The organism is Bacillus sp. MRMR6 (assembly GCF_001940785.1).
Taxonomy (GTDB): Bacteria; Bacillota; Bacilli; order Bacillales; family Cytobacillaceae; genus Neobacillus.
Map to the genome: position 1 here is coordinate 1 of NZ_MSLS01000028.1, position 57,671 is coordinate 57,671.

The 57,671-nt window shown below is 38.6% G+C and carries 56 protein-coding genes and 3 riboswitches (1 of these 59 running past the window's edge); of the genes, 42 read left to right on the forward strand and 14 right to left on the reverse strand.

Annotated features, from left to right (window positions below):
• Positions 1-381: 381 nt before the first annotated feature.
• Together BTR25_RS20225 and BTR25_RS20230 are read right to left on the reverse strand one after the other, a co-directional pair.
• Entirely contained in the window at positions 382-1,215 is an 834-nt protein-coding gene (locus tag BTR25_RS20225) for an aldo/keto reductase (protein WP_075689840.1), read from the reverse strand.
• Positions 1,216-1,393: 178 nt separating this feature from the next.
• A complete protein-coding gene (locus tag BTR25_RS20230) occupies positions 1,394-1,798 on the reverse strand; it encodes a hypothetical protein (RefSeq protein WP_075689841.1) in 405 nt (134 codons plus the stop codon).
• A gap of 256 nt (positions 1,799-2,054) precedes the next feature.
• On the opposite strand from BTR25_RS20230, the gene desA reads away from it, so the two are divergent.
• The 3 genes from desA to BTR25_RS20245 all read left to right on the forward strand — a co-directional run bounded on the left by desA (position 2,055) and on the right by BTR25_RS20245 (position 4,723).
• Entirely contained in the window at positions 2,055-3,092 is a 1,038-nt protein-coding gene (desA, locus tag BTR25_RS20235; RefSeq protein WP_075689842.1) for a Delta(5) desaturase DesA, read from the forward strand.
• 78 nt (positions 3,093-3,170) lie between these two features.
• Positions 3,171-3,710: a response regulator gene (locus BTR25_RS20240; RefSeq protein ID WP_075689843.1), complete on the forward strand. Its 540-nt coding sequence runs from the start codon at positions 3,171-3,173 to the stop codon at positions 3,708-3,710.
• 158 nt (positions 3,711-3,868) lie between these two features.
• On the forward strand, positions 3,869-4,723 hold the full coding sequence (locus BTR25_RS20245) for a dimethylarginine dimethylaminohydrolase family protein (protein ID WP_075689844.1): 855 nt from the start codon (positions 3,869-3,871) through the stop codon (positions 4,721-4,723).
• Between the two features lie 80 nt (positions 4,724-4,803).
• Here BTR25_RS20245 and BTR25_RS20250 read toward each other — a convergent pair whose 3' ends face one another.
• Positions 4,804-4,998, reverse strand: a complete 195-nt coding sequence (locus tag BTR25_RS20250) for an alpha/beta-type small acid-soluble spore protein (protein WP_075689845.1) — start codon at positions 4,996-4,998, stop codon at positions 4,804-4,806.
• 208 nt (positions 4,999-5,206) lie between these two features.
• Here BTR25_RS20250 and BTR25_RS20255 point away from each other — a divergent pair, with 208 nt between their 5' ends.
• The 4 genes from BTR25_RS20255 (at position 5,207) to BTR25_RS20270 (ending at position 11,605) form a co-directional block, all read left to right on the forward strand.
• Positions 5,207-6,397 carry a MalY/PatB family protein gene (locus BTR25_RS20255; protein WP_075689846.1) on the forward strand — a complete coding sequence of 397 codons (1,191 nt, stop codon included), beginning with the start codon at positions 5,207-5,209 and terminating at the stop codon, positions 6,395-6,397.
• A gap of 175 nt (positions 6,398-6,572) precedes the next feature.
• Positions 6,573-7,766 carry an iron-containing alcohol dehydrogenase gene (locus tag BTR25_RS20260; RefSeq protein ID WP_075689847.1) on the forward strand — a complete coding sequence of 398 codons (1,194 nt, stop codon included), beginning with the start codon at positions 6,573-6,575 and terminating at the stop codon, positions 7,764-7,766.
• A gap of 27 nt (positions 7,767-7,793) precedes the next feature.
• On the forward strand, positions 7,794-9,257 hold the full coding sequence (locus BTR25_RS20265; protein ID WP_075689848.1) for a CoA-acylating methylmalonate-semialdehyde dehydrogenase: 1,464 nt from the start codon (positions 7,794-7,796) through the stop codon (positions 9,255-9,257).
• A gap of 179 nt (positions 9,258-9,436) precedes the next feature.
• Entirely contained in the window at positions 9,437-11,605 is a 2,169-nt protein-coding gene (locus BTR25_RS20270; RefSeq protein ID WP_075689849.1) for a malate synthase G, read from the forward strand.
• A gap of 80 nt (positions 11,606-11,685) precedes the next feature.
• Here the strand turns inward: BTR25_RS20270 and BTR25_RS20275 are convergent, their stop codons facing one another.
• Positions 11,686-12,378, reverse strand: coding sequence for a DUF421 domain-containing protein (locus BTR25_RS20275; RefSeq protein ID WP_139311296.1), 693 nt, complete (start codon positions 12,376-12,378; stop codon positions 11,686-11,688).
• Positions 12,379-12,549: 171 nt separating this feature from the next.
• Between BTR25_RS20275 and BTR25_RS20280 the strand changes: the two genes are divergently transcribed.
• Positions 12,550-13,947 (forward strand): MATE family efflux transporter, encoded by a 1,398-nt coding sequence (locus BTR25_RS20280; protein WP_075689851.1) that lies wholly within the window; start codon positions 12,550-12,552, stop codon positions 13,945-13,947.
• Between the two features lie 90 nt (positions 13,948-14,037).
• Here the strand turns inward: BTR25_RS20280 and BTR25_RS28525 are convergent, their stop codons facing one another.
• Positions 14,038-14,172 (reverse strand): hypothetical protein, encoded by a 135-nt coding sequence (locus tag BTR25_RS28525; RefSeq protein WP_303046856.1) that lies wholly within the window; start codon positions 14,170-14,172, stop codon positions 14,038-14,040.
• Between the two features lie 169 nt (positions 14,173-14,341).
• Here BTR25_RS28525 and BTR25_RS20285 point away from each other — a divergent pair, with 169 nt between their 5' ends.
• The 4 genes from BTR25_RS20285 (at position 14,342) to BTR25_RS20300 (ending at position 18,855) form a co-directional block, all read left to right on the forward strand.
• Positions 14,342-15,079: an SDR family oxidoreductase gene (locus BTR25_RS20285; RefSeq protein WP_075689852.1), complete on the forward strand. Its 738-nt coding sequence runs from the start codon at positions 14,342-14,344 to the stop codon at positions 15,077-15,079.
• A gap of 223 nt (positions 15,080-15,302) precedes the next feature.
• Complete coding sequence (locus BTR25_RS20290; protein WP_075689853.1) at positions 15,303-16,313, forward strand: TAXI family TRAP transporter solute-binding subunit; 1,011 nt, start codon at positions 15,303-15,305, stop codon at positions 16,311-16,313.
• Between the two features lie 81 nt (positions 16,314-16,394).
• Positions 16,395-16,913, forward strand: coding sequence for a DUF1850 domain-containing protein (locus tag BTR25_RS20295; RefSeq protein ID WP_083652490.1), 519 nt, complete (start codon positions 16,395-16,397; stop codon positions 16,911-16,913).
• On the forward strand, positions 16,897-18,855 hold the full coding sequence (locus BTR25_RS20300) for a TRAP transporter permease (protein WP_075689855.1): 1,959 nt from the start codon (positions 16,897-16,899) through the stop codon (positions 18,853-18,855). Before BTR25_RS20295 ends, BTR25_RS20300 begins: the two co-directional genes overlap by 17 nt.
• A gap of 32 nt (positions 18,856-18,887) precedes the next feature.
• Here BTR25_RS20300 and BTR25_RS20305 read toward each other — a convergent pair whose 3' ends face one another.
• The gene (locus BTR25_RS20305; protein ID WP_075689856.1) at positions 18,888-20,030 is read right to left on the reverse strand and encodes a CAP domain-containing protein; all 1,143 of its coding nucleotides are present in this window, start codon (positions 20,028-20,030) and stop codon (positions 18,888-18,890) included.
• 373 nt (positions 20,031-20,403) lie between these two features.
• Between BTR25_RS20305 and ftsZ the strand changes: the two genes are divergently transcribed.
• From ftsZ to BTR25_RS20320, 3 genes are all read left to right on the forward strand, one after another.
• Positions 20,404-21,630: a cell division protein FtsZ gene (ftsZ, locus tag BTR25_RS20310; protein ID WP_075689857.1), complete on the forward strand. Its 1,227-nt coding sequence runs from the start codon at positions 20,404-20,406 to the stop codon at positions 21,628-21,630.
• Between the two features lie 307 nt (positions 21,631-21,937).
• Entirely contained in the window at positions 21,938-23,452 is a 1,515-nt protein-coding gene (locus tag BTR25_RS20315) for a DHA2 family efflux MFS transporter permease subunit (protein ID WP_075689858.1), read from the forward strand.
• A gap of 147 nt (positions 23,453-23,599) precedes the next feature.
• Positions 23,600-24,481 (forward strand): NAD-dependent epimerase/dehydratase family protein, encoded by an 882-nt coding sequence (locus BTR25_RS20320; RefSeq protein ID WP_075689859.1) that lies wholly within the window; start codon positions 23,600-23,602, stop codon positions 24,479-24,481.
• Between the two features lie 68 nt (positions 24,482-24,549).
• On the opposite strand, the gene BTR25_RS20325 is transcribed toward BTR25_RS20320, so the two are convergent.
• From BTR25_RS20325 to BTR25_RS20345, 5 genes are read right to left on the reverse strand one after another with little or no spacing between them, the layout of a single operon-like run.
• Entirely contained in the window at positions 24,550-25,491 is a 942-nt protein-coding gene (locus BTR25_RS20325) for a dimethylarginine dimethylaminohydrolase family protein (RefSeq protein ID WP_075689860.1), read from the reverse strand.
• A gap of 18 nt (positions 25,492-25,509) precedes the next feature.
• Positions 25,510-26,238, reverse strand: coding sequence for an amino acid ABC transporter ATP-binding protein (locus tag BTR25_RS20330; protein ID WP_075689861.1), 729 nt, complete (start codon positions 26,236-26,238; stop codon positions 25,510-25,512).
• A 34-nt stretch (positions 26,239-26,272) separates the two neighbouring features.
• Positions 26,273-26,932 (reverse strand): amino acid ABC transporter permease, encoded by a 660-nt coding sequence (locus BTR25_RS20335; protein ID WP_075689862.1) that lies wholly within the window; start codon positions 26,930-26,932, stop codon positions 26,273-26,275.
• Between the two features lie 25 nt (positions 26,933-26,957).
• A complete protein-coding gene (locus BTR25_RS20340; protein ID WP_075689863.1) occupies positions 26,958-27,776 on the reverse strand; it encodes a transporter substrate-binding domain-containing protein in 819 nt (272 codons plus the stop codon).
• 21 nt (positions 27,777-27,797) lie between these two features.
• Positions 27,798-28,751: a dimethylarginine dimethylaminohydrolase family protein gene (locus BTR25_RS20345; protein WP_075689864.1), complete on the reverse strand. Its 954-nt coding sequence runs from the start codon at positions 28,749-28,751 to the stop codon at positions 27,798-27,800.
• 169 nt (positions 28,752-28,920) lie between these two features.
• Here BTR25_RS20345 and BTR25_RS20350 point away from each other — a divergent pair, with 169 nt between their 5' ends.
• The 15 genes from BTR25_RS20350 to BTR25_RS20420 all read left to right on the forward strand — a co-directional run bounded on the left by BTR25_RS20350 (position 28,921) and on the right by BTR25_RS20420 (position 43,621).
• Entirely contained in the window at positions 28,921-30,348 is a 1,428-nt protein-coding gene (locus BTR25_RS20350; protein ID WP_075689865.1) for an amidohydrolase family protein, read from the forward strand.
• 121 nt (positions 30,349-30,469) lie between these two features.
• Positions 30,470-31,039: a DNA-3-methyladenine glycosylase I gene (locus tag BTR25_RS20355; RefSeq protein ID WP_075689866.1), complete on the forward strand. Its 570-nt coding sequence runs from the start codon at positions 30,470-30,472 to the stop codon at positions 31,037-31,039.
• A 10-nt stretch (positions 31,040-31,049) separates the two neighbouring features.
• Positions 31,050-31,973: a carbohydrate kinase family protein gene (locus BTR25_RS20360; protein ID WP_254842759.1), complete on the forward strand. Its 924-nt coding sequence runs from the start codon at positions 31,050-31,052 to the stop codon at positions 31,971-31,973.
• Between the two features lie 703 nt (positions 31,974-32,676).
• Positions 32,677-34,206, forward strand: a complete 1,530-nt coding sequence (locus tag BTR25_RS20365; protein ID WP_075689867.1) for a class I adenylate-forming enzyme family protein — start codon at positions 32,677-32,679, stop codon at positions 34,204-34,206.
• A gap of 117 nt (positions 34,207-34,323) precedes the next feature.
• Positions 34,324-35,496: an iron-containing alcohol dehydrogenase gene (locus BTR25_RS20370; RefSeq protein ID WP_075689868.1), complete on the forward strand. Its 1,173-nt coding sequence runs from the start codon at positions 34,324-34,326 to the stop codon at positions 35,494-35,496.
• 32 nt (positions 35,497-35,528) lie between these two features.
• The gene (locus tag BTR25_RS20375; RefSeq protein WP_075689869.1) at positions 35,529-35,933 is read left to right on the forward strand and encodes an acyl-CoA thioesterase; all 405 of its coding nucleotides are present in this window, start codon (positions 35,529-35,531) and stop codon (positions 35,931-35,933) included.
• 100 nt (positions 35,934-36,033) lie between these two features.
• A riboswitch (TPP riboswitch) is annotated at positions 36,034-36,143 on the forward strand.
• 85 nt (positions 36,144-36,228) lie between these two features.
• A complete protein-coding gene (thiM, locus tag BTR25_RS20380) occupies positions 36,229-37,035 on the forward strand; it encodes a hydroxyethylthiazole kinase (RefSeq protein WP_075689870.1) in 807 nt (268 codons plus the stop codon).
• A 17-nt stretch (positions 37,036-37,052) separates the two neighbouring features.
• Positions 37,053-37,865, forward strand: coding sequence for a bifunctional hydroxymethylpyrimidine kinase/phosphomethylpyrimidine kinase (gene thiD / locus BTR25_RS20385; RefSeq protein ID WP_075689871.1), 813 nt, complete (start codon positions 37,053-37,055; stop codon positions 37,863-37,865).
• Positions 37,866-37,870: 5 nt separating this feature from the next.
• Positions 37,871-38,506: a thiamine phosphate synthase gene (thiE, locus tag BTR25_RS20390; RefSeq protein ID WP_139311299.1), complete on the forward strand. Its 636-nt coding sequence runs from the start codon at positions 37,871-37,873 to the stop codon at positions 38,504-38,506.
• A gap of 39 nt (positions 38,507-38,545) precedes the next feature.
• Entirely contained in the window at positions 38,546-39,058 is a 513-nt protein-coding gene (thiW, locus tag BTR25_RS20395; RefSeq protein WP_075689873.1) for an energy coupling factor transporter S component ThiW, read from the forward strand.
• Positions 39,059-39,125: 67 nt separating this feature from the next.
• On the forward strand, positions 39,126-40,421 hold the full coding sequence (locus tag BTR25_RS20400) for an acetylornithine deacetylase (protein WP_075689874.1): 1,296 nt from the start codon (positions 39,126-39,128) through the stop codon (positions 40,419-40,421).
• Entirely contained in the window at positions 40,418-41,089 is a 672-nt protein-coding gene (gene tenA, locus BTR25_RS20405; protein WP_075689875.1) for a thiaminase II, read from the forward strand. Before BTR25_RS20400 ends, tenA begins: the two co-directional genes overlap by 4 nt.
• Positions 41,090-41,096: 7 nt before the next feature.
• Positions 41,097-41,831 (forward strand): ABC transporter ATP-binding protein, encoded by a 735-nt coding sequence (locus tag BTR25_RS20410; RefSeq protein WP_075689876.1) that lies wholly within the window; start codon positions 41,097-41,099, stop codon positions 41,829-41,831.
• The gene (locus BTR25_RS20415) at positions 41,824-42,594 is read left to right on the forward strand and encodes an ABC transporter permease (RefSeq protein ID WP_075689877.1); all 771 of its coding nucleotides are present in this window, start codon (positions 41,824-41,826) and stop codon (positions 42,592-42,594) included. Before BTR25_RS20410 ends, BTR25_RS20415 begins: the two co-directional genes overlap by 8 nt.
• Before the next feature lie 22 nt (positions 42,595-42,616).
• Positions 42,617-43,621: an ABC transporter substrate-binding protein gene (locus BTR25_RS20420; protein ID WP_075689878.1), complete on the forward strand. Its 1,005-nt coding sequence runs from the start codon at positions 42,617-42,619 to the stop codon at positions 43,619-43,621.
• A gap of 56 nt (positions 43,622-43,677) precedes the next feature.
• On the opposite strand, the gene BTR25_RS20425 is transcribed toward BTR25_RS20420, so the two are convergent.
• The 3 genes from BTR25_RS20425 to BTR25_RS20435 form a co-directional block, all read right to left on the reverse strand.
• Positions 43,678-44,133, reverse strand: coding sequence for a YndM family protein (locus BTR25_RS20425; RefSeq protein WP_075689879.1), 456 nt, complete (start codon positions 44,131-44,133; stop codon positions 43,678-43,680).
• Between the two features lie 181 nt (positions 44,134-44,314).
• On the reverse strand, positions 44,315-44,608 hold the full coding sequence (locus BTR25_RS20430; RefSeq protein ID WP_075689880.1) for a hypothetical protein: 294 nt from the start codon (positions 44,606-44,608) through the stop codon (positions 44,315-44,317).
• A 201-nt stretch (positions 44,609-44,809) separates the two neighbouring features.
• Complete coding sequence (locus BTR25_RS20435) at positions 44,810-45,724, reverse strand: TetR/AcrR family transcriptional regulator (protein ID WP_254842760.1); 915 nt, start codon at positions 45,722-45,724, stop codon at positions 44,810-44,812.
• 209 nt (positions 45,725-45,933) lie between these two features.
• Between BTR25_RS20435 and BTR25_RS20440 the strand changes: the two genes are divergently transcribed.
• The 12 genes from BTR25_RS20440 to uca form a co-directional block, all read left to right on the forward strand.
• Positions 45,934-46,386: a branched-chain amino acid aminotransferase gene (locus BTR25_RS20440; RefSeq protein WP_139311300.1), complete on the forward strand. Its 453-nt coding sequence runs from the start codon at positions 45,934-45,936 to the stop codon at positions 46,384-46,386.
• A gap of 146 nt (positions 46,387-46,532) precedes the next feature.
• Positions 46,533-46,868: a rhodanese-like domain-containing protein gene (locus tag BTR25_RS20445; RefSeq protein ID WP_075689883.1), complete on the forward strand. Its 336-nt coding sequence runs from the start codon at positions 46,533-46,535 to the stop codon at positions 46,866-46,868.
• A gap of 78 nt (positions 46,869-46,946) precedes the next feature.
• Positions 46,947-47,174, forward strand: a complete 228-nt coding sequence (locus BTR25_RS20450) for a sulfurtransferase TusA family protein (protein ID WP_075689884.1) — start codon at positions 46,947-46,949, stop codon at positions 47,172-47,174.
• Positions 47,175-47,240: 66 nt separating this feature from the next.
• Positions 47,241-47,720, forward strand: coding sequence for a DsrE/DsrF/DrsH-like family protein (locus tag BTR25_RS20455; RefSeq protein WP_075689885.1), 480 nt, complete (start codon positions 47,241-47,243; stop codon positions 47,718-47,720).
• 65 nt (positions 47,721-47,785) lie between these two features.
• Positions 47,786-48,361 (forward strand): sulfurtransferase TusA family protein, encoded by a 576-nt coding sequence (locus BTR25_RS20460; protein WP_075689886.1) that lies wholly within the window; start codon positions 47,786-47,788, stop codon positions 48,359-48,361.
• A 76-nt stretch (positions 48,362-48,437) separates the two neighbouring features.
• Positions 48,438-49,565, forward strand: coding sequence for an MBL fold metallo-hydrolase (locus BTR25_RS20465; protein WP_075689887.1), 1,128 nt, complete (start codon positions 48,438-48,440; stop codon positions 49,563-49,565).
• 46 nt (positions 49,566-49,611) lie between these two features.
• Complete coding sequence (locus BTR25_RS20470; protein ID WP_075689888.1) at positions 49,612-50,388, forward strand: sulfite exporter TauE/SafE family protein; 777 nt, start codon at positions 49,612-49,614, stop codon at positions 50,386-50,388.
• 816 nt (positions 50,389-51,204) lie between these two features.
• Positions 51,205-51,426, forward strand: coding sequence for a hypothetical protein (locus BTR25_RS20475; RefSeq protein WP_139311297.1), 222 nt, complete (start codon positions 51,205-51,207; stop codon positions 51,424-51,426).
• 519 nt (positions 51,427-51,945) lie between these two features.
• Positions 51,946-52,054, forward strand: a riboswitch (guanidine-I (ykkC/yxkD leader).
• A gap of 66 nt (positions 52,055-52,120) precedes the next feature.
• Complete coding sequence (locus tag BTR25_RS20480; RefSeq protein ID WP_075689890.1) at positions 52,121-53,482, forward strand: APC family permease; 1,362 nt, start codon at positions 52,121-52,123, stop codon at positions 53,480-53,482.
• 101 nt (positions 53,483-53,583) lie between these two features.
• Positions 53,584-53,692: riboswitch (guanidine-I (ykkC/yxkD leader) on the forward strand.
• A gap of 54 nt (positions 53,693-53,746) precedes the next feature.
• Positions 53,747-54,487 (forward strand): urea amidolyase associated protein UAAP1, encoded by a 741-nt coding sequence (locus tag BTR25_RS20485; protein WP_139311298.1) that lies wholly within the window; start codon positions 53,747-53,749, stop codon positions 54,485-54,487.
• Positions 54,487-55,134, forward strand: coding sequence for an urea amidolyase associated protein UAAP2 (locus BTR25_RS20490; protein WP_075689891.1), 648 nt, complete (start codon positions 54,487-54,489; stop codon positions 55,132-55,134). The genes BTR25_RS20485 and BTR25_RS20490 overlap by 1 nt, the downstream gene beginning before the upstream one ends.
• 24 nt (positions 55,135-55,158) lie before the next feature.
• A protein-coding gene (gene uca / locus BTR25_RS20495) for an urea carboxylase (protein ID WP_075689892.1) crosses the window boundary here: on the forward strand, positions 55,159-57,671 show its 5' portion. It continues 1,147 nt past the right edge of the window; 2,513 of the gene's 3,660 nt are visible here — the first part of the coding sequence; the start codon lies at positions 55,159-55,161; the stop codon falls past the right edge of the window.

Genomic DNA, 57,671 nt, shown 5'->3' on the forward strand with positions numbered 1-57,671 from the left:
GAGATCATAAATTCCTATATATGGGCTAAGATTGAATGAATCTTGAAAGGAAATCATTTCGGTACCACCTTTAAAGTCTTGTTACCTTAATTATAAAATAAAAAGCAGTTGAAGGGTTGATAAAATCAACCTTCAACTGCCTCAAAACAAAGGACTTTTTCAGTGCCCTCAGCGCAAGCGACGAGGAGGCTCACCGACCGCCCGCGGAAAGCGAAGTGCCTGGAGCGCAATTCAACAGACATATTTCAAAGCCTTTTATAATAATATTATAACAAATTAACGCGGTGAATCGTTAAAATATTTGCATAAAAATAAGAGGCTGTCGAAAGTTTCTCGACAGCCTGAACCTCCCTATTAATAGGGAGGTTTGTTGTTTTACGATTAAAAATTAAAATGGTCTGGATCTGCACCAAATCTCTTATCTTCGTTTAAGCTATTAATTTCCTCCATTTGATTCTCAGTTAAATAAAAGTCAAAGATATCAGCATTTTCAATGATTCGGCTTTCGGTAACCGATTTTGGTATGGTTACAATTCCATTTTGTAGATCCCAGCGCAAAATAACTTGAGCGGTTGATTTATTGTGTGCCATTGCAATTTCCCGTAAAACTGGGTGTTCTAGGAGTCTCCCTTGTCCTAATGGAGCCCAGGCCTCAATCTGTATTTCCTGGTTTCTGCAATAATTCCGAAGTTCAGGTTGAGTTAAAAGAGGGTGTAATTCTACTTGATTGACCATAGGCTTAATCTCAGTAACTGACATTAAGTCTTCTAAGTGGTGGATGTTAAAATTACTGACTCCAATCGCTCGAACACGGCCTTCTTTATATAGTTTTTCGAGAACCTTCCATGTTTGTTTATACTTTTCGACTACAGGCCAATGGACCAAGTATAAATCTACATATTCAAGACCAAGCTTATTTATGCTTGTTTCAAAGGCTTCAAGAACCGATTCATTACGTTGGTCAGTGTTCCATACTTTGGTGGTAATAAAAAGTTCTTCTCGGGGAACACCTGACTCTTTAATAGCTATTCCTACACTTTCTTCATTCTGATAAAGAGCGGCAGTATCAATACTTCTGTACCCCGCTTTGATTGCCGTTTTAACAGATAGAAGTGCTTCATCCCCTTCTTGTACTTTATATACACCAAGTCCAAACCAGGGCATCTTTACTCCATTATGTAATTTTGTCGTATCTTTAATACTATTCAAAATTATACTCCTCCTTTATATTTTTATTTCACTTATAAGTATAGGACGAATGAATAGGTGGAATCAATTTGTAGATTTATAATTAAGTACGTTATATTGTTCACATATTCTTTGATAGTAAAAAAGTAACCTATACCTCACACTGGAAAAAGTGTAAGGTGTTGGTTACCTTTTTTGAAAAGATTTATGCACCAAGGTTGTCGGGAATATAGGAAGAATTCAATTCATCCCATTTGAAAATTCCTTCTTGTAGTTTAATAATGGGATCGAAGGGACGAGGAATTGTTAAATAGGTTTCCTTTCCCAACTTCTCAATGGATTGTTTTCTCAATTGAAGCAGTTCCATTTTATTTGCAACACGGATGATTTTATCCATAGAAATATTATTTAGAGCTATACCATTCTTTTTGCAAATGCTTTCCTGAAAGCCTTTGTTAAATTGAAGCATCATTTGCAGGTCATTGACCGATACAACTCCAAAAACATCTTTTAATACATTTTCAAATCGAAGTTGATAGCCGGTTGCAAACTTTATGACACTTTTTTCTGGGTTTTCTAAAATATAAATTGTTGCAATCTCATTTTCCATTTTAACATCCCTTTGGTCAATAAAAAACTAAAACGTTGGACAATCCTAGTTGTTCCAACGTTCCTGCCTGTTATTTTAGTTTATTTTTATATTATACCATAGGTCATAAGAATGTTGTAATATTCACCATTTCAATACACCAGGACAACCTGTATATGACATTTGTCATACCCTGCATATGACACCTGGTACTTACACGAATGATTTCCTTCTCATATACTTAATTTAACGACAAAAATGAAGGGAATTAAAAAATATGACTAATCAACAAAATACAAAGAACCTGAGGAAGTCAGTTTCTCCTTTTGAAAAATCTACTACAAAGGAAAGTGTATGGCAGATTATTAATACGGTTGGGCCATTTATGGTTTTATGGTTCCTAGCCTATATGAGTTTATCGGTTTCATATTGGTTAGCATTAGTTCCGATTGTATTGGCAGCAGGCTTTCTAGTACGAATATTTATCATTTTTCATGATTGTACCCATCATTCATTCTTCAAAAGCCGCCGTGCTAACCGTGTAGTGGGAACCATTGCGGGTGTTTTAACTGTATTTCCTTTTGAACAATGGGGGCATGAACACTCGGTTCACCACGCCACAAGCGGGAACTTGGATAAGCGAGGGACAGGTGATATTTGGACTTTAACTGTCGAGGAATATTTAGCAGCGCCGCTTAAAGTTCGTCTAGCTTATCGTTTCTACCGTAATCCAGTTGTGATGTTTGTCATAGGACCAATATATGTTTTCTTGCTCAAGAATCGTTTTAACCGAAAAGGAGCAAGACAGAAGGAACGTAATAATACGTATTTAACTAATGTCCTAATCGTTGCCTTGTATGCGTTACTTATCTGGGCAATTGGCTGGCAGTCCTTTTTATTGGTACAGGGTTCCATTTTCATGTTATCAGGTTCAGCTGGAATTTGGCTGTTTTATGTTCAACACACCTTTGAGGATTCTTATTTTGAAGAAGATAAAGACTGGGAATATGTAAAAGCTGCCGTAGAAGGAAGTTCCTTCTATCAACTGCCAAAACTACTGCAATTTCTAACAGGTAACATTGGCTTTCACCATGTACACCATTTAAGCCCAAGGGTACCTAATTATAAACTTGAAGAAGCACACAAAAATACTCCACCATTACAAAATGTACCAACCATCTCACTTGCTACTAGCTTAAAGTCACTTCGTTTTCGCTTATGGGATGAAGAGAGCAGGAATTTTGTGAGCTTTAAAGAAGTCAAAGCTTTAGCTAAGAGAAGCAGCATTTCCGTTCAAGCAAAACCAGAACTATAACTTAACCATTTTGGCGGGCTCTCTTAAACTTAGGAGAGCCTCTGCATACAAGCAGAGCCATCCAAGGAGACAAAGTATATGATTCGAATTGTAATAGCGGAAGACCAGGAAATGCTGTTAGGTACACTCGGCTCACTGCTAAACTTAGAAGATGATATGGAAGTGGTCGGACAGGCATGCAATGGGGAAGAAGCGTTGATGCTTGCACACCAGCTACAGCCGGATATTTGTCTCATGGATATCGAAATGCCTGAAAAATCAGGACTAGAAGCGGCAGAAGCTTTAATAGGTTTTGGATGCAAAGTTATTATTCTTACTACATTTGCAAGAACGGGTTATTTTAAGCGTGCATTAAAGGCAGATGTTAAAGGCTACTTATTGAAGGATAGTCCAAGCGAGGAATTAGCCGGTTCCATTCGCAGCATAATGGACGGTCAAAGAATTTACTCCAATGAGTTAATTGATGAGGAATCAGACAAAATGGAGCTAGAAAAAGAAGAAATCGACCAGCCGGATGGTCTAGTGATAAACAATCCGTTAAGTCAGCAAGATCAAAAAACAGGTGTTAAAAACTATCTTTCAACCTTCATTGATAAAATAAAGTTACCTACAGGATAAAGAGTGCCAACAGCTTTTCTCTAAAAAGACGTTCATTATGACGTCTTTTTTCTATGGATTAAACCAAACTGATTTTCATTTGTTATTGTTTGATGTAAATATTAACAAAAATTCAGGGTAATCCTATTGTATATACGATTGAATAGGGAGGACCCAAAATGAATGAAATACCTAGATCAAGTAGTAAAACATACTGTATGAGTGAATATGATACGCTAAAAAAAGTAATCCTTTGTCAGCCACAATATATGACAATCCGTGAGGTCATTAATGAAACTCAAAAGGAATTTAAAGATGTTGGCATCCATATAGAAAAAGCTCTAGAGCAGCATGCTCAGTTCGTCAATACCTTGAAAGAGCATAATGTTGAGGTGATTTTATTACCCTATCATAAGAAATATCCTGAGCAGGTTTTTACTCGCGATATTGGATTTACCCTAGGTCAAACTATATTTGTTGCCAAAATGGCGCATGACGCCAGAAAGGGTGAAGAAGAAGTCCTAAAACAATGGCTGGATGATGAAGAAATATCGTACTACAATTTGCAGGAGGATATGATTGAGGGTGGAGATGTCATAATTGATGGAAATACTATTTATGTCGGTTTAAGCAATCGGACTAATCAACAGGCAGTTAATCATTTAAGCAATCTTTTAAATCAGTTCGATGTAAAAGCCATCCCTTTTAAAGCGAAGTATTTGCATCTGGACTGTGTTTTTAATGTTGTATCCTCTGACGTAGCGATTATTTTCCGAGAAGCATTGACAAAGGAAGATATTGATTTATTTGCTTCCCGTTATGAATTGATTGATGTATCAGAAGAAGAACAATTTACACTAGGAACCAATGTATTAAGTATCGGAGATAAAAAAATCTTGAGTCTCCCAGTAAATAAAAATGTAAACAAACAACTTCGTAATAAAGGATTTCAAGTCATTGAAGTGGATATCACAGAAATCATTAAATCCGGGGGATCTTTTCGCTGTTGTACACTCCCAATACTGCGTGGATAATAAGTTTTGCGGAGCGGATGGTGAAATGAGGAAAAGGCTGCCTACTGTATAAATAGGCAGCCTTCTCTAGAAATCACAGACTATTGATTCTGATGATCTCTTAATGTTTGTTCAGCATAAGCGACAAGACGTTTTGTCATTTCACCGCCGACTGAACCGTTAGCTCGTGCGGTCGTATCAGCACCAAGTTGAACTCCAAACTCGTTGGCGATTTCTGCTTTCATTTGATCCAGAACATTTCCTGCACCAGGAACCAAAAGTTTGTTTCTAGCCATGATACATCACTCCCGACGAAGGTATTGAGCAATTGCTTAATTGCTCATTTTATTTTAACCAAAATGGACAATACATATTAAATCCTTTAACTGGAGACTTTATTTTCCCAATCAAAAGCAATAAGATGGTAAATTTTATCATAATACATTACCATTTTATTGTAGGAACTGGAAATACTGAAAGCATTAGGTAGAAAGGTGAGGGAATATGAAATATAACTTTGATGAGATTGTTAATCGCAGGGGAACTTATTCAGTAAAATGGGATGGCGGAGATTTGATCAAGCAAATGGGGCTGACCACTAGATATGACGAGGAAACCATTCCGTTATTTACAGCCGATATGGACCTGCCTGTACCTCAACCGTTAGTTGATGCACTACATAAAACGGTTGAGCATCGTATTTTTGGCTATACCATTTTTCCTAATGAATACTATCAGGCAATCCAGCATTGGTTTAAGCAAAGACATGACTGGGATATCAATAAGGAAGAGATTGTATTCAGTCCAGGAACAGTCCATGCCTTAAATATTGCTGTTAAAGCCTTTACTAAACCTGAAGAAGGAGTCATCATCCAGCGTCCTGTTTATCCGCCCTTTACTTCATCCATTACAGCAAATGGCCGAAAAGTAATCAATAACGCTTTAATCGCTGATGATGATGGCTATTATCAGATTGATTTTGACGATTTTGAGACAAAAGCAAAAGAAGAAACAACAAAAATGTTCATTCTTTGTCATCCACATAATCCAACAGGAAGGGTATTTACCAAGGATGAGCTTAGAAGACTAGCAGAAATTTGTGCGGAAAATGACGTATTAATAGTAGCCGATGAAATCCATGGTGATTTAGTTCGTCAAAATCAAACGTTTATACCAATTGCCAAGGCTGCAGACAGCACCGATCAGATTATTACCTTTACAGCAATAAATAAAACTTTTAACGTGGCAGGTCTTCATTGTACAAATGTCATCATACCAAACCCAGACCACAGAAAAACGTTCATCAGTGTAATGGGATTCCATTTACCGTCGCCGTTTACCGTCTCGGCCCTTATTGCTGTCTATAATGAAGGGGAAGATTGGTTAGAGCAATTAAAAGAGTATATTGATGGAACAATGGATTGGGTAGTGAACTTCCTAGCAGAAAATATGCCAAAGGTTAGGGTAAGAATACCTGAGGGAACCTATATTATGTGGTTGGACTTTAGTCAGTATGAGCTCACACCTGAAGAGGTTCACGACCGAATATATAATAAAGCGAATGTACTGCTTGAAGATGGAAAAATGTTTGGTGAAGAAGGGTTACAGTACCAAAGAATATGTATTCCGTCTCCTAGGCCCATTATTCAAGAAGCGTTAGAGAGAATAGCAAGAGAATTCGAAGATGTTAAATAACTCACTAAAGAWGGGCAGCTAATAATTTAGTTGCCTCTTTTCGTAAAAAATTTAATAGTGAACTTATCTGCTATATGACTAAAAATCAAGCTTTAGCATATCTATTAGTAATAGCTCTGCATACCAGTTCTATGCTATTTAAATGTGGTAAAAGGTAAGAAGGGGTTGAGATGAAGTGGAAAAGTTTGCCGTCTTTCGTACACCGAAATCAATTTTTTATGGGAGAAATGCCTTTGAAAATGTAGGAAAAGAAGCAGTACTTCGAGGGAAAAAGGCTCTTATTGTAAGTGATAAAATAATGGACAATCTTGGCTATGTTAGAAAATGCCAATCCCTTTTAGAAAGTCAAGGAGTAGCCAGTACCACCTATCTAGGAGTAGCTTCTGAACCAACTGATCGGTTTGTCTCAGAATCATTACTAGTTTTTAACCAAGAGGAATGCGATTTAATTATTTCACTCGGTGGCGGAAGCTGTATTGATACGGCAAAAGCAGTAGCCGTCCTAGCTTCGAATGGTGGTTACATTGGGGATTATATGCAAGCGAGGAAAATTGCAGAAGCTCACCCCATTCCTCATATTGCCATAGCTACTACAGCGGGCACAGGCTCAGAAGCTACCGATGTTACGATTATTACCAATACTACAAATGATGTAAAAATGATGATCAAGCAGCCTGCTTTTATGCCTGATGCAGCGATTGTCGATCCGTTATTAACTCTTTCTTCCCCCGGGCAGGTTACCGCTGCAACAGGAGTAGACGCTCTAAGTCATGCAATCGAAGCATATCTCTCAAAAAAATCTCACCCTATGACTGACAATCTAGCATTATCAGCAATGAAACTAATTATTGGTAGTATCTTAACCGCTTACAATGATGGAACAAATGTAGATGCACGTGAAAGGATGTCATTAGGGTCTCTACAAGCCGGAATGGCATTTTCTAACGCATCTGTTTGTCTGGTACATGGTATGTCAAGACCCATTGGAGCACTTTTCCATGTTCCCCATGGAATTTCAAATGCCATGCTTTTGCCCGCAGTGATGGAATTTAGCAGGGATGCCTGTATCGAAAGGCTGGGGGAAATTGGGCGGATCTTCAAACCTGATGATAGCAATCTTTCAAATATAGAAACATCGGAAATAGCTGTACAGTCTATTAAAGAACTTTGTCAAAATTTAAAGATTCCTAACTTAAAAGGTTGGGGAATTGAACAACAAGCCTTTACAAGTGTCGTAGAAAAAATGGCATGTGATGCTATCAATAGCGGCAGTCCAAGTAATAATCCGAAAGTACCGTCACATAAGGAATTAGTTGAACTTTATCATGTTTGTTATGACTATCAGTTTGATAGTGGGTATTCCATATGAATCAATCTATTAAGGGGGAATCCTTTGATGAACAATATAACAACCAAAGTGATTCAAAATTTTATTAATGGCCAGTGGGTAGATGCGAAAACAACGAAGTTTGATATTGTACCAAACCCGGCAACAGGAGAAGAACTTGCTAGTGTACCTATTTCATCTCGCGAGGACCTAGATGATGCTGTTCTATCAGCAAAGGAAGCTTTCAAAACCTGGAGTAAAACACCTGTACCAAAGCGTGCCCGCATCCTGTTTACATATCATCAGCTACTAGTGCAGCATTGGGATGAACTTGCCACTCTGATTACAAAGGAAAACGGAAAAAGCTATAAGGAGGCCTATGGAGAAGTTCAGCGTGGTATAGAATGCGTTGAATTTGCTGCGGGTGCACCTTCCTTAATGATGGGGAAACAGCTCCCAGATATTGCAACCAATATAGAATCCGGAATGTATCGTTATCCTGTCGGTGTTGTGGGAGGAATTACTCCTTTTAATTTTCCAATGATGGTTCCTTGCTGGATGTTCCCGCTCGCAATTGCCTGTGGTAACACCTTTGTATTAAAACCTTCTGAAAGAACGCCAATCCTTGCCAATCGTTTGGCTGAATTATTAAAGGAAGCTGGTCTTCCAGATGGTGTTTTAAACATTGTTCATGGTGCTCACGAAATAGTAAATGGCCTGCTAGAGCATAAAGATGTCCCGGCAATATCTTTTGTAGGTTCTCAACCGGTAGCTGAGTATATTTACCGAACAGCAGCAGCTAACGGAAAACGTGTCCAGGCCTTAGCAGGAGCGAAAAACCATTCCATTGTGCTGCCCGATGCCGATTTAGATTCAACCGTTAGGGAAATTATTGCAGCCGCTTATGGTTCGGCAGGGGAAAGGTGTATGGCTTGTTCGGTTGTCGTAGCGGTTGGGGAAATCGCAGAACCATTACTGCAAAAGCTAAATGAAAAAGCAGATGAGATAAAAATTGGCAATGGACTGGAGGAAGATGTTTTCTTAGGTCCCGTCATTCGTAATGAAAACAAAGAGAGAACCGCAAAGTATATTGATCTTGGTGAAAAAGAGGGGGCAACATTGGTTCGCGATGGCCGAAAAGATGAAGCCTATCATGAAAAGGGTTACTTTATTGGACCTACCATCTTTGACAATGTGAATCCTTCGATGACAATATGGAAGGAAGAAATTTTTGCACCTGTTCTTTCCATTGTTCGTGTTGGCAGTCTTGAAGAAGCGATCGAGGTCACGAATCAATCAGACTTTGGAAATGGTGCGTGTTTGTTTACAGATAGCGGAAGCGCAGTCCGTTATTTCAGAGACAATATCGAAGTCGGGATGTTAGGTGTTAACATCGGAGTTCCAGCACCAATGGCCTTTTTCCCATTCTCCGGATGGAAAAACTCTTTCTATGGAGACTTGCACGCTAATGGGCCAGATGGAGTAGAATTCTACACAAAAAGGAAAATGCTAACAGCAAGATGGGAGAGATAAGTGAAACTTCCATCAGTGGGGGTCTTACTGCCCGTTTATGCGGGATAATTTTTATCGTAGCTGCTCACAATGTGGGTGGCTATTTTAGTTCGTAATATTTCATTTTTTTGGTAAAATATAAATAGACAGAAAATTTAAGCAGGGTAGTTAATTATCGTATTTTAAGGAGGAATTGGAAAATGGAAAACTATGTGAAAATAGGAAATCTTCAAGTGTCTTCTCTACTCTATGATTTTCTTAATCAACAAGCATTGCCTGGCACAGGAGTGGAACAGGGAAAGTTTTGGAGTGGTGTAGAAACTCTATTTACAACTTTAGCACCGAAGAATAAGGCTATTTTAAAAAGAAGGGAAGAATTGCAAAGCCAAATAAACGCATGGCATCGGGAACATAAGGAGTTTCAATTTGAGGAATATAGATCATTTTTACAAGAGATAGGCTACTTAGAGCCTGAGGCAGAAGATTTTAAGATTACCACTGACAATGTTGATGAGGAATTAGCAGTCCAGGCTGGGCCGCAGCTTGTTGTCCCTGTTGACAATGCGAGATATGCTTTAAATGCTGCCAATGCTCGCTGGGGAAGTCTTTACGATGCTTTATATGGGACGGATGTGATTAGTGGAGAAGATGGTGCTGAGCGAATAGGGGGCTATAATCCTGTCCGAGGGGACAAGGTCATATCTTATGCAAGAGAGTTCCTGAATCAAGCTGCTCCATTAAAAGCATCCTTGCATCAAGAATCTGTTCAATATAAAGTCATTGATGGTATACTTGCTGTTTCACTCAGCAACGGGACGATAACTGGCCTGGTAGATGACTCCCAGTTGGCTGGTTATCAAGGGCACCCTGAAAATCCTTCAGCGATATTATTGAAGAATAACGGAATTCACTTTGAAATACAGATTGACAGACATCATCCAATAGGTAAATCTGACCAAGCAGGTGTTAAAGACATCTTAATGGAGTCTGCTCTTACAACCATCATGGATTGTGAGGATTCTGTTGCAGCTGTTGATGCAGAAGATAAGGTATTAGTCTATCGAAATTGGCTTGGCTTAATGAAAGGAGATTTAACTGCAACCTTTAATAAGGGCGAAAAGGCAGTTACCCGTTCCTTACATCCAGACCGTATTTATACTACTCCTGAAGGAAAACAACTTACATTAAAAGGCCGTTCTCTTATGTTTGTTCGTAACGTAGGTCACTTAATGACAAGTAATGCCATATTAGATGAAAATGGCGAGGAGATCCCTGAAGGAATTTTGGATGCAATTGTTACAAGCTTAATTGCAAAGCATTCACTTTTAGGAAAGAATATCTATCAAAATTCAACCAAAGGCTCTATTTATATCGTAAAACCTAAAATGCATGGATCGAAAGAGGTCGCGTTTGCGGGGGAAATCTTTGATAGGGTGGAAGATATTCTTGGATTAAACAGGTATACATTAAAAATTGGTGTCATGGATGAGGAACGCAGAACTTCACTGAATTTAAAGGCATGTATCCGGGAAGTTAAGGACAGAATCGTCTTTATCAATACAGGATTCTTAGACCGTACCGGTGATGAAATGCATACTAGTATGGAAATCGGCCAGATGATTCGTAAAAATGAAATGAAAACCTCCAAATGGCTGCAAAGCTATGAAAAATCAAATGTCGCAGTTGGACTGGCTGCAGGATTTAAGGGCCGTGCACAGATTGGAAAAGGAATGTGGGCAATGCCGGATTTAATGGCAGAAATGCTAAAACAAAAAATTGGTCATTTGAAAGCAGGGGCAACGACTGCCTGGGTTCCATCACCAACAGCAGCAACCTTACATGCACTGCATTATCATCAGTTGGAAGTTACAAAAGTACAAGACAAATTAGCCAGAAAGACAGTAGATTTACGAGATGATATTTTAACAATCCCTGTAGCGGTCAACCCTCATTGGTCTTCGGAGGAAGTACAACAGGAGCTGGAGAATAACGCACAAGGCATCCTAGGGTATGTGGTTCGGTGGGTGGAGCAGGGAGTTGGGTGCTCTAAAGTACCTGATATTCACAATGTGGGGCTAATGGAAGACAGAGCGACACTTCGAATCTCCAGTCAGCATCTTGCCAATTGGCTGCGTCACGGGGTGTGCACAAAGGACCAAGTTCTTGAGACATTAAAAAGGATGGCAAGAGTGGTAGATGAACAAAACGCTGGTGATCCTGCTTATCGACCAATGGCAGGTAACTATGATGAATCTGTTGCCTTTAAGGCGGCCTGTGAATTAGTTTTCGAGGGATGCGGCCAGCCAAATGGTTATACAGAACCTATTTTGCACCGGAGAAGATTAGAAGCAAAAGTGAAAGGTTGTTAAGAAGGTACAGAAAAATAAGAAAAGCCGATAAATTTAGGTATTTAACGGCTTTTCTAACGAATGGGGGTAAGGTCCACAATTTAACCAGAATTCTTCTTATAAGTATGAATAAATAACGGTTGGTTTTTAGTCCATTCTGCATATAAGACATCCTTGTAATCGGAAATATTCTGCAATTCTAGTTGATTCTTTAACCATTTTTCATCTATTCCAGCTTCCGCTAAGTTTTTATTGATAACTGCTCCATCTATAATAATGCTAACGGGTAAATCCACTGACTTTGAAGGTAATTTTAGTTCACTGTTTTTAGGATTATCGTAGTCAAACTTTGGAAGTACACTAATTGTACCATTCGTTTCCATTATAGCGAATTCAACTTCTTGAATCGAAAAATAACCTTGCTGCCTGATCAGACTTTGTAATTGGTTGATATCCAATTTTATTTTTTTTAGTATCTCATATTTGATTACACCTTTATGTATCAAAATATTAGGCTCACCTTCAAGGATCTTCCTAGTTTTCCCAAACTTCTGAGTAATTGTCTCTAAAAATGAAATAAGTAATCCCCAGATTAAAATTGCAAAGGCGATTTGTTTAATACTTATATTATCATCATAAACCGCATTTCCTACCAGTTCACCTAAAATTAGGGCTGAAATAAAATCAAAGGGAGTCAGTTGGGAAAAGTGCGTTTTCCCTAAGAATTTTGTCATTAAAAATAATAAAAGCAAGCCTGATAGTAACTCGACTCCAATAGACAGATATTGATTCACGCTGTACATTCCCCCTGATAACAGTTATTTTCATTATTTCCGTACAAACTCGACCTATACTATGTTTGGCGATATTTATTAGAGGCAAAACAATCAGAATAAAATTAGTGCAAACATGCACAATCTGTGCTACTATACTATTTATTTGTTAGAAATTAGGCAGGTGGCAGCATGGGGGCACATCAATCAAAAAGTTTAGTTCCAAAAAAGGCAGAAGGATTTAATCTGTTTTTTCTTACATGGCCCATTTTTTTAGAAGTATTTTTATTCATGCTTATGGGAATCGCTGATACCATCATGATTAGTGCCATTTCAGACAATGCAGTGGCGGGCGTTGGAGCGGCAAATCAGTATATGCATATTGCGATTTTGATAATGGAAGTAATTGGTAATGGTGCATCAATCGTCGTTGCACAATATATTGGTTCACGAAGATATATGGAAGCTGCGAAAATATCAGCCTTAGCTGTAACACTTAACCTCATAGCAGGGTTAATCATTAGTGCTGGATTTTTGTTGTTCTCCGATAATCTGCTCCAAGCTCTAAATCTTCAAGGAGAGATTTTAGCATTCGCTCATAGTTATTTATTAATTGTCGGGGGAGCACTATTCCTCCAAGCAATGATTAATTCATTATCGGCAATTATTCGTGTCCATGGATTTACTAAGGAAGCGATGTTTGTTTCCTTAGGGATGAATATCATCCATATCATTGGTAACTACGTGTTAATTTTTGGTCATTTAGGTTTTCCAGAAATGGGTGTCCAGGGAGTTGCCATATCTTCTGTAGTAAGTCGTTTCCTTGCACTTATCGTCTTCTTCTGGCTGTTATATAGGATCTTGGAAGTAAAGGTAAAACTAAAGTACTATTTCTCACTATCAAAGGAGTATATTGGACAAATACTGAAAATAGGAATACCATCGGCTTTTGAGCAAGTTACCTACCAAACTTGTCAACTTGTATTCTTATATTATGCAACCTACCTAGGAGCAGAGTCATTAGCGGCTAGGCAGTACGCATCAAATATCTCGATGTTTATATTCCTATTCGCAATTGCGATTGGCATGGGAACGGCGATTATAGTCGGCCGCCTTGTAGGTGCTAATCAGAAGGATGAGGCGTATCATCGAGTGTGGAATAGTTTAGGCTGGGCTAGTTCTGTTTCGCTTTTTATGGTGATCCTAGTTATCATTTTCCGTGAACCATTAATGAATTTATTTACTGCGGATCAGGATATTATTGAATTAGGAGCTAAAGTATTACTCTTCAGCCTTGCTTTAGAGACTGGTCGGACCATGAATATTGTATTAATCAATTCAATAAGGGCTGCAGGAGATGCCAAGTTCCCAGTGTGGGTTGGGTTAATTTCAATGGTAGGGATGAGTGTACCTTTAGGCTATCTTCTTGTTTTTCATTTTGAGATGGGATTGGTTGGTATTTGGCTGGCCATCGCTGCAGATGAATGGCTTCGCGCCATTGTTATGTTTTTTCGCTGGAAAAGCAGAGCCTGGGAAAAACATGCTCTTATTCAACCTGAAGTTTCTGAAACCGTTACAACACATTCGTAATCAATTGAATAATTTTTTGTTAACCAAAAACATTAATGCAAAAAGCTTGGGAAAACCAAGCTTTTTTGCATTGAAATTAGAATAATAGGCTCACTTCTTCTTATTGCGATATTCAGTTTGATGGGGCTGCCCATATCGTTGTTGGGAAGCATCTACTTCACCTTTTTGCTTTTGCAACTTCCCCTTCAGATTAACATTTGGAAAGCTGTTTTGATGTTCATTCATAATTTATTTCACCTCCACAAAGATAGTATGTACCATTATCTTTGTTACAAGTTAGTTTAAATAATCAGAATTTATTGACTACTAATATTGCAAAATTTATAATAGTGATAGAAAACACGAAGTTAAAAAATGAACATATGGTTAAAATGATGCAAAAGGGGGAATTAGGGTGAATATATTAATTACTGGAGGGACGAAAGGGATTGGAAAAGCTACAGCGTTGCGGTTTTCGGCTCCTGGAAACCATTTGTTTTTAAATTACTTTCATGATGATGCGGCGGCAGCTAGAGCGAAAGAGGAGGTTTCTGCCAAAGGCGGGAATGTGCATTTATTAAAATGCAATGTTGGAAATTATCTTGAAGTACGTGAGATGGCGGCTATTATAAGTAAAGAAGTTGATTCGATTAATGTTATCGTCCACTGTGCGACAGGAATTGTTAGAGGTGACTCTTTAGAAATTGCCCCTGAAGAGTGGAGAAATGTGGTAGAAGTAAGCAGTTTATCTCTTATTGATATTGTCAGAGAAATTCGGCCGCTATTAAAATACGGTTCTACCATCATTGCATTATCAAGCAGAGGTGCAAGAAAAGCGACTAGAAAGTATGCGGCTTTAGGTTCTACGAAAGCGTTTACAGAGTCAATCATACGCTATATGGCGGTAGAATTAGCTCCACATGGAATTAGAGCAAATGTAGTTTCCGCAGGGGCTCTAGACACTGAAGCGTTTCGCTCCATGTTTGCTGAGAATGCGGATCAGATGTTAGAAAATGCAGCCGCTCTAAATCCAAGCGGGAGAAACCTTACATTTGAAGATGTAACAGAGACGATTGCCTTTTTGGCAAGTCCCGGAGCACAAATGATACAAGGTGAGGTCATACATATCGATGGTGGCCTATCATTAAAGTAAATAGATTTCACAAAAAAGCCTCAAGAGTCTTGGGCTTTTTTGTATGAGAAAAAAAGAGATTCAACTATTTTAATTTTAATCAAGAAATATTAATAGGAAAAAATAGATATCCCCCTTTAAAAATTACAATCCCTAGTTCCGAAGATATAAATTTGTAATAATTGACAAGTTTATTAATAAGTATGGATAAGAGGAAGGTAATAAAAAAAAAGGGGGATTTTCTTTGAAAAAGAAACGTTTTCTGCTTTCTATAGTCTTTCTTTTAGTTTTCTCTATGATACTAGCAGCATGCGGTAGTAAAAAAGAAGATGCAAAAAGTGATGAGGGTAAGGGAAGTGGGGAGGCAGTAGAGGAGGAAAAGCCAAAATTTATTAGTATTCTCACAGGGGGGACTGGAGGAACCTATTACCCTCTAGGTGGATCTTTTGCAGGAATTATTAAAGACGCAACTGGTATTGAAACCAATGCTGAAACTAGCGGTGCCTCTGCTGAGAACATGACCACTCTTAAGAACGGAGATGCAGAGATTGCTTTTAGCCAGACAGATATTGCTTCCTATGCGGTAGAAGGGAAATTAATGTTTGCGAATAACAAGGTAGACAACGTACAAGCTATTGCTACCCTTTATCCAGAAACCATTCAAATTGTCACAACAAAAAAGTCAGGTATTAAATCAGTAGAAGATTTAAAAGGGAAAAAGGTATCAGTAGGTGCCCCAGGTTCCGGTACAAACCCTAACGCTGAGCAAATTCTTGAGGTTCACGGCATGACCTTTGATGATATCCAGAAACAAGATTTATCGTTTGATGAATCTACTCAAGGTATACAAGACGGAACCATCGATGCAGCATTTGTCACCGCTGGTACCCCTACAGGTGCAGTTGAAGGCCTATCAGCAACAGAGGATGTCGTTATTATTCCAATTGCCCAGGATAAAATTGACGCTTTGATTAAAAAATATCCTTATTATATTAAGGATGAAATAGCATCAGGAACATATGGGTTAGAGTCTGCCGTAACGACCGTAGCAGTTCAAGCGATGCTCGTTGTTAGCAGCGATTTATCAGAAGAAGTAGTTTATGATATTACAAAAGCTATCTTTGAGAATCTTGATAAGGTGACCCACGCAAAAGGAAAACTAATAAAGGTAGAAAATGCTCTTAATGGTGTGGGGATCGATGTCCATCCAGGTGCCCAAAGGTACTTTGATGAAAAAGGTGTGAAAGCCCCGTAAAAGAACTTTAAAAACAACATTTATGATGACCGGCTGATGGATAGCCGGTCTCATTTTCTAGTTTACTTGTTAGGAGGAAAAATGAAACAAGTTATCATTCTAACATTTAGTCTATTCATTTTTGCTGCCATCGTAGTAATAATTCCTCAAAAGCAATCAATCGTTTTCCAACCCAATCATTCAACTGACCGTTTTGTCTATCTCCCTATTAAGGGCGAAAAATCTTTTCATATAAAATACACTCATTCTATTCATCTATCAGACGTAGTTGAAAGCTATAAAATAACGACTAATCAAGAAATACAACAATATGAGTTAATGTATGAGGATTTTGCTATTGGCATGCCTGCGAATGCTGATGAGGGAGAAACATTTGAACATGTTGACGGGAAATATTACATCAAAAATATGAATCGCATCTTTCAATCCTTCCACCTAAGAATTGGACAGGTCCGTGCCAATCACCGTGTTATTTATAAAAAACACGAGTATGTTTTAACGCAATTTTTAAAACCAGGAACTTCAGTGAAAATTGAAGTGCGTAAATTGAACATTCTTCAACAATGGAAAGGAGTGAATATTCTTGAGTTCGAAAGATGATACTCTTTCTACTGATGAGCAGCAGCGGCTGTTGGAAAAATATGACCCCGAAGCTGGCTCGAGAAAACTAAAAGGCATCGTTGGATGGACCGTGTTTGCCGGGCTTTTAGCCTTTTCCTTATTCCATCTTTATACAGGTATATTTGGCATGTTAACGGCTCAACTGCAGCGTTCCATCCATTTAGGATTTGCGTTAGCACTCATTTTTTTGCTTTTTCCTGCTCGGAAGAAAAATAGAGGGAAGGAATGTAAGGTTGCCTGGTACGACTATATTCTTGCCATGATCTCAATCGTTGTAGGTGCCTATTGGCCATTATTGATTGATGATTTAGTTTTAAGAGCCGGGACTGTTACTCAACTTGATTTTTGGGTCGGATTATCAGCTATTCTTTTAGTATTAGAAGCAACGCGACGAACCGTAGGGCTTCCAATTACCATTATTGCATTAGTCTTTATGCTCTATGCTATTTTTGGTCAGTACATGCCAGGTTTTATTGCCCACCGTGGTCTTTCTCTTGATCGGCTGGTACAAACCATGTTCTTTACAACTGAAGGGATTTTAGGAACACCTTTGGGCGTGTCCTCTACCTTTATTTTTCTCTTTTTACTTTTTGGTTCGTTTTTAATTAAAACCGGGGTGGGTCAGTACTTTAATGATCTTGCAATCGCAATTGCCGGAAAAAGTGTCGGCGGGCCGGCAAAAGTAGCGATTTTCTCCAGTGCTTTACAAGGAACCATTAGCGGAAGCTCTGTGGCAAATGTAGTTACTTCAGGTTCTTTTACCATTCCAATGATGAAAAAAATAGGATATAAAAAGGAGTTTGCCGGTGCTGTTGAAGCCTCCGCCTCTACGGGCGGTCAGTTAATGCCTCCGATTATGGGTGCAGCCGCCTTCTTAATGGTCGAATTTATCGGTGGAGGTATCACTTATTGGGAGATTGCTAAAGCGGCTGCTATTCCAGCTGTTTTGTATTTTACTGGAATATGGATTATGACCCATTTTGAAGCAAAACGAATAGGGCTCCGCGGACTGACAAAAGAAGAAATGCCTGATCGAAAAGAGGTGCTAAAAAAGCTCTATTTATTACTTCCGATCATTGCTGTTATTGTATTATTAATGTCGGGGATGAGTGTTGTACGAGCAGCACTATGGTCGATTGTTATTACAGTTGTAGTGAGCGGAATAAAAAAAGAGACTCGAATTGGCTTACCTGGGTTAATTGATGCACTAGTTTCTGGTGCACGTTCAGCACTAGGAATTGCCGCTGCGACAGCGGCTGCCGGAATTATCGTTGGTGTGGTAACCAAAACGGGTCTCGGTTTGAAGATGGCCAACGGATTAATTGATTTAGCAGGAGGTTATCTGCTCCCAACCCTATTTTTAACGATGATTGCTGCCATCATACTTGGGATGGGGTCACCCACAACAGCTAATTATGTAATTACCTCAACAATTGCAGCTCCTGCTATCATTTTACTAGGTGTTCCGGATTTATCAGCACATTTATTTGTGTTCTATTTTGGAATCATTGCTGATATTACTCCTCCGGTAGCGTTGGCAGCCTTTGCCGCATCAGCTATTTCTGGCGGGGAACCTTTCCGGACGGGTGTTAATTCCTCAAAACTTGCCATTTCGGCATTTATCATTCCTTACATGTTTGTCCTTTCGCCTGAATTGTTAATGATTGATACAACCTGGACCTATTTGATTTGGGTCGTATTTACGGCGTTGTGCGGGATGATTTCAATTGGGGCAGGAGTGATCGGTTTCTGGGTACGTAAGTTATTCTTACTAGAGAGAATGGCAGCGATTATAGCTGGATTATGTTTAATCTATCCGGAAGGCTATAGTGATATAATTGGCATGATATTATTTGCTCTTTTATTTTCACTACAAATTTTTTATAAAGGCGGTAAGCAAGCCCAAATACAAAAAACATAAAAGGAAGGCCCTGTTAGCATGGGCCTTCCTCTTTATTTTGCATAATAGTTTTGTGTGTAATAAGGCTGTGATTGAGTATTAAAGGCTACACCTACACCTAAATACTCAAAATCAGCAGCTAAGATATTTTTGCGATGCCCTAATGAGTTCATTAATCCTTCATGTGCGAATATACTGCTCAATTGTCCAGTTGCAAGATTTTCTCCTGCTGTTAAATAGACAATATTATCAGCACTCATACGGTCAAAAGGCGATTTGCCTTCTAGGTTGGTATGGTCAAAATACTGGTTCTCTGCCATATCCAAACTATGTTTCCTCGCAGTTTCTCTTACATGATCATCCCAGGTTAGGATTGATAATTCGTGATTCACTCGAGTTGCATTTGTCAAATCAAACATTTGGTATTCAAAACCTTCTTTTAATCCACTGCTTCCCTTTGAATAAAACACGGATCGACTATCCTCTAAGTCTTTGCTGATGATTTGCAGTGCAGTTACAGTATCATCCTCATGCTGGTCGTAGAAGATGGTAAGGTAGGTATCTTCAAATACAAAAATATCATAGTCACTATTTTCTTGTAATTGGTAAAAAGTCAGCCCTTTCTGGATTTTGGTTATCGGTTCACCAAAAGTATCGCGAATCAGTTGCTTAGGAGAGCCAATCTTGATCCCATTTGTAGAAGCAACTAAATCCTGGTTCGTATATAAACCCGCGACTTTATTATCATCATCATACATGAGCATGAAGAAATTCTGATAGTTATCATGGTAGGTATACCATTTTTTACTATATTCGTTTAGGGATGAGCGATTGGCTGCCCCAAGTTCATGATCAATAACTTCTTTTCTATCGCCAAGCTGAATGTTATGAACAGAGAAGGAGGCACCTTCTGGAGTATTTAATTCTATCTTTTCCAATTGGTTATTGTCTTTTGTTTCATTAGGCTGAGTAAGTTCATCTTTGTCGGTGTTAAGCTGAAACAGCAATTGTTGAATCTGATCGAAAAATGTATTTAAGGTTGATAGTAATTCGGGATTATTTTTCAACTCTCCTATCTCTTCCTCAATAGTATCAACAGCTTGATTTATTCCGGTATGATCCATTTGTTTTTCTATAGCCGGCCAAGAAATATTTAATAAAAATATAAACGATAATAACATTAATAGACGAATCATAGCCTTTTACCTCCAATTTATTAGAATTGTAGCCAACATGAAGAAAAAATATAAGTATATTGGCATAGCCAGATCAGTTTTGGCGGGGCAGGAGATGACCAGAGCACTATCCTAATATGAAATAATATTTGTTAAAATAAAGATAGTGTAAATTGATGTTTCCTATAAGTATGCCATAATTTGAAAAACAATGTTTGTTTTAAGATTCATTACACATTACCTGAAAAAAATACCGAACTTTTCTTACATTTTTCTGAAAATTACCTGTTCATATGGTAGAATAGGGGAAAATATTAGTATAATAATCAATGATAATAAAAATAAAAGTATAGTATTTAGCCGAAAAATGGATTAATTAGTAGGAGGAAGAAATATGTGGGATTTTGACATGAATATAGATCAAGTAGCTCGAATTAAGGTAATTGGTGTCGGCGGCGGCGGAAATAATGCTGTCAATCGAATGATCGAGGACGGTGTGCAAGGAGTTGAATTTATTGCTGTTAATACAGATGCACAGGCTCTAAATCTATCAAAAGCAGCGATCAAGATGCAAATTGGTGCCACGTTGACAAGAGGGCTTGGTGCTGGTGCTAATCCAGAAGTGGGAAAAAACGCGGTGGAAGAGAGCAAATCTCAACTTCAAGAAGTTCTAAAAGGTGCAGATATGGTCTTTGTTACGGCAGGAATGGGAGGCGGAACAGGCACAGGAGCGGCACCGGCAATTGCTAAAATTGCTCGTGAACTTGGGGCGTTAACGATTGGAGTGGTTACACGTCCATTCGGTTTTGAAGGCCGTAAACGTGCCGCTAATGCTTCAACAGGTATTGAGCAAATGAGGGAAGCTGTTGATACACTTATTATTGTTCCTAATGATCGCCTGCTTCAAATAGTAGACAAGAAAACACCTATGGTGAAAGCGTTTAGAGAAGCAGATAATGTACTAAGGCAGGGTGTACAAGGGATATCTGATTTAATAGCCGTTCCTGGTTTAATTAACTTAGACTTTGCTGACGTTAAAACGATTATGAGTAATCAAGGTACTGCATTAATGGGAATTGGTCAGGCAAAGGGACCCGATCGAGCAGTGGAGGCGGCTAAAAAAGCGATTTCCAGTCCCTTGCTAGAAACTTCTATTGATGGAGCACAAGGTGTGCTTATGAATATTACAGGCGGCAGTAATTTGAGCCTATTTGAGGTTCAAGAGGCAGCAGATATTGTAGCTTCGGCAGCTGATAAGGAATTAAATATGATTTTTGGATCAATTATTAATGATAATTATAAAGACGAAATCATGATTACCGTTATTGCTACTGGATTTGAGGAGAAAGATGGTGCTAATTCTTCCACCAGCAGAACAGGATCAGCAGCAAGGCAGCACGCTCAGGGACAGTACAGCCGTGATCGTGGATATCGGGAAGAACCTGTACGTCCACAAAGCCAACAAAGACCACAGACTGTTGATTTTGGGCAACCGTATCCTGAAGAATACCAAAGGCCGCAAGCTAGAGAGCTGAATCAGGAGCCAGTTCAGCAGAGACATCAAGAGGATTCATTAGATATCCCAACGTTTTTACGCAATCGAAACAAAAGGATAAGATAATTAATATAAAAAGATTTTAAGTGAAAAAAAATTAACTAAACGTCCATTAAAGTATCCAATTATTCAAATTTGGATACTTTTTATTTTTTTAAAACAGGTAATTCTTGTAAGTTGAAATTGGAATGATTTAAGAAATATTAATTGAACTAACAGTATATTCTTAAAAAATAAAGAAGAATAAACAAAGAAAACTCCTAATGAAATCGAGAGATTTTTTGATTGCAATATTTATACTTGTGGTATATGATAAAGGCTGTGTAACGAGAGTATATAATAATGAACCGAATGTATATAGGAGGAACTTACAATGAAACAGACCATGAATCCAACTGGTCGTCCACCTTACGGTCTTATTTCCGTATTAATGGTTGGAGCCTTTATCGCATTTTTAAATAACACTTTATTAAATATTGCACTACCTTCGATTATGGTGGACTTAAAAGTAGAGGCGTCAACTGTTCAGTGGTTAACTACAGGTTTTATGCTAGTAAATGGAATTCTGATTCCAGCAACGGCATATTTAATTCAAAAATATTCTGTTCGAAACCTATTTTTGGTGGCAATGTGTCTATTCGCAGCAGGTACGATTTTAGGCGGCACAGCACATGTATTTCCTATTCTGCTTGCAGGACGAATGATCCAAGCGGCGGGTTCAGCCATCATGATGCCATTGTTAATGAATGTTATGTTAGTTAGCTTTCCAGTGGAGAAACGTGGAACGGCTATGGGGATATTTGGACTAATCTTAATGGCAGCACCAGCAATTGGGCCAACATTATCAGGTTGGATTATTGAACATTATGACTGGAGAATGCTGTTCCATTTTATTACTCCTATTGCCATTTTAGTGGTTTTACTTGGCTTTTTTATGCTTAAAGATAAGAAAGAAAAGGTATACCTCCGCCTGGATATCTTCTCGCTGTTGTTATCAAGTGCTGGTTTTGGCGGAATACTTTATGGATTTAGCTCTGCAGGTGGAAAGGGATGGGATAGTCCACTTGTATACGGGACAATTGCTATTGGAGTTATCTCATTGTTAATTTTCATCTTGCGTCAATTAAAACAAGAACAACCAATGCTTAATTTCAGAATTTATAAATACCCAATGTTTGCTTTATCATCTGCGATTACAATCGTTGTCAATATGGCGATGTTTTCTGGGATGCTGTTAATACCCATTTATGTACAGACAATTCGCGGGATTTCCCCAATGGATGCTGGATTATTGATGCTACCTGGAGCGCTTACAATGGCTTTAATGTCCCCTATTACCGGTAAAATATTTGATAAAATAGGCGGTCGTATGTTGGCATTCACTGGGTTAATTATTATGACTGTAACAACCTATTTTTTCAGTAAATTAACACAAGATACCTCCTATAGTCATTTAATGATTTTAAACACAGTGAGAATGTTTGGAATGTCTATGGTTATGATGCCAGTATCAACTAACGGCTTAAATCAATTACCACCAAGGGCATATCCCCACGGAACAGCCATGAACAATACCATAAATCAGGTTGCAGGTGCGATCGGCACTGCATTACTGGTAACGATTATGTCAAACCGAACAGAATCAGCTGCGAAGGACCTAGGTGAAGCAGCTATGAAAAATCTTACTGAACAGCCAACTGCAGCCGCGCTTGCTGAAATGAAACAACAAATTGCCATGAGTGCCATGTTAGAGGGGATTAACTATTCTTTCCTTATAGCGACGTTTATCTCATCAATTGCCATTGTACTAGCAATCTTCATCAAACGTGCAAATGCAAAAGAGGACTCTACAGAAGGCAGCCCTCAAAGCAAGGAAGTAGTGGCATAAAATATGGACAGAGGAGACCATTTCAACATGGTTTCCTTTTTTTATAGAAAATAGTTAAAAATTGTTGAATTATATGAAATAAAATATACTATTTAAGTAGTTAGAGATATCCAGATATTACATAATTGATTGAAATGGGGATGAAAAATGAGAGATGTACTTGTACTAGGGGGTACCCAATACTTTGGAATGAAGCTTGTCCAAAGGCTTATTGATAATGGGGACCGTGTTACAATCGCAACTAGAGGAAACAATCTAGATCCATTTGGAAATCTGATTGATCGTTTAGTGATGGATAGAATGAATAAAGACTCTATGATCAATGCCTTTTCTAATGAAAAATGGGATTTAATTTATGACCAGTCCTGCTTGTCAGCAAAGGAAGCGCTAGATACGACTGAGATATTAAGAGGGAAAGCAAAGAGATATATATTTACCTCTACACAAGCAGTCTATGATTATGGAACACAACATAAAGAGGAGAACTTCGATCCTGCTAACTATACCTACAAAGTGAAAGAGAGGCAGGATTATGCAGGGTATGAGGGTTATCAAGAAGCAAAACGGGCCTCGGAGGCTATCCTCTACGATAGTGAAATCTTTGAATCAGTCCTTGTTAGAGTCCCAATTGTTATTTCAGAGGATGATTATACAAACCGGTTAAAGTTCCATGTAGATAAAGTACTTCAAAATAAACCGATTGGAATAACAAACCCAAATGCTCGTTATAGTTTCATTCTTGCTGATGAGGCAGCTGATTTCTTATTTAGGATAGGAATGAGTAAATTTACCGGTCCGATCAATCCTGGCTGTGATACTGATATTTCATTAAATGAACTGGTTGGTTTGATTGGAGAAATGACAGGTAACAAACCAATCATAATAACCGATTTAACAAAAGAGAACGCATCCCCGTTTTCATTACCAGGCTCCTGGTCGATAAATACAGACAAAGTAAAACAACTAGGTTACCATTTTACACCCTTAGAAGAAGCACTCACAAAATTAATAAACTATTATATGGAATGACAAGTACCGCCCCGAATTTATCAAATTTTAGGAAGAAAAAACGGACAGCGATAACCTGTCCGTTTTTTTTATACTGGATCTCGGTTTAAGAAGGCGGTCATGCAGTGGATGGCACCCCAGCCGTTGATGATTTCGTCCATTTCAGCTTCAATTACTTCGATACCATTTTGAAGTAAGAGATCTTTCGTTAATGGATTCCCTGTAGGCATGACTACTTTTCCAGGAGCTAGTGCCACGAAGTTTAAGCTCATTCCCTGTTTTAACTCATCGATGTAGGGAAGTTCAATTAATTCGATACCGAGATCAATTAATTGTTTCATACAATCGTATGTAGTATGCCATGGGAAAATAACGAGTTTATTCTTATCGGCCATATTCATATACCCATCAAGGTGAATGGATCCATATGGTATTTGCGTACGAATAATATTTTTAACTCCTATATTTCTTAGTTCACGTTCTACTTGAAGGGCACCTGATTCGTTTGTACGGCTTCCGGTCCCAATCACGACGGTTTCGCGGTTAACCCACATGGCACTTGCACCTTCGAAAAATCCATCACCGTTAATAGTTTTAATAATAGGGACACCAAGCGTTGCCAAGGTTCTGGCTACTGCTTTTTCTTCCCCTCGTCTAGCAGAAATAGCAGGGCGGCAGACAATGGCTCCCTCTGGAGTCATAAACACTAAATCGCGCATAAACATAGCATTTGGTTTATCATCACGCTGTCCTTCAACATAATGAACCTCAACACCATGCGCCCGGTATATTTCTGCAAGCTGATCTTGCTGTCTGCGTGCCCGAACAGGATTCATAGGCGCACGGAAGCGGAATTCAGCAAAATTTTCTTCTGTTATGCCTTCAATTTCTATCCCAGGGCGGTGCATGAGCACTGCTCTTAATCTGCCGACTTCAGAGTCACAATACCAGTTGCCCCATAAGTCTTTTAATTCGTCTGCAAAACTAGTTTCTGCTGGAAACCAACGTTCCCCTTGTACCTTAACTTCCATGTTATGTACCTCCAAAGATTAGTGGTTAAGTACTTTTGATAAAAACTCTTGTGCCCGTTCAGTGGATGGGTTAGAAAAAAATTGTTCAGGTGGAGAGACTTCAACAATTTTTCCATCTGCCATAAAGACAATTTGGTCACACATTTCTCTAGCAAAGCCCATTTCGTGTGTAACAACAATCATCGTCATTCCAGTACTAGCTAAGTTCCGTATGGCATCTAATACTTCCTTGATCATTTCAGGGTCTAGTGCAGAGGTTGGCTCGTCAAAAAGCATGACTTTTGGATCCATCGCCAGTGCCCTTGCAATCGCTACCCGTTGCTGCTGGCCTCCAGAAAGCTGAGAAGGGTAGAAATCAAATTTGGCTTCAAGTCCTAACATAGTGAGTAATTCTTTTCCGCGTTTTTCAGCTTCCGCCTTATTTACTTTTTTTACATTAACTGGTGCAATCGTAACATTCTGTAAAGCAGTTAAAAATGGATAAAGATTAAAGGACTGAAATACAAATCCTATATCTGTTCGAGCAGTATTAATATTTGTCTTTTTATCATGTATGCTGACACCATCCACAATAATTTCCCCAGCATTAATCGGCTCAAGCGCATTAATTGCGCGGATTAGCGTGCTTTTTCCAGCACCACTTGGACCGATGAGGGCAAAAATTTGTGATTGTGCTATTTCTAGATTAATATCCTGGAGGACTTTATTGTCTCCAAATGATTTTTGCACATTTTTTATTGAGATCATACAGATCACTCCTTTTACATCTCATTACGGTTTATTATTCTGTAACCTGATATTTCTTTTCAAAATATCGGATAATTTGCGATAGGGTAAAGGTCATAATAAAGTAAAGTAGTGCAACGAATGTCCAAACTTCAAGTGAGCGGAAACTGGTTGCTACTAAGTTTTTTGCAATCAGTGTCAAATCGATTACCGAGATAACGGAAACGAGCGATGAATCTTTTATTAGAATGATAAATTGGGACGCCATAGGCGGCAATACCTTACGAAATGCTTGTGGCAAGATAATCAGTCTCATTGCCTGTGCATAGGTCATACCTGATGAACGGGCTGCTTCCATTTGGCCTTTAGGGACAGATTGAATACCAGCTCTGACAATCTCAGCAATGAAGGCACCAGAGAATGTTGCCAGACCGAGGATTGCTGACCAATATGGACCAAGCCGCAAAAAATTACTTAGAACAAAGAAAATCCAAAATAATAGTACAAGAAGTGGAATCCCTCTCATAATTTCAATGTAAGCTGTTGCTAAAAAAGAAAGCCATTTATTGCGTGAAATTCTCAATAGTCCTATTAAAATACCAATAGGTATACTAAAAAGAAGGGCTAACGCTGAAATTTCCAGCGTTAGCCACATTCCTTCTAGGAATAACGGCAGATTATTGGGAATTACGCTCCAATTTGTTTGATATTGCATGTAATTGCCTCCTAGAAAGAAATTCTTATTCTTCTTCTACTTCATCCATCCAATCAACATTATCAAACCATTTGCTGAAAGATGCTAATTCTGTTGGACTGCCTTTATAGGAATCTAGGAAAGAGTTTAACCACTGAACTGTTTCTAAGTCATTTTTACGAACAGCAATCCCTAAGTTTTCACTAGAAATTAATTCATATACACCACGTACATTATTTGGATTCATAGCCTCGTATGAACGTACACCTGGCTCGTCATAAATAACTCCATCTGCTTGACCTTGTACAAGTGCCATAGATGCTGCAGGGAAATCTTCGAAGTCAGCAATTTCTGCATTTTTAAAGATTTGTTTTGCTAAAAGGGCACCAGTTGTTCCTAAAGAAACAGCGATTTTTTTACCCGGCTGGTCAAGTTCTTCCCAAGATTTTGTAGTGGAATCACCTTTAGGTACCATTAATACTTGTCCTGTTTGGAAGTAAGGATTTGCAAAGCTAACAGCAAGTGCACGGTCACCACGAATGGTCATTCCAGCAATAATCATATCAATTTCACCAGTTCCAAGTGCAGGGATAAGACCATCAAAACCAAATTGTTTGAATTCAACATCTACACCAAGCGCCTCACCGATTGCTCTTGCAGTATCCATGTCATAACCAATGAATTCACCTTTTGTATTTTTCATTTCAAAAGGGAAATAGCCTGGGGCAGTTCCGACAACCAATTTTTTATTTTTTAATATACTATCAATGGTAGAGGGTACTTTCTCCGAAGTTGATGTTTCCTTTGTACAACCTGCCATAATGGCTAACATCAAGACTAGTAAAACACTAAACATTTTTTTCATTTACTTTTTCCACCCTTCAATTTAGTTAGAACTTATCGGATCTCTTTGTAAAAAAGCTGTCATACAATGAATCGCTCCCCAGCCCTTTAAGATTTCCGTAACATCTGTTTCAATAACGGTAACACCCGCAGCTTCTAATTTAGCTTTCATCTCGGGACAATTTGCCGGCATGACAACCTTTCCTGGTTCTAAAGCAACAAAGTTTATACAGGCATTATTTTTTATTTCCTCTGTATGAGTAGCTTCAATAATCGTAAAATCACGGTCTAACAGAACTTTGACAACGTCATATGGAACCTGCCAAGGGAAAAGTGCTGCGACTTTTCGGTCAGCTATATTGATTAAACCATCGAGATGGGCATGCCCATAAGGAATTTCAAATGGTACTATGTACTTTACACCTAGATTGCGTAATTCAGCTTCCACTTGAGCAGCTCCGTTTTGATTCGCTCTTGCTCCGGTACCAAGCAGAACTGTTTCACGGTCAATCCACATGGCACATGCACCATCAAAAATGCCTTCTCCGTTAATGGTTTTAATAATCGGCACTCCAAGTTCCCCTAATGCTTTTGCAGCAAACCTTTCTTCACCACGCCGTGCAGCAATCCCGAGCCTGCAAACAATTGCGCCTTCTGGTGTCATAAACACTTGATCTCTCATAAAAAGTGAATTCGGACGATCGGTTCTGCCATCTTCGACATAATGAATAGCAACCCCGTGTGAACGATAAATAGCCATTAATTGATCATGTTCAGCTCTAGCTTTCTCTACATTCATTGGTGCTTTCCAGCGAAATTGAGAAAAGTTTGCTTCGGTAACCGTTTCAATCTCTTTTCCTGGTCTTCTTACAAGAACCGCTCGTAATTTTCCAACTTCGGAATCACAATACCAATTACCCCATAATGATGGTAATTCCGAACCAAATGTTGCTTCTGAAGGAAACCATCTCTCACCTTGAATTTTTACTAGACCCATTGACCCACCTCCTTGTCTTATAGATATATTAGCATAATTCGAAAAATATTAAAGTATAAAAATTAATTTCTTTTTATTAATATAAATATTAGTATAATAATAATATTCAGTCATCTAGAACTTAGGCTTTTAAATCAACAAAATTTGTCGAGTTAGGGGAGCGTAAAACATGAAGGTGGATTTGATTATTCAAAATGGATTAATAATGACCATGGAAGGGAAGGGGGTAGGTCTAATAGAAGATGGTGCCGTTGCCATAAAAGGGAATACAATCCAAGCGGTTGGGTCAACATTAGAAATTACTCGTGACTACTCAGCTGAAAGGGTGATTGACGCACAAAATAAACTTGTCATGCCAGGTTTAATCGATGCCCATATCCATACAGGTTTGGCATTGCTTCGTGGTGTAGCACAGGACATTAATCACTGGATGCAAAAAGGGCTTTGGCCATTTATGAAGCATGTAACCCCTGAAGCGAGTAAAAAGGGCTCAATGGTTAATATTATTGAAGGAATTCAAGCCGGAACGACAACTTTTTGTGACTACGACAGCTCGATGAGTAGTTTAGTAGAAAATTATATTAAAATCGGTGCGCGTGCACGGGTAGCAGAGCTGGTTAATGAGATTCCAGATCATATTAGTGATATTCCAGTTGGCGAGCTTTATCCTTTTTACTCCGAGATTGGAGAAAGAAAATTGAAAAATAATCTTTCGCTAATTGAAAAATACCATGAAAGTGCAGATGGGCGCATTACATGTATTTTAGGTCCTCATGGGCCAGATTTAATGAGTATAGAGTTATTAAAAGAAATGCAGGGATTAGCAGAACAATACGATACTAAACTGCATATGCATGTTGCTCAGGGTGATCGTGAAATTGATCAAATGGTAAAGAGATATGGAAAACGAAGTATTTCATTTTTAGAAGAAATGGGGTACTTAAATGAGAGATTAATCGCTGTTCATTTAACAGAAGCGACAGATGAGGAGACAGAAATTGTTGCTAAAAGCGGCGCAGGGATGATTTATTGCGCAGGCAGCATTGGAATCATCGACGGACTTGTTCCACCTGTATTGAAGTTTATAGAGAGTGGCGGAGTTGCAGGTCTGGGCTCAGATCAAGCACCCGGGAATAATTGTAACAATATGTTTAATGAAATGAAATTCGCAGCAATTTTGAACAAGGTAAAGCGCTCGAATCCGGCTGTTTTTCCAGCGGCGATGTCGCTTCGAATGGCAACGATTGAAGCGGCAAAGGTGATGGGAATTGATCATGAGGTAGGTTCACTGCGAGGAGGGAAGAAAGCGGATTTAATTATTATTAATCTATTAGAACCAACATTAAGTCCTCTTTATATGGACCCAATTCGAAATATCGTTCCAAATTTAGTGTATTCAGCACGAGGTCATGAAGTAGAGACTAGTATCATAAATGGAAAAATAGTAATGGAAAATCGTCAGATTACAACTATTGATACAAAAGCTGCTTTGTTAGAAGCACAGCAAGCGGCCAAAGAAGTGAGTCAGCGAGCTAAACAAGATATTCTAAACGCTGATAGTGACATGCTGCGCATGATGGAGGATCACCTTTTGTAACTGTATTTAGTAACAATGATTAAAAGGTTTGTGAACGTTAATAATTTTAGTAAAATGAGAGGAGGCACAGCATTTGTGTCTCCTCTTGTTTGATTGATAGAGGATAAGGAGGAAGAGAAAATTGAGCAGATGTGGCTGGGTTAATCAGGATCCACTTTATATCGAATATCACGATCATGAATGGGGTGTTCCTGTTTATGATGATCGTTTATTATTTGAATATTTGAACTTAGAAGGTGCTCAAGCGGGTTTGAGCTGGTATACGATTTTAAAGAAAAGGGAAAATTATCGCAAGGCATTTGATGTTTTCGATCCCGTGAAGATTATCAAGTATGATGATAATAAGGTTTCGGAACTTTTAAATAATGAAGGGATTGTACGAAACAAGCTTAAGATAAATGCAGTTATTACAAATGCCCACGCCTTTTTAAAGGTGGTTGAAGAGTTTGGTTCTTTTAGCCGCTATATTTGGTCATTTGTTGATGGAGTACCGATTCAGAACCAATTTGAGGAACTCTCAGAAGTTCCTGCAAAAACTGATATTAGTGATAAAATAAGTAAGGATTTAAAGAAACGAGGATTTAAATTCGTTGGGTCCACGATTTGTTATGCTTTTATGCAAGCAGTTGGAATGGTGAATGATCATATTACCTCCTGCAAATGTTACAAAGAAAAAGACTTTACATCTTAGGGGGATACTGTTGAAAAAACAAGGTGTTATTTCACTTGGGGAAGCTTTTGTCGACTTAATTTCAGTCGACTCTACTAATACAAAGTATCAGCAGATGCTTGGCGGTGCTACGGTTAACGTTGCCGCAGGTGTAAAAAGACAAGGAATTCCCTCGTATTATTTATGTAAATTTGGTACCAATCAACTTAGTGAATTTGTTGAATCGGAATTATCTAAGGAAAGAATTAATACAAACTTTTGTGTACGTACTTCTGTTAAGGATATTTGTGTGGTGTATGTTCACCTGGATGAAAAGGGTGAACGATATTTCCACCAGTACATAAATAATACGCCAGATGTAGTGCTAACAGAAAACGAGCTGGATGAGAAAGTTTTTAACAAAGTACGAATTTTTTACTTTGGTTCGGGAACTTTATTTCATGAAACGGCGAAAAGAACTACGATGAAAGCATTAAAATTTGCCAGAGAAGCAAACACTCTTATTGCGTTCGATGCTAACTTGAGACTAAAGAGATGGGAAAGTGCAAGTCAGTGTCGAAGAACAGTGTGTTCACAGTTAGAGCATGTAGATATTGTGAAACTTACTGAAGAAGAACTATTTTTTTTAACAGAGACTGATCTGATTGAGGACGCATTGAAAATTGTTTCAGTTTATAATATTCCCTATTTATTTATAACATTAGGCAGTAAAGGTGCCATCGCTGTTATGAAAGGCAGAAAGGTTAATGTTCCCTCGATAGAAGTAGACGCTATTGACACCACTGGTGCTGGTGATGCTTTTATGGCTGCACTTTTATACCAATTTCATGAAAAAGGATTGCCAACAAACCTATTCCAATTGGAGGAATATACGGCGTATGCAAATAGAGTTGCAGCAATGACAACAACACAAATAGGTTCTTTAACTGCAATGAAACCTGATAATTCCCTTTAAAAGGCCCAATCCGTGTGATTGGGTTCTTCATGAGGAAATACATGTATGGATTATACCAAATAAAGGAGAATAATGATTTAAGGAAAAATCTGCTTCTCTCTAGAAGTAGATTTTCCGTTTTTTACATGTAAAAATTGGAAATCAGTTGACGCTATTAGGATGTTTCAAGTAAACTGATAAAGCAGTATAACTATCTGAATATACAGAATAGTTTCGAGGATATTCGCAGGAAGGAGGAGAGTTTCACTGACACTATTAATCTAAAAGATTACAGTACCACCAAAGGCAAAGGCCTGGATATTACCACAGCTAACCCCATTTCCTATCTAGGAAAAATTTACTCATACACCAAAATGTAAACGCATACATTATGTCCGTATACCTATTTTAAGCAAGTTTAAAAATAGTTTTATAGGTTTAAGGAGGATGATGTAGTGAATATTAGTCAAATTCTACAGAAACTACAGACTGCCGGATTACGAACTTTTTAGGTGTACCAACGATGTACACGATGTTTGTCCACTCACCAAAAATCAAAGATTTAGATTTCCTTTTACTTTATCGATGATTTCTAGAGGAAGACTCGCCCCGCCCGAACCAGCGCTATGCTGGGACAAACGAAATCATGAAAACAATCATTGCTAAAAATTTATTAGGGTGACAGGCACCGATCGGAATTTGTTGAATATAAGGAGGCAATTGGATGAATCTATTTGAGGGGTTAGAGAGAAATGCTAGAAATAATGCTGATAAATCAGCGATTATTTTTAAGGATAGGGTGTATACCTATGCGGAGTACAATGCTGAAGTGAATCGAATTGCGAATGCCTTACTTGCTTATGGGGTAAAGAAGGGAGATAAGATTGGAATCTTAATGAAGAATTCTGATCAGTTTGCCTTTACTTATTTTGGGATTTTGAAGGCCGGAGGGGTAGCGGTTCCCATTAATTTTCGGTTAACGTCACATGAAATCAGCTACATTTTGAATGACTCCGACTGTTTAATTGTTTTTGCCGATGAAGATCTTACTGAAGTGTTAGCAAAAGCTGCAGAAGCAAATAATAACCTAAAGCTTCAGGTAATTGCTGGAGCGAGGAAACTAGAAAATCAAATGCTTTTATCGGAGTTCCGCAGTTCTTCCGAAGCAAATCCTTCTGTGGGTGTTTTAGAATCAGATGATGCAGAAATTCTTTACACTTCTGGGACAACAGGTTTTCCAAAGGGAGTGGTCCTTGATCATCATCGAGTTCTCCATGTTGGGATCGGTATGATGATTATGTTCAAGATGGGTCCTGAGGATCAATTGCTGCATATCGCACCATTATTTCATTGCGCGCAACTAAATTTATTTTTAATCCCTGGTACTTCTTTAGGCTGCACTCAAGTAATACACCAGGACTTTAATCCAGTTCAAACATTAAAAGACATTGATGAATATAAAATTAGTCTATTCTTTGGAGTTCCGACGATGTATAACTTCTTACTACAAGTTCCAAATAAGGAACAGTATGATGTTTCAAGTGTAACACGCTGTGGATACGGGGCAGCACCTATGCCGGTAGCATTAATTGAAGCATCGATGAGGATGTTCGGAACCGACCAATTTTTTAATATGTGTGGTCTAACTGAAGGTGGACCAGGGGGAGTGTACCTGTTACCGGATGAGCATAAGACAAAGCTCGGGGCTTCAGGTAAGGCGAATCATTTTACGGATGCAAGAGTTGTGGACGAAAACGGTGACGATGTAAAGCCGGGACAGGTTGGCGAATTTATCATCAAAGGCGAATCCATCATGAAGGAATATTATAATAAGCCTGAGGAAACAAAAAAGGCACTAAAGGATGGCTGGCTTTATACAGGAGACTTAGCAACGATTGATGAAGATGGGTATTTAACGCTTGTCGACAGAAAAAAGGACATGATTATTTCTGGAGGAGAAAATGTCTATTCCACTGAAGTCGAACAAGTACTGTATAAACACCCGGATATTTTAGAGGCCGCGGTTATTGGAATTCCTCATGAGGTGTGGGGTGAAACCGTAGCAGCTATAGTAGTGCCAAAGCAAGGTAAGTTTATTCATCAGGAAGAGTTGCAGCAGTTCTGCCGTCAACAGCTGGCCGGCTACAAAATTCCGAGAGTGATCTATGAGCTGGACCAATTACCAAGAAATGCTTCTGGAAAGGTTTTGAAGTATCAACTGCGTCAAAGCTATCAAGGTGAACCTGCAAGGTAAACTAATGAGGCATCATCCAAGAGGATGGTGCCTTTCTTTTAAGACTGAGGTTAGTTGTATTACAGTGCTAGTCTAACCAAATCGAGAATAAATTGTATAAAAAAGGGAGATGTGCGGATGTATCAATTTATTTCTCCAAAAAAGATTTATCATGGTAAAGGATCTTTAAGTAGGTTGGACAATATTTTAGCTGAACTAAATATCAAAACTGTCTTTTTACTTACGGATCCCATTTTAGAAGAGCTTGGTTTGATTCTACCAATACTTGAGATTTTAAAGGAAAAAGAGATCAGGGTGTACCTAAATAAGAATGTAGTACCAGAACCGCCAGTAGAAGTGGGAAACCGAGTGGTTGAAGAGGTTCGAAAGAGTAAACCAGAGTTAGTTATCGGTATTGGCGGTGGCAGTGCGCTTGATTTAGCAAAGGCCGCAGCTGTTTTAGCAGCTAATGAGGGGTATATTGAAGATTATCTAAACTTAAGCGGCGGTAAAAAGCTAACCGAAAAAGGTCTTCCTAAAGTATTAATTCCGACCACATCGGGTACTGGTGCGGAAGTAACTGACATTGCTGTCTTTTCATTAGAAGACACAAAGGACGTCATTACCCATGAGTTTTTACTGGCTGATTATGCAATTATCGATCCGGTACTAACTTACACGCTGCCAGCTCGTGTTACCGCGGCAAGCGGGATTGACGCTTTCACACATGCATTGGAATCATATACATCAGTAAATGCTACACCTGTGACAGAAACATTGGCATTAGAGGCGATGAGCAGGATTGTTGGAAGTATCAGACGAGCTGTCTGGAATGGGCAGGATCAAGAGGCTAGGGAACAAATGGCATTAGGAAGTTTATTAGCGGGTTTAAGCTTTTACAATGCAGGCGTGGCAGGAGTGCATGGATTAGCCTATCCTTTAGGAGGCTTATTTAAAATTCCGCACGGAGAGTCTAACGCCGTCCTGATGGCATATGTTTATGACTATATTTGGCCAGCGTGTAAGGATAAATTAGGTAAAGTAGCTGAGATTTTCCACTTGCCAACTGAAGGAAAAAGTGAACGGGAAATTGCCCAAGCTGTTGTTCAAGGTTTCCTAGATTTAGTGAGGGATGTCGGACTGCCGACAACACTTGCTGACTACCAAATCCAGCTTGAAGATATAAACCGCTTGGCCGAAAATGGAATGAAGCAAAAGAGATTGCTAGACAGAAGCCCGATGCCGTTCACCTTTGAGGCAATTCAAGGAATCTATCGAAATGCCTTCGAAGGAGTATTAGTAAATAAATAGTTTTAATCCGTGCAGGGATGGAGGATTTACTTATGTATGAAAAAATAATAGAACCGCGTGTTTCTGAAACAGACGGTGTTGGTCATATAAACAATACGACCGTCCCCATTTGGTTCGAAGCAGCCCGTAATGAAATTTTTAAATTATTTACACCTGACAGTTCATTCGATAATTGGAAGATGATAATTTTAAATATGAATGTAGATTATCTAAAACAAATTTACTTTGGAAGGGATGTAGTGGTGTATACCTGGGTCAAAAGAGTCGGGAATACCAGTTTACAGTTGTATGAAGAAATCCATCAAGATGGAAAGATTTGTGCAAAAAGCACAGTGACGTATGTGAATTTTAATCTACATACACAAAAGTCCGAACCCATCCCAGATGACATCAAAAGCATTCTTGAATTACACCTTTATCACGGAAATAAGCTTTAAGTTATTATAAAATTATTATGTAAACAAACAAAATTCAGGAAATAAATTACTTTACTTATTTGTTTAATAGGTTTAGTATTTAGTTAATTTCATATTGTTTGAGATCTACTAGGGGTGCCCATATACCGGGCTGAGAGAAAATTGGCAAATTTTTAACCCTTTGGACCTGATCTGGGTAATACCAGCGTAGGAAAGTAGTCGAGTGATTTCTTATTTATTTTAATATTCACTTACATACTAGCCAGGTCCTTTTATGGGACCTGGCTTTTTTGTATCTAGAAAGGGAGGAAAACAAATGGAAAAGTCAGCTATTTACTCACTCTTACAAAAAGTAAGAGACGAAAACCCTTTAATACATAATATTACGAATGTTGTTGTTACGAATTTTACTGCAAATGGGCTCCTTTCACTTGGTGCTTCACCTGTCATGGCATATGCCGCGGAGGAGGCTGCAGATATGGCAAGGATCTCGAGTGCACTTGTATTGAATATCGGTACGTTAAATCCAGCAACGATCGATTCAATGATAATGGCGGGGAAAACAGCCAATGAACACAACATCCCGGTGATCTTTGACCCTGTAGGAGCAGGAGCAACACCATATCGTACCGAAACTGCCCAAAAAATCATGAGGGAATTAAAGGTCTCCATTATTAGAGGCAACTCTTCTGAGATTGCAAATGTAACTGGTGGAAGCTGGGAAATGAAAGGGGTAGATGCGGGTAAAGCAAACGGTAATGTGGTTGAATTAGCTGTCAATTCAGCCCAAATGTTAAACACCGTTGTTGTTATTACAGGAAAAGATGATGTTGTCAGTGACGGAACTAACACATACTTGCTTTCTAACGGACATCCAATTTTAACTAAGGTGACAGGCACCGGGTGTTTATTAACTTCCGTTATTGGAGCGTTTGCAGGTGTAGAGAAGGATTTATTATTAGCCTCAGTTGCAGCCGTTTCCTATTACGGTATTGCTGCTGAAAAGGCCGCAGAAAAAACAGCAGAACAGGGCCCAGGCAGTTTTCAAATAGAGTTCCTTAACCAGTTGGCAAGGGTGACAAGTGAAGATGTGTTCCAGTACGGTTCTTATAAAAAATTGTAAGTGAGGGGGAAACAAGAATGAAAAAAGCATTGACGATTGCAGGCTCTGACAGTGGCGGGGGAGCAGGAATACAGGCCGATTTAAAAACATTTCAAGAACTTGATGTCTTTGGTATGACGGCAATAACGGCAGTTACCGCACAAAATACCCTGGGAGTGCAGGCAGTGTATCCAATGTCTGCGGAAGCGGTGGTAAAACAAATCGAGGCAATCGGAGACGATCTCGGTGCAGATGCAGTGAAAACTGGAATGCTTTTTAGTGCAGAAATTATCAAAGCTGTGTCAGAAAAATTAAAACAATATCAGTGGGAAAATATTGTCGTAGATCCTGTCATGATTGCGAAAGGTGGAGCTTCGTTACTACAACAGGAGGCAATAACGGCTTTAAAAGAATATTTACTGCCTCTAGCGACGGTTATTACCCCTAATATTCCGGAGGCAGAGGTTCTAACAGGGATGAAGATTAAAACAATTGAGGAGAAAAAGGAGGCTGCAAAGCGGCTGTGGAATTTGGGTGTTAACAATATCGTGATAAAAGGCGGGCATGATGAAGCGGCATCTGAATCAAGAGATATCTTGTTTGATGGTAAGGATTATTACAGCTTTACAAGTAAGCGGATATTAACAAGCAACACACATGGAACCGGTTGTACCTTTTCTGCTGTCATCACGGCCGAACTTGCAAAAGGAGCTGACGTATACAAAGCAGTTATGATAGCGAAGGATTTTATCCAGGCTGCGATAGAAGATGATTTGCGAATGGGTGGAGGACACGGACCAACCAATCATTGGGCATATCGTAAAAGAATCAAAAAGGAGGTTATCAAGTGACATCGCTGAATCAAGAAAAGTTACGAACGGCCTTGAAGGTTTACTTCATTATGGGCAGTCCAAATTGCCTGATTTCACCGGAAGATGTATTAAAGGAAGCAATTGCAGGGGGGATTACACTGTTTCAATTTCGCGAAAAGGGAGAGGGGGCACTTGAAGGTACTGAAAAATATCTACTAGCAAAGAAACTCCAGCAGATTTGCAGAAAACATGATATCCCTTTTATCATCAATGACGACATTGAACTTGCTATTTTACTAAATGCGGATGGAGTTCATATCGGGCAAGAGGATGAACCGATTGAGAAAGTCAGAGAGAAGATCGGCAAAAAAATCTTAGGTGTTTCCGTACATACACCTGATGAAGCAGAAGCGGCCATCCAAGGAGGAGCGGATTACTTTGGAATAGGGCCTGTTTTCACAACAAAAACAAAAAAGGATGCTAGGGCAACACAGGGTACAACATTAATTGAAGCTTTAAGAGGGAAAGGATTCAAAATTCCGATAGTGGGAATTGGCGGGATATCTGTTGAAAATGCCTCAACTGTATTCAGGTCTGGTGCAGATGGTGTCGCAGTGATTACTGCCATCACTCATGCAGCATCACCACTGGAAGCTGTAAGGACGTTAAGAAATATATAAACGGTTTGTTCAAATTCAAAACTAATGGAGGTAACAAAAATGAAAAAAACACAAAAGCTCACATTAACGGCCATGCTCATTGCCATAGGGACCTTGACTAGCAATCTACTTTTTATACCGATCGGGGTTACAAAGCTCTTTCCCGTTCAGCACTTTTTAAATGTTTTATCAGCAGTTTTATTAGGACCTTATTACGCTGTAGCCCAGGCCTTTGGGGTATCGCTGTTTAGAAATATTATGGGCACAGGTTCACTTTTTGCTTTTCCAGGAAGCATGGTGGGTGCCTTACTAGCTTCATTCTTATTCCTAAAAACAAAAAAATTGTCTTTAGCCTTTACCGGTGAAGTAATCGGTACTGGGATTTTTGGGGCCATGCTCTCCTATCCAATTGCCACTCTATTTCTTGGAAGGGAAGCTACATTATTTGGATTTATTCCGTTATTTATTTTCAGCTCTTTTGCTGGTGCGCTCATTGGGTTCATTATTTTGGCAGTATTCTTCAAAAATCGAGTTTTTTCATTAAATGCAAATGGAATCGATAACTATAAGTAGGTACTTATTTAATAGTAAACCTTCTCTAAGGACACGAGGATTTTGTAAGGGCTAAAGGAGCGATCATATGCTATCGAAAACAATTGAAGAAATAATAACCAACGAAGTTGAACATAGAGAAAAGGAATTAATTAAATTATTAAGTAAACTGATTGCATTCCCTACCGTAAGTCCACCTGCCCGTAATACGAATGATGTTCAAGAATTTATTCAACATTACTTAAAGGATTTAGGATTTGCAACAGATAAATGGGATGTATATCCTAATGACCCGAATGTTGTAGGTATTCTACAAGGGGAATCTCCTAACCAATATAATAGTCTGATTATTAATGGCCACATCGATGTAGCCGAGGTTGGTGATGGTGAAAGATGGAATTCATCTCCATTTACTTTAAGGGTTCAAAATCCCTATGTTTATGGTCGTGGCGTTGCTGATATGAAAGGTGGTATTGCTGCATCATTATTAGCTATAAAGCTGCTAAAGGAACTAGGTATTACGCTTCAAGGTGATCTTCAATTTCAATCTGTGATTGGCGAGGAAGTTGGTGAGGCTGGAACCCTTGCTTGTATAGAAAGAGGATATACAGCCGATTATGCAGTTGTTGTTGATACAAGTGATTTACATATTCAAGGCCAAGGTGGTGTGATTACTGGCTGGATTACGATTGAGAGCAGAGAAACCTTTCACGATGGGCTACGCAGGAAGATGGTTCATGCGGGAGGCGGTGTTAACGGAGCTAGTGCGATTGAGAAAATGATGAAGGTCATATCTGGACTGCAGGAACTTGAACGCCACTGGGCTGTGACGAAAAGCTATGAAGGGTTTCCACCAGGGACAAATACCATTAATCCTGCCGTAATTGAAGGAGGGAGGCATGCTGCATTCGTTGCTGACAGATGTTCTCTTTGGGTAACGGTTCACTTCTACCCTAATGAAGACTATCAAGAGGTAGTGAAGGAAATTGAACAGCATATAAGTGCAGTTGCTGCAGCAGATCCATGGCTTCGAGATAATCCACCTCAATTTGTTTGGGGTGGAAAATCAATGATTATTGACCGCGGTGAGATTTTTCCATCATTAAAGATTGATCCTGAACATCCAGGAATGCGTCAGTTAATAAGCTCATATGAAAAAATGTTGAATCAAAGCCCATTCATCGGAATGTCAGAAACTGTCACAGATGCCGGATGGCTTGGTAGAGCGGGCATTCCAACGGTTATTTTCGGACCAGGAAAGCTAGAGGATGCACATGCAGTAAACGAAAGGGTTGAGCTTCAACAATTACTGGACTTTACCAAAACATTAGCGGTCTTTATAGCTACATGGTGCAATACGAAGAAGGAGGAGGTAAACCTATGAAATTTACTGATTCGCTCTATAACAAAGTAAGTGGAATTTGGGAGAAAACACATATGCATCCATTTGTAGTGGGAATAGGTAAGGGGGATCTTCCAGCAGACTCGTTTATCCATTACATGAAACAGGATTATGTATTTTTAATTGATTATTCAAGACTTTTTGCACTAGGTTCAGTAAAGGCAAGAGATATAGAAACCATGGCTGCGTTTGCAAAACTCCTACATGAGACACTTCATGGGGAAATGGAATTACATCGTGGGTATGCGTCAAGATTTGGCATAACGAACCACCAGCTTGAAGAGACAAAACCAGCTCCCATGAATTTAGCTTACACGCGCTACATGCTAAACGTAGCACAAAACGGTTCATTAGCAGAATTAATTTCTGCACTCCTGCCTTGTATGTGGAGCTACTGGGAGATTGGAACAATGTTAGTTAGGGAGTATCCAGAATCTAAAGAGCATCCATTATATGGTGAGTGGGTTACTATGTATTCGTCTGATGAATTCGGTGAATTGGCAACTTGGTTAATTGATTTATTAGATGAACTTGCAGATGGGAAGTCAGAAAAGGAGTTGTCACATTTAGAAGAACATTTTCTGACTACTTCAAAGTTTGAATATATGTTTTGGGATATGGTTTATCAGGGAGGAGATTGGCCTGTTTGAGCCCTCTATGCTTTCAATCAAAGAAATAACCTATGCGTTTGGAAACACGGAACCAATTATTAAGCATGGAACCATGGAGGTTAAGCAAGGGGAATTTGTTTCAGTCATTGGTCCGAGTGGGTCAGGGAAGAGTACACTTTTCAGATTAATAACTGGCTTACTTGAACCAAATCAAGGGAAAATAGTAATTGGTAATCAGACCTCAGCAAATAGACTCGGAATGGTCGGCTATATGCCGCAAAAAGATTTACTATTACCGTGGAGAACGGTATTAGAAAACATCGTGATCCCTATTGAGGTTACAAAGAAAAACAAACTAGTAAAATTACCTGAAATTCGTGAATGGTTAGTTAGGTTTGGATTGGCTAAGTACGAAAATTCCTACCCTCATGAATTGTCAGGAGGCATGAGGCAGCGCGTTGCTTTTTTAAGGACGCTCATGACAGGAAAAGATTTATTACTGCTAGATGAGCCATTTGGGGCGCTTGATTCCTTAACGAAACGTAACATGCATAATTGGTTGCTAGGGTTATGGGGGGAACTGCAAAAAACGGTATTATTCATTACCCATGATCTTGAGGAAGCAATTCTGTTAAGTGACCGCATTTACCTTCTGCATGTGGATGGAAGTTCACTTCAAGAAATAAAGGTAACCCTGCCGAGACCAAGGACATCAGAACTGATCTATCAGCCAGATTTTATTAAGATAAGAAAAGAACTGGAGCAGCTTATTCATGGGTAAAGGAATCGTTAAAAAGTTGACAGGGGAGTACGGCTTGTTTTTTCTCGTTACCCTTCTGCTCTTTAGTTTATGGGAATGGGTCATTATTCAAGGATGGATTGCATCTTTTATTTTGCCTTCCCCATCAGCAATATGGATTTCATTCATGGAAAATCACCAGCTTTTACTGCAAGTGCACCTGCCAGCTACCCTTATAGAGGTATTAATTGGCTTTGGAATTTCACTATTTGGGGGATTATTGATAGGAGTAGGAATGCACTTTTCTCGTTCCTTAGAAAAGGTTTTGTATCCATTCCTGGTAATCTCACAAACTATACCATTAATTGCCATATCTCCGATCTTTATTATGTGGTTTGGGTACACGATATGGAGTAAAGTCGCTGTAACCATTTTAATTACCTTTTTTCCTATTGTTGTGAGTACATATGATGGCCTAAAAGCTGGGGGAAATGAATACCGGGAATTACTGTTGACAATGGGGGCATCCCGCTGGACTATATTTAAAATGGTTCAGGTCCCGATGGCATTACCGTCACTGTTTTCTGGGCTTAAAATGGCAGTTGTCTATTCAGTTGTCGGAGCCACAATTGGTGAATGGCTGGGTGCAAGCGAAGGTTTAGGCTATTTTAGCCGAAGAATGTCAGGGAATTTACAGGCTGATGCTGTATTTGCAGCAATTTTTCTATTGTCACTGCTTGGAATCATCCTGTTTATTTGTATAAGTTTAATAGAAAAACAATTACTAAAAAATAATACCCGATAATGTGGAGAGGAAGTACTATACAATGAAAAAGAATTTATTGCTGATGATCAGCGCGTTACTATTAATGTTAAGTGCATGCGGTCAATCGGAAAAAGCTGTATCCAATGGGAAGCAGGATTCTGAGGAAAAATTACAGAAAGTAACTTTAATGCTTGATTGGTATCCCAATGCTGTACACTCCTTCCTCTATGTAGCCGAAGAAAAGGGCTATTTTAAAGAACAAGGCTTAGATGTAGAGATACAAATGCCTGCAGATACAAATGACCCCTTAAGGCTTGTTGCCGCTGACAAGATTGATATGGCAATTAGTTATCAGCCGCAAGTGCTAGTTGCTCGCGGCGAGGATATACCAGTTGTATCGTTTGCAGCGCTTGTTCGCCATCCTCTCAACCAACTAATGGTCCCAACTAATGGAGACATTCAATCCCCAAAAGATTTGGAGGGTAAATCAATCGGATACCCATCCATACCATTGAATGAAGCTATCATACAAACAATGATAGAGTCTGATGGAGGAAAATATGATAAGGTAAAGATGGTTGATGTCGGCTGGGACCTCATTCCTGCAATTGCTACGAAAAATACGGACGCTCTCATCGGTGCTTATATAAATCATGAGAAATTACTTCTTGAAAAAGAGGGGCATCCAGTTCGGACGATCAATCCTGTTGATTATGGTGTACCAGACTATTATGAATTAGTGCTGGTTGCAAGTGAAAATGCGCTAAAGGAAAATGCCGATGTCTTTAAAAAATTTATTGCGGCAATAACCAAGGGGCAGAATGATGTTGTAGAACATCCGAAAGAAGCTCTTTCTATATTATTGAATCACGAAAATCAATCTTCACCGCTTGACGAGGATATTGAAAGTAAGAGTTTAGAAATGCTACTCCCGCTAATGCATTCAAATAATCAACCATTTGGGTATCAAGATCCTTCAACCTGGGAGAATGTTGCACAGTGGTTATATGAAACTAAGGTAATAAAGAAGAAAGCCACAGCTGAAGAAGCATTTATTAATTTATAAATGAGCAAAGATGTTTATTTAGAGGCACCATTCATATTTGAATGGTGCCTAAGTTTTTATTTGTTTTCATCATCGTTAGTCCTTACATCAGGCCTAACAGGTGTTAATTCTTCCGATGCCTCTGTTTGATACTGTATGATACCAGTTTGGCGTGAGCGCTCATTGGAATTGGTCAGAATATTGTTAGCTAAATAGCGATGGAATAAGTATTCAAACACGGCAACACCTAGAGCTGCAAATAATGACATAAGGAGTTGGCCGTCGCCTATAGTAAGGTTTACACTCATGATCCAAATAATGAAAAATGCTAATCCAAAATCAGCAAGAGTAGCAAACAGGTTATTAGTTCTTGGTAATGTAAACATGTCACCAATTAGGTAGGCAGCGATACCTAAAACCAAGGTAATAAGAAAAATGTTACTAAAAGCCATGTCAAAGAATAATCCAAGAATGATCGTTAAAAGAGCAAGGGTGGAAATGAACTTTATAAGTAGAGCTTTTATATGATTCATACAGGCACCTCCTTTTTATGCTTATTGTGTGATTTTTTTTTGATAATATGCACCTTTAAAATTCGATTTTTTTCCACTTCACTTTTTAGAGGTGCAAAAATGACAGGCCCCTTAAAGGTACCTGTCATTTCTATTATTCATATGAATTTGCCTGATTAACAGGGTCTGTTCATAAATCTTATTATTTCCTTTTTTTAATTCTTTTTCTAAAGAACACCATATTACAACCATCCCAGACCCTTGTAATAATAAAACTGCCGCTAGCGGTGTCTATAGATTTTAATTTTTCATTTTTCTCCGTGTGAATTACTGAAGTTTTAGAATCCTCTTCACTAGATTCATCTTCTTGAACAGGGCTCTGTAGCTTATGTTCATCTGTATGAGGGGAATGTAATCTTCCAAACATAAAATCTCCAAAAAGTGATTTTTTTGCTTTGTCAACACTTTCTAAATCCATTTTAGGATAATCCTCCATACTCTTAGCACCTCCTATACTTTGAATGAAGGGATTATAACTGATACAAAAGTCTCTCCATGTATTAAATTACGTTAGGCAGCAAAGTTTTGTATAGGCAGATGCTGAGATTTCGATGTCATGTCGTGATAATCTCCCAAAATCAAAGGGGAATCGTGAATTGGAAAAGCCCCATCCGGATTAGATGGGGCTATTTGAATTTTATTGGTTTTCGTCATCGCTATTATAAAAGTCTTTCACGATGTGGTCTAATAGTTGTAATTCCTTTTGCCCAAGACCTGCAGAATTTTGATTTAAGGAAAAAAGTGCACTTTCAATTAAATATTTTCTTGGGACTCTGGTATGGATGATTTCTTCTTGGATAAAGTCTAAGAGTTCAGTATACTTTTCATAATTCTTTTCATCATTTATATTTTTTTGAAACAGATTCTTTAAGGAAGCAATATTTTTATTGAGTTGTTCAATGATTTCACGATTATCTTTTTTACACCCAGGCAGCCACTTCTCCAACAACTCCGGTCCATGTAACTGGTCTCCATCCTTTGTAACATCGTCTACCATTTTTACTAAACGCTTAACGCTATATCGAACAACATGACTGATCTGTTCTCCTGACTCAAGAGCCATACGGTTGTATTGGAGGTTATGTTGTAATAACCCTGTAAACATAATCGCACAATCTAATAAATATGTTTTCTTAGCCTCTCCAAACAAATCAATGAACCTTCCATATAACCAGCGGAGAGAATTTAACCTGCTTCTCTGGATGTATTGCTTAAGGTCAACATCATTAGAAGCCATTACCTCTTCATAAAGGGTAATTAGTTTGTGTTTTCTATTTGTTATCATTTGCATTTCCATTTGCTTGATGAAAATTTCAATATCAGAGGGATTTTGACCGATCAGTATTTCATTACGTTCTTTTTGCAGTTTTTTATAAATCGATTTATAAATGGCAATTAACAGTTCACTTTTCGATGAAAAATAATTATAAAAGGTTCCTTTTGAGATCCCGCTATAATCTAAAATGTCTTGGATAGAAGTTGCTTGATAACCTTTATCTATAAATAACTGGTGAGCCATTTTAATAACATGCTGTTTTCGATCATTCATCATTATCACCCTATTTTTAAGTATACCGCCTGTATAAAAATATACTAACGTAAAGATTCCCGTTTTACAAACGTATAATTCCATTATGTTGTATTTGTTGCATCAAATGAACCATTAGTATAGATGTGAGATTTAAAGGCGTAATAAGTTGCTTTTTTTGTATTAAACCAGCAAAATTGGAAGTAAAGGACTATAGGAGGTTATACGATTTGGTGAACAATTTTTTTGAGGGTGCCTATATTGAGCGGTGTAGTAAAGAAACAGAAAATATGATAGCACAGGAGTCATCTGCTTTTTTAAACCAACCACTTAGTTATCTTAGAGATCATAAAAGTGAATTTATCTATCTAGAATCAACCGTTTTTGAACAAAATGGTGTTGATGCTGTCTCTTTAGAAACCGATGATGTTTTTGGTACATATGATGTTATGTTAGGTTTAAAGCTTCAAAAAAAATACGAGCCAGCAATAAGGGATTATCTGAACAGTCATTTAAACGGTGAGGAAGCAAAATTTGATTTAATGTTTAGTGGGGACGATGGGCTATGGAATTTAAATTTCGCCTTAAACTATGTTGAAGGTTATAGTGAAGCCCTTTCTTTGAATGAGTCTTTTAATTTGATTAACCACTTTTTAACTAACCTAGTTTCTATAGTTAAAAAATAAATCACGGTAAGATTGGACAGGTATCGTAGCGATACCTGTTTATTTTTTTTATGAAACAATAAGACATTGAGAATAAACCACTTTACAATATACCCTAATGGGTATAATATATAGCTTGTGAGTATAAGAGATGGAGGCATCATGAGATGGTTTTTTATATTTTAATAGCAGCTATTATTACATTTTATTCATATCAAAGATATGCGCCAGTGCTTGGTGTATACAAAGTTAATGATTATTCGGTGTTTGAGAAAGAATTTATTTTGGATTTAAGAGATTATCAAACAACTGCCAAAGAACCGATTAATAATAGTATCAATATACCATACGCTTATTTAAAGCGATTCTATAAAGAGATTCCTACTAACAAGTTAATGATTATTGCAACCGATTCAGTTGAAAAGAATCTAGCTATTCGCTTCTTAATAAAAAAGAAATTCAAAGTTACAGGTTATTTAATTAAAGTTAATTTAAAGAATTGACTTCTGTTTTTTTACCTGTTAACATACCCCTATGGGTAATACTGATAACCAAATCACTGAACAAAGGAGATCATAAAAATGACTGTAGATAAAATATTAGACGCAAAAGGTTTAGCTTGTCCAATGCCAATTGTAAAAACAAAAAAAGCGATGAATGACTTAGAATCAGGCCAAGTATTAGAAATTTATACGACGGATAAAGGTACAAAGAATGATCTTACAGCATGGGCTAAATCTGGAGGCCATGATTTGTTAAAACATGAAGAGGAAAATGATGTGTTAAAGTTTTGGATAAAAAAGGGTTAAATTTTTTTAACTCATAATATACCCATACTAGTATTGGTAAAACGAAGAAAATAGGGGGAAAATTACATGTCAGAGAAAAAAAAGACAACAATCGTATTATTTAGTGGAGATTATGATAAAGCAATGGCAGCCTACATTATTGCCAATGGAGCAGCTGCTTATGATCATGAAGTAACGATTTTTCACACATTCTGGGGTTTAAATGCTTTACGTAAAGATGAAGATATCATGGTTAAAAAAGGTTTTTTAGAAAAAATGTTTGCAAAAATGATGCCAAGAGGCGCTGATAAGATGGGTATTTCAAATATGAATTTTGCGGGTATTGGGCCTAAATTAATTAAAAATGTGATCAAGAAGCACAATGCTATGACACTTCCTCAATTAATTGAAATGGCACAAGAGCAAGAAATTAAATTAGTCGCTTGTACGATGACAATGGATTTATTTGGACTTCAGCAAGCAGAGTTATTAGATCATATCGAATATGCAGGAGTTGCAGCCTATTTAGCTGATGCTGAAGATGGTCATGTTAACTTGTTTATTTAATAGATTAAGAGAAAATCTTTTAGCACAAACTATACCCCTTTGGGTAAATTCAGGAGGCCAAACGAATGACTTCATTAAAAACTGACTTCGTATTAGATGCAAAAGGTTTAGCATGCCCGATGCCGATTGTTAAAACAAAGAAAGCGATGAATGGATTAGAAGCTGGTCAAGTATTAGAGGTTCTTGCAACAGATAAAGGGTCAAAAGCTGATCTTAAAGCTTGGGCACAAAGCTCAGGGCACCAATATCTAGGTACAATCGAAGAAGACAATGTTTTAAAACATTACTTGAGAAAATCTTCTAATGAAGAAAAAGCTGAAAGAAAACATCCTAATGTTATAACGAATGATGAATTAGAAAACAAATTAATATCTAATGAAAATATTGTTGTTGTTGATGTAAGGGAATCGGCAGAATATGTTTTTAACCATATTCCAAATACAATCTCGATTCCTTTAGGTGAATTGGAAAATCGCTTAACCGATTTAAACAAAGAAGCTGAAATTTATGTAGTATGCCGTACAGGAAATCGCAGTGACTTTGCTGCACAAAAATTAACTGAAAATGGTTTTTCAAAAGTGGTTAATGTTATGCCAGGCATGGGTGAATGGACCGGAAAAACAAACAGCCTAAACAACTAATTATCTAGGGGCTTAACTGCCTCTCAATTAAATCTAATTTTTTTACACTTAAATATACCATAGGGGGTAATCGGATATGACAGTAACAGCTATGACATCAAAACAAGTAACAAAGAAGGTATTTAATAAAGAACCATTTTTCATTCTAGATGTACGAAATGAAAGTGACTTTCAGGATTGGAAAATTGAAGGCGAAAACTTTGAGTATTTAAATATTCCTTATTTTGAATTGCTAGATGGTGTAGAAGAAATACTGCCAAAGATTCCAGCCGATAAAGAGATTTTGGTTGTATGTGCGAAAGAAGGGTCTTCTGTCATGATAGCGGAAATGCTTTCAGAAGAAGGTTTATCAGTTTCTTACCTTGAAGGTGGAATGAAAGCATGGAGTGAACACTTAGAACCAGTTAAAGTTGGAGACTTCAAAGATGGCGGCGAAATTTATCAATTTGTACGTATTGGAAAAGGCTGTCTATCCTATATGGTTGTCTCAAAAGGCGAAGCGGCTATTATTGATGCAACTAGAATGACTGATACGTATCTTGATTTTGCAGCAAGTATTAACGCTACTATCAAACATGTTTTTGATACACATCTACATGCAGACCATATTTCTGGCGGACGTGTGATCGCTGAAAAAACCAATGCAACATACTGGTTACCACCAAAGGATGCTGCTGAGGTTACATTTGAATATTCTCGTTTAGAGGGAGGAAATGATGTAACAATCGGTGACACTACAATTAATATACATGCATTGTATTCTCCAGGACACACAATTGGTTCAACATCTTTTGTGGTGGATGAAAAGTTCTTACTATCTGGAGACATTCTATTTATTGATTCCATTGGCAGACCTGATTTAGCAGGTATGGCGGAAGATTGGGTTGCAGACTTAAGAGAAAGTCTTTATAAACGATACAGAGAGTTATCAGAAGAATTAGTGGTCCTTCCAGCACACTTTATGATTATTGAAGAACTAAACGAAGATGGAAGTGTATCAGAAAAACTAGGAACTTTATTTGCAAAAAATCACGGTTTAAATATTGATGATGAAAATGAGTTTAGAAAGCTAGTAACAGAAAATTTACCACCACAGCCAAATGCATATCAAGAAATTCGTGAAACAAATATGGGGAAAATGAATCCTGATTTAGAAAAGCAACGTGAGATGGAGATCGGGCCAAACCGCTGTGCTGTTAGATAATCATATAGGGACCTTTTTAGGTTCCTTTTTTTAGGGGGAATTAGTAATGGATTTTTCATTTATACTTACAATCTTTTTAATTGGATTCATCGGATCCTATATTTCTGGAATGTTGGGGATTGGCGGATCCATCATTAAATACCCCATGCTTCTTTATATTCCACCGTTATTTGGTTTAGCTGCCTTCAGTGCACATGAGGTTTCTGGTATCAGTGCTGTTCAGGTATTTTTTGCTACGATTGGTGGCGTTTGGGCTTACCGAAAAGGCGGTTATTTGAATAAAGCATTAATTCTTTATATGGGTGCTAGTATTTTAATCGGTAGCTTTGTTGGTGGATATGGATCGAAATTGATGTCAGAGGGTGGAATTAATTTAGTTTACGGGATTTTAGCATTGATTGCTGCAATTATGATGTTTATTCCTAAGAAAAATGTGGATGACATTCCTTTTGATCAAGTCAAGTTTAACAAATGGCTTGCCGCAGCATTAGCTTTAATTGTAGGTATCGGTGCCGGAATAGTTGGTGCAGCTGGGGCATTCTTGCTTGTGCCAATCATGCTAGTGGTGTTGAAAATACCGACAAGGATGACAATAGCTTCCTCATTGGCAATTACTTTTATCTCATCAATTGGGTCAACAGTGGGGAAAATAACAACAGGCCAAGTGGATTATTTTCCAGCAGCCATAATGGTTGTGGCGAGTTTAATCGCATCTCCACTAGGAGCAATTGCAGGTAAAAAGATAAACACAAAAATCCTTCAGATAATTTTAGCGATCATTATTTTTGCTACTACCATTAAGATTTGGATGGATATTTTATAATTGATATGAAAAATACAACCAATAATGGAGGAATGAAAATGGTTCAGGTTACACATGCAGCTATTGCAAAGATAATTGAAGAAGTTCAAGATATCATGAACGAGGGAAAAAAGCCAATGATCAGACTAGCAATGGGAATTGGCTGAGGCGGTCCACAGCTTCGACTGACTCTGGAGGAGTCAGCTTTAGGTACTGATGAAATCACAGAAATAGAAGACATTCAATTTTTAGTAAATGAACGAGACAAGGTTTATTTTGACAGCAGCAAGATTGACTATACTAAAACATTATTCGGTGGCGGAGAATTTACTGTTATTCGTGTATAACTTCCGTTTGAAATTGCATATTATATTATGGCAACCATTGTATACTTTAAAAAAATCACGACTATAAACGAACAGAAGTTTCCCGCATCAAAGAAATATATCGTTACACACAGTATGTATGATCGTAATCGCTTTGCTATTCGGAAGTTATTTCTTAATATATTAATGAAAAGAGCCCTTAAGATTTTAAGGGCCTGCAAATCAAAACAACTGATTGCAACTTCGTAAAACACATTGCATTCTGGTGTGATAAAAATAATCATATTCTAGTAAACACAGAGTGATAAAGATTTATAATCGCTTTCATATCTCTATTTTTCTGAGAGTATTTCGGATATTATTGGCTTTAATTATGTATAGCGAAGACTAGAAAGAAAATAGGAAACATCAATAAGGGACAATCCAAAGCATTTTGCCCTGCATCTTTGGAAAAAATACAGATAAGTTAAGTAAAACTTTTCAAAATCAGCAAAAAAAAGTGGGTGTTGTTTTGATAAAAACAGTAATTGTAGGATTAATAGCTTTTATCATTGTTAGCAGTATATTTTTATTGGTGGGGAATGTATTTGATATTAAATTATTGAAATTTAGTTTTTACGATGAAACCCCGACTGGATTTGAAGCAGGAGGTTCGGTTATTCCTTTTATTATCGGGTTACTTTGCAGTTATTTTATCGGTAATACCTTTCATAATAGACAACGTAATTATTAAGCTATGTAGAGATATTGGGCAAATCATTTGTCCAAAAATATATGTCGCAGCAAAAAATATAAAGGATTGTGGAACAAGTCATCTACATTTTTAACAGTGCAGATTCGTCTTGACTTGTGTTATTCAACAAACGGTGCAACAATCACTACCAAGAAAATCAAGCATTATCCAGACTCCTGGAGAAGCTCGGGATGATGGTATTAGACGGCTACGTCACACTGCCGAATGATATAGAAGAACTAAAGAAATATGTGTTAGAGTTGTAATTTATTTATTTGACATCTTTTTTTTAAGGTGGCTAATTCAAAAAGCTGTTTCCAATTGGGAACGGCTTTTTTGTTTGGATGCAAGCAGAAGGAGGCGATGCAGTTTTTTAGATTACAAGAGATAAATGACTTTTTGTAAAATTCCTAATTTTCTATGTCAGATGACCTTACATGATTATAGAAATCTATTTCTACCTGTTTTATACTTCACAATATAAACAAAGTAAAGATATTACGAATCAATCAATTTAATAAAATTGCTCTCTAGGGTTCCGTTTAAAAAATCCTTTTAAAGACTGGTCCGAGAGAGAGCGTACAGTTAGTTTTAGCTGTATACACGGAGGGAAAAAAGCCCGGGAGAATTTTTTAACAAAAAATTCCCATGCTTTTTTCCTTTTTCTATTTAACTTGAAAAGGATGCGATGATAATGGAAAAAACAGGACTTGTTCAATCACTAAAAGTGCCCCAAATTGTATTCATGGGTCTCGCTTGGATGACACCAATGATTTATTTTACTGTATACGGTGTTGCATTTGAGTCTGCAGATGGTCAAATGTCAGCTGCCTATATTGCCGCTTTTCTTGCTATCTTCTTTACAGCTTATAGTTACAGCAAAATGGTAAAAGCATACCCCGTCTCGGGCTCTGCCTATACCTATACGAAAAACTCAATTAACCGAAAAGCGGGTTTTTTGGTTGGTTGGGCACTTCTCATTGATTATGTTTTCTCTCCTATCATTGCAATTTTGACCTTCGGGATCTTTATGAATACGGAGTTTCCTTCCATCCCTATATTTGTTTGGATTATCATCATGAATGTTGTCCTTGCTGTCGTAAATATTCTCGGGATAAAATCGGCTGCACGCATTAGCGGGATCTCGGTTCTATTTCAAATCGGATTTATCCTACTATTTTGTATACTGGTGGCGAAAGATATCCTAACAGGGGGGACGGAGGCCAATAGTATCTTTTCTTTGGCCCCATTTTTAGGTGAAGCGTCATCCATGAGCGTGATCTTCTCAGGTGCTGCCCTCATTTGCTTCTGTTTTCTTGGTTTCGATGCCGTGACGACCATGGCGGAAGAAACAGTTGATGCTGGGAAGACGATTCCAAAAGCGATTTTCCTAATTATTTTAATCGCAGCGGTTCTGTATATCTCGATTTCTTATCTAACACAAGTCGCCTATCCGAGCTTTTCTTTTACCAATCCCAATAATGCTGCCTACAGTCTTGTTCAAATGATTGGCGGAAATTTATTAAGCTCCTTGTTCATTATGGTGTTAATGGTTGCGACTTTTACACAGGGCCTCTCATCCATGACGAGTGTAACCCGTTTTCTTTACGCGTTGGGGCGTGAATCTATTTTACCGAAAAAATTATTTACCTCCATCCATCCGAAGTACAAAACACCTGTGGCAAATATTATCTTTGTCGCTGTCATCTCATTGTCAGCTATTTTTATTAATCTTGATTCGGCTGTATTATTTGTCAGTTTCGGTGCTTTAACTGCTTTTATCTTTGTCAACTTATCTGTTATTGCCCATTTCTATATCAAACAGAAAAAACGGTCGGCAAAAGAAACGTTTTTATATCTGATCTTTCCTCTTGTGGGTGCCTGTTTTATCGGCTGGCTTTTGACATTGCTTGATCCGAATACACTCAAAATCGGCATTGCCTGGATCGTGATCGGCTTCGTTTATTTGTTTATCAAAACGAAGTGGTCCAACGCAAAAGCACAAAAATTTACGATCAGAACAGGAAAACAAATTCATCCRGAAAAAAGCATGTGAGCATATCTTACACGAATGTAGTTTTTCATTAAAGCATCCATATATACTAAGTACATCAAATCACAACAATTATATAAAGGTTTCCACAAACCGTTGGAAACAAAAAAGCTTTCTAGGGTTCCGTTTAAAGATTGTTCTTTAAAGACTGGTCCGAGAGGAAGCGTACAGCCTTGACGGTTGTATACACGGAAGGACAAAAGCCTGGGAGATGAAAATCTCTTAAGCTTTTGTCCTTTTTTATTTTTAAAAAGGGGGCTAATGATCATGATTAAAACTATTTCTTCTATTCTAACAAAAACAATTCCTGCAGGAGGCAAATGGTCAACTCGAATCAGACGGGGGAAAGAGATTACCTTTACATCACTAGAAGAAGGGGCAAATGTATCACTGCTTCTTTACAATGCCGACGATACCGCGGAAAGGTACAATATGCCTGATACATTAAAAGCCCAATATACCGCTTATTTAACAAAGGGAAATGTCCTTATGAGCGACAACGGCCGAGTTCTAGCCAGCATCACAGAAGATTCCCTTGGCTGGCATGATACGATCTCAGGCTACAGTACTCGTCAGCAGATCGATCAAAAATATGGAACAACGACGTACCAAGAAATGAGAAATGACTGGTATCGTAGCGGTGAAGAAAATCTCATGGTTGAACTTTTTCGAAATGGATTAAGCAAGAGTGATTTATCACCAGTAGTCAATCTATTTTCCAAAGTGTACTGCGATGAAGATGGCACCCTTCATTTTGCCAAGACTCACGCGAAAAAAGGGGATAAGGTTTCTCTTCGAACAGAAATGGATGTACTTCTTGTCCTATCGAATACCCCAAATCCACTCGATCCAAATGGCACTTATACCTCTGCGCCAATTGAAATAACCATTGCCGATGCTGAACCGCTGAAAGTAGATGATCCCTGTTTAAATCATCGTGGTGAAAACCGGAGAGCCTTTGAAAATACATGGGAGTACGTAACACTTACTAAAGGAGGTAATCAATAATGGCGGTTTTAAACTATGTAGAAAGCGAACGAAAAGTAGAAAATGCGATGTATACAAAAACATTATTAGCTGGACACGGCTGGCTTTATACATTAGAACCAGGACAGGTGCTTCGGATTGTTGATTTAGAAGGCAATCAAGCAGCAGACACCCTCTTTTATGATGCTGATGATTCTTCTGACCATTATAGCGCTGTGAACACGATTCAGCGTCAACAAAACCTATATTTATCAACTGGATCTGTACTTGTATCGGAAGCTGGCAAAGAATTAGTGAAGATTGTTGCCGATACATGCGGACGTCATGATACCATCGGAGGTTCCTGCTCCGCGCAAAGCAACACGGTCCGCTATTCACATGATACCTTGCCGATGCATAACTGCCGTGACACATTTATGCTTCAATTAGCTAAATTTGGAAAAGACTTCACCAAAAGAGATCTAGCCCCAAATGTGAATTTTTTCATGAATGTTCCGGTTACACAAGATGGTGGATTGAAATTTGATGACGGAGTTTCTTCACCAGGAAAATATGTGGAAATGCAAGCGGTTAGCCGTACAACGGTATTAATCAGCAACTGCCCGCAGTTAAACAATCCTTGTAATGCCTATAATCCAACACCGATTCAGTTACTAATCTGGGAATAACAGTTTAAGAGAGGAGTGGTTTTCATGTTTAAAAGAGTTTTAATTGCAAACCGCGGTGCCATTGCCGTACGAATAGAAAGAACCTTGCAAAAGATGGGAATAGAGTCGGTAGCGGTCTATACAAAAGCGGACCAAGATAGCCAGCACGTCAGCTTAGCAGATCAAGCTGTTTTAATCGGTGAAGGAGCGGCTAAAGATAGTTATTTAAGCGCCGAGTTGATTTTAAAGACAGCCAAGGAGACTGGTGCTGAGGCGATTCATCCTGGCTATGGCTTCCTTAGTGAAAATGCCGACTTTGCCCGTGCCTGCCGGGAACAGGGGATTGCTTTTATCGGTCCGACACCTGAACAAATCGATTTGTTTGGTTTAAAGCACTCGGCACGTGAAATAGCTGTAAAAGCAAATGTTCCGCTTTTACCCGGGACGTCACTCATTACCGATGTGACGACTGCTTTAATGGAAGCAGAACAAATTGGTTATCCGATTATGTTAAAAAGTACAGCAGGAGGCGGCGGGATCGGTATGCGCATCTGCACTAATGAAGTTTCCTTACGTGAAGCGTTTGATTCTGTTAGCCGCTTGGCAGAAACGAACTTTAACAATGGTGGGGTGTTTTTAGAAAAATACATACAAAGAGCTCGCCATGTGGAAGTGCAAATATTTGGTAATGAATTTGGGGAAGTGGCAGCACTTGGTGAACGAGACTGTTCGATTCAACGCCGAAATCAAAAAGTGGTGGAAGAAAGTCCAGCACCGCTTCTAGCATCTACTGTAAGGGAAGAGATGCTCGCAGCAGCAAAAAGATTGGCGTCTGAAGTGGGTTACCGCAGTGCTGGAACGGTTGAATTTTTATACGATCCAGAAACAGAAGACTATTACTTTCTAGAAGTGAACACCCGACTTCAAGTAGAACATGGTGTAACAGAAGAAGTGCTGGGGATTGATTTGGTAGAGTGGATGGTCCTTGAAGCAGCAGGAATGCTGCGTTCACTTGATTCCCTTTACTCGAAACCAAAAGGCCATAGTATTCAAGCCCGAATTTATGCAGAGGACTGCTTAAATGATTTCCGTCCAAGCGGCGGGCAGCTTGACCAAGTTCATTTTTCAAGTAGAGCAAGGAATGAAACCTGGGTGTGTGATGGGATTAAAATCACTTCTTTTTATGACCCAATGCTTGCCAAAATCATTGTTCACGCTGATACAAGAGAGGAAGCGATCGATCGATTAGCTGCAGCCCTCAAAGAAACTAGATTCTATGGGGTAACGACGAATCTTCAATATTTAGAAGCGCTTTTAAAAGAGGATGATTTACGTTCAGGGTCTGTTCATACGCAAATGCTGAAAGAGTTTCAACCAAGCGAAGCCGCGATTGAAGTGCTAGACGGGGGCATTCAGACAACGGTACAAGACTGGCCGGGCCGAATCGGGCACTGGGATGTTGGCGTACCTCCTTGCGGCCCAATGGATCCATTTGCATTCCGAATCGGAAACACGCTGCTGGGAAATGATGAACGTGCTGCAGGTCTTGAATTAACGCTCCGCGGCGGTTCCTATTGTTTTCGGGCAGACATGAGCATTTGCCTTACAGGTGCGGATATGGATGCTAGACTGGATGAAACACCTGTCCCAATGTATCAAGTGATTCATGTAAACCGCGGTCAAGTGCTATCATTCGGTGAAGCAGTACAAGGAATGCGGACCTATTTATTAGCAGCTGGAGGATTCGATATGCCGCTTTACCTCGGCAGTGCCTCTACTTTTACATTGGGTGGCTTTGGGGGACACGGTGGACGTGCGCTTCGCACGGGGGATGTGTTACGGGTAAACCAAACTGTCGCACGTGCTCAGTTAGAACTCCCAGCGAATCTGCTTCCTCCGTTAACAAAGGAATGGACGATCGGTGTGATTCCAGGGCCGCATTGCACAGAGGAATACTTAATGCCGGACTATCTTAAACAGTTAACGGAGACCAGCTGGGAAGTGCATTTTAATAGTTCAAGGACAGGTGTCCGCTTAATTGGTCCTAAGCCCAATTGGGCCCGTGAAGACGGAGGAGAAGCAGGGTTGCACCCCTCAAATATTCACGATAACGCGTACGCAATTGGAACATTAGACTTAACGGGCGATATGCCGATCTTACTCGGCCCCGATGGCCCAAGCCTTGGTGGTTTTGTTTGTCCGGTCACAACGGCTTCAGCAGAATTTTGGAAAATTGGCCAGCTTCACCCAGGCGATCGGATTACATTTCAGCTTTTAACATTGGAGCAAGCAAATGAGCTGCGTCAAACACAGGAAGAGTTTTTAGAAGCGATCGGAGGGAATCTTGGTAAGGATGTAACTCTTCCCGCGTTGCCAAAGGTGGCTGCGACATGTTTAGCATCTTATCCAATTCTTGTACAAAATTCAGAAGGCCGTTTTCCAATGACGATTCGTGCGGATGGAGATGAGAACATTCTCATTGAATTCGGTGAAATGGAATTAGACCTTTTACTCCGTTTTCAAGTGCATGCATTGATGGAAGCTATTCAATCACGTGA

Bases quoted from the DNA above. Each gene is read 5' to 3' on its own strand.
- BTR25_RS20245 (WP_075689844.1), top strand. From the start codon at position 3,869: ATGAATGAAATACCTAGATCAAGTAGTAAAACATACTGTATGAGTGAA.
- BTR25_RS20350 (WP_075689865.1), top strand. From the start codon at position 28,921: ATGAAGGTGGATTTGATTATTCAAAATGGATTAATAATGACCATGGAA.
- BTR25_RS20250 (WP_075689845.1), bottom strand. From the start codon at position 4,998: ATGGCTAGAAACAAACTTTTGGTTCCTGGTGCAGGAAATGTTCTGGAT.
- BTR25_RS20430 (WP_075689880.1), bottom strand. From the start codon at position 44,608: ATGGAGGATTATCCTAAAATGGATTTAGAAAGTGTTGACAAAGCAAAA.
- BTR25_RS20325 (WP_075689860.1), bottom strand. From the start codon at position 25,491: ATGGAAGTTAAGGTACAAGGGGAACGTTGGTTTCCAGCAGAAACTAGT.
- thiW (WP_075689873.1), top strand. From the start codon at position 38,546: ATGAAAAAAACACAAAAGCTCACATTAACGGCCATGCTCATTGCCATA.
- BTR25_RS20460 (WP_075689886.1), top strand. From the start codon at position 47,786: ATGACTTCATTAAAAACTGACTTCGTATTAGATGCAAAAGGTTTAGCA.
- BTR25_RS20400 (WP_075689874.1), top strand. From the start codon at position 39,126: ATGCTATCGAAAACAATTGAAGAAATAATAACCAACGAAGTTGAACAT.
- BTR25_RS20330 (WP_075689861.1), bottom strand. From the start codon at position 26,238: ATGATCTCAATAAAAAATGTGCAAAAATCATTTGGAGACAATAAAGTC.
- ftsZ (WP_075689857.1), top strand. From the start codon at position 20,404: ATGTGGGATTTTGACATGAATATAGATCAAGTAGCTCGAATTAAGGTA.
- thiD (WP_075689871.1), top strand. From the start codon at position 37,053: ATGAAAAAAGCATTGACGATTGCAGGCTCTGACAGTGGCGGGGGAGCA.
- BTR25_RS20485 (WP_139311298.1), top strand. From the start codon at position 53,747: ATGATTAAAACTATTTCTTCTATTCTAACAAAAACAATTCCTGCAGGA.
- BTR25_RS20315 (WP_075689858.1), top strand. From the start codon at position 21,938: ATGAAACAGACCATGAATCCAACTGGTCGTCCACCTTACGGTCTTATT.
- BTR25_RS20240 (WP_075689843.1), top strand. From the start codon at position 3,171: ATGATTCGAATTGTAATAGCGGAAGACCAGGAAATGCTGTTAGGTACA.
- BTR25_RS20370 (WP_075689868.1), top strand. From the start codon at position 34,324: ATGTATCAATTTATTTCTCCAAAAAAGATTTATCATGGTAAAGGATCT.
- BTR25_RS20470 (WP_075689888.1), top strand. From the start codon at position 49,612: ATGGATTTTTCATTTATACTTACAATCTTTTTAATTGGATTCATCGGA.
- BTR25_RS20340 (WP_075689863.1), bottom strand. From the start codon at position 27,776: ATGAAAAAAATGTTTAGTGTTTTACTAGTCTTGATGTTAGCCATTATG.
- BTR25_RS20415 (WP_075689877.1), top strand. From the start codon at position 41,824: ATGGGTAAAGGAATCGTTAAAAAGTTGACAGGGGAGTACGGCTTGTTT.
- BTR25_RS20435 (WP_254842760.1), bottom strand. From the start codon at position 45,724: ATGATGAATGATCGAAAACAGCATGTTATTAAAATGGCTCACCAGTTA.
- BTR25_RS20465 (WP_075689887.1), top strand. From the start codon at position 48,438: ATGACAGTAACAGCTATGACATCAAAACAAGTAACAAAGAAGGTATTT.
- tenA (WP_075689875.1), top strand. From the start codon at position 40,418: ATGAAATTTACTGATTCGCTCTATAACAAAGTAAGTGGAATTTGGGAG.
- BTR25_RS20295 (WP_083652490.1), top strand. From the start codon at position 16,395: ATGAAACAAGTTATCATTCTAACATTTAGTCTATTCATTTTTGCTGCC.
- BTR25_RS28525 (WP_303046856.1), bottom strand. From the start codon at position 14,172: ATGAATGAACATCAAAACAGCTTTCCAAATGTTAATCTGAAGGGGAAG.
- BTR25_RS20455 (WP_075689885.1), top strand. From the start codon at position 47,241: ATGTCAGAGAAAAAAAAGACAACAATCGTATTATTTAGTGGAGATTAT.
- BTR25_RS20425 (WP_075689879.1), bottom strand. From the start codon at position 44,133: ATGAATCATATAAAAGCTCTACTTATAAAGTTCATTTCCACCCTTGCT.
- BTR25_RS20265 (WP_075689848.1), top strand. From the start codon at position 7,794: ATGAACAATATAACAACCAAAGTGATTCAAAATTTTATTAATGGCCAG.
- BTR25_RS20305 (WP_075689856.1), bottom strand. From the start codon at position 20,030: ATGATTCGTCTATTAATGTTATTATCGTTTATATTTTTATTAAATATT.
- BTR25_RS20365 (WP_075689867.1), top strand. From the start codon at position 32,677: ATGAATCTATTTGAGGGGTTAGAGAGAAATGCTAGAAATAATGCTGAT.
- BTR25_RS20410 (WP_075689876.1), top strand. From the start codon at position 41,097: ATGCTTTCAATCAAAGAAATAACCTATGCGTTTGGAAACACGGAACCA.
- BTR25_RS20320 (WP_075689859.1), top strand. From the start codon at position 23,600: ATGAGAGATGTACTTGTACTAGGGGGTACCCAATACTTTGGAATGAAG.
- BTR25_RS20280 (WP_075689851.1), top strand. From the start codon at position 12,550: ATGGGGGCACATCAATCAAAAAGTTTAGTTCCAAAAAAGGCAGAAGGA.
- thiM (WP_075689870.1), top strand. From the start codon at position 36,229: ATGGAAAAGTCAGCTATTTACTCACTCTTACAAAAAGTAAGAGACGAA.
- BTR25_RS20445 (WP_075689883.1), top strand. From the start codon at position 46,533: ATGGTTTTTTATATTTTAATAGCAGCTATTATTACATTTTATTCATAT.
- desA (WP_075689842.1), top strand. From the start codon at position 2,055: ATGACTAATCAACAAAATACAAAGAACCTGAGGAAGTCAGTTTCTCCT.
- BTR25_RS20450 (WP_075689884.1), top strand. From the start codon at position 46,947: ATGACTGTAGATAAAATATTAGACGCAAAAGGTTTAGCTTGTCCAATG.
- BTR25_RS20420 (WP_075689878.1), top strand. From the start codon at position 42,617: ATGAAAAAGAATTTATTGCTGATGATCAGCGCGTTACTATTAATGTTA.
- BTR25_RS20335 (WP_075689862.1), bottom strand. From the start codon at position 26,932: ATGCAATATCAAACAAATTGGAGCGTAATTCCCAATAATCTGCCGTTA.
- BTR25_RS20230 (WP_075689841.1), bottom strand. From the start codon at position 1,798: ATGGAAAATGAGATTGCAACAATTTATATTTTAGAAAACCCAGAAAAA.
- BTR25_RS20255 (WP_075689846.1), top strand. From the start codon at position 5,207: ATGAAATATAACTTTGATGAGATTGTTAATCGCAGGGGAACTTATTCA.
- BTR25_RS20490 (WP_075689891.1), top strand. From the start codon at position 54,487: ATGGCGGTTTTAAACTATGTAGAAAGCGAACGAAAAGTAGAAAATGCG.
- BTR25_RS20270 (WP_075689849.1), top strand. From the start codon at position 9,437: ATGGAAAACTATGTGAAAATAGGAAATCTTCAAGTGTCTTCTCTACTC.
- BTR25_RS20375 (WP_075689869.1), top strand. From the start codon at position 35,529: ATGTATGAAAAAATAATAGAACCGCGTGTTTCTGAAACAGACGGTGTT.
- BTR25_RS20345 (WP_075689864.1), bottom strand. From the start codon at position 28,751: ATGGGTCTAGTAAAAATTCAAGGTGAGAGATGGTTTCCTTCAGAAGCA.